Source organism: Thermotalea metallivorans (assembly GCF_001562415.1).
Classification (GTDB): Bacteria; Bacillota; Clostridia; order Peptostreptococcales; family Thermotaleaceae; genus Thermotalea; species Thermotalea metallivorans.
This window is the reverse complement of sequence record NZ_LOEE01000019.1, coordinates 1-57671: the sequence shown is the minus strand read 5'-3', so window position 1 is coordinate 57671 and position 57671 is coordinate 1. Positions and strand designations below refer to the sequence as shown.

General features: G+C 39.3%; 60 protein-coding genes, 1 tRNA gene and 1 other annotated feature (1 of these 62 running past the window's edge). Of the genes, 60 read left to right on the top strand and 1 reads right to left on the bottom strand.

Features of this window, described 5'->3' with window-relative positions:
* The 16 genes from AN619_RS02835 to AN619_RS02755 form a co-directional block, all read left to right on the top strand.
* Nucleotides 1-782, top strand: the 3' portion of a protein-coding gene (locus AN619_RS02835; RefSeq protein WP_068554909.1) for an Rne/Rng family ribonuclease. Its footprint begins 715 nt before the window's first position; the window shows 782 of its 1497 coding nt (coding positions 716-1497); its start codon lies off the left edge, out of view; the stop codon is at nucleotides 780-782.
* A 132-nt stretch (nucleotides 783-914) separates the two neighbouring features.
* Nucleotides 915-1226: a 50S ribosomal protein L21 gene (gene rplU, locus AN619_RS02830; protein ID WP_068554907.1), complete on the top strand. Its 312-nt coding sequence runs from the start codon at nucleotides 915-917 to the stop codon at nucleotides 1224-1226.
* Between the two features lie 13 nt (nucleotides 1227-1239).
* Nucleotides 1240-1572 (top strand): ribosomal-processing cysteine protease Prp, encoded by a 333-nt coding sequence (locus AN619_RS02825; RefSeq protein ID WP_083524960.1) that lies wholly within the window; start codon nucleotides 1240-1242, stop codon nucleotides 1570-1572.
* A gap of 9 nt (nucleotides 1573-1581) precedes the next feature.
* Entirely contained in the window at nucleotides 1582-1878 is a 297-nt protein-coding gene (rpmA, locus tag AN619_RS02820) for a 50S ribosomal protein L27 (protein ID WP_068555122.1), read from the top strand.
* Nucleotides 1879-2099: 221 nt separating this feature from the next.
* Nucleotides 2100-3377: a GTPase ObgE gene (gene obgE, locus AN619_RS02815; protein ID WP_068554903.1), complete on the top strand. Its 1278-nt coding sequence runs from the start codon at nucleotides 2100-2102 to the stop codon at nucleotides 3375-3377.
* A 233-nt stretch (nucleotides 3378-3610) separates the two neighbouring features.
* Nucleotides 3611-3904 (top strand): ribosome assembly RNA-binding protein YhbY, encoded by a 294-nt coding sequence (yhbY, locus tag AN619_RS02805; RefSeq protein WP_068554899.1) that lies wholly within the window; start codon nucleotides 3611-3613, stop codon nucleotides 3902-3904.
* Nucleotides 3905-4109: 205 nt separating this feature from the next.
* Entirely contained in the window at nucleotides 4110-4784 is a 675-nt protein-coding gene (gene nadD / locus AN619_RS02800; protein ID WP_083524948.1) for a nicotinate-nucleotide adenylyltransferase, read from the top strand.
* Between the two features lie 17 nt (nucleotides 4785-4801).
* On the top strand, nucleotides 4802-5386 hold the full coding sequence (gene yqeK / locus AN619_RS02795) for a bis(5'-nucleosyl)-tetraphosphatase (symmetrical) YqeK (RefSeq protein ID WP_068554897.1): 585 nt from the start codon (nucleotides 4802-4804) through the stop codon (nucleotides 5384-5386).
* Nucleotides 5387-5390: 4 nt separating this feature from the next.
* Entirely contained in the window at nucleotides 5391-6620 is a 1230-nt protein-coding gene (locus AN619_RS02790; RefSeq protein ID WP_068554895.1) for an LCP family protein, read from the top strand.
* A gap of 126 nt (nucleotides 6621-6746) precedes the next feature.
* Entirely contained in the window at nucleotides 6747-7751 is a 1005-nt protein-coding gene (locus AN619_RS02785) for a calcium/sodium antiporter (protein ID WP_068554893.1), read from the top strand.
* A 41-nt stretch (nucleotides 7752-7792) separates the two neighbouring features.
* Nucleotides 7793-8146 carry a ribosome silencing factor gene (gene rsfS / locus AN619_RS02780; RefSeq protein ID WP_068554891.1) on the top strand — a complete coding sequence of 118 codons (354 nt, stop codon included), beginning with the start codon at nucleotides 7793-7795 and terminating at the stop codon, nucleotides 8144-8146.
* 81 nt (nucleotides 8147-8227) lie between these two features.
* Nucleotides 8228-8875, top strand: coding sequence for a helix-turn-helix transcriptional regulator (locus AN619_RS02775; protein WP_068554889.1), 648 nt, complete (start codon nucleotides 8228-8230; stop codon nucleotides 8873-8875).
* A gap of 22 nt (nucleotides 8876-8897) precedes the next feature.
* Nucleotides 8898-9281 carry a RidA family protein gene (locus AN619_RS02770; RefSeq protein ID WP_068554887.1) on the top strand — a complete coding sequence of 128 codons (384 nt, stop codon included), beginning with the start codon at nucleotides 8898-8900 and terminating at the stop codon, nucleotides 9279-9281.
* Nucleotides 9282-9519: 238 nt separating this feature from the next.
* Entirely contained in the window at nucleotides 9520-10593 is a 1074-nt protein-coding gene (locus tag AN619_RS02765; protein ID WP_068554885.1) for a pyridoxal-phosphate-dependent aminotransferase family protein, read from the top strand.
* Nucleotides 10594-10607: 14 nt separating this feature from the next.
* Complete coding sequence (locus AN619_RS02760; RefSeq protein WP_068554883.1) at nucleotides 10608-11519, top strand: D-2-hydroxyacid dehydrogenase; 912 nt, start codon at nucleotides 10608-10610, stop codon at nucleotides 11517-11519.
* Nucleotides 11520-11530: 11 nt separating this feature from the next.
* Nucleotides 11531-12778, top strand: a complete 1248-nt coding sequence (locus tag AN619_RS02755) for a DUF1015 domain-containing protein (protein ID WP_068554881.1) — start codon at nucleotides 11531-11533, stop codon at nucleotides 12776-12778.
* A gap of 45 nt (nucleotides 12779-12823) precedes the next feature.
* Here the strand turns inward: AN619_RS02755 and AN619_RS02750 are convergent, their stop codons facing one another.
* Nucleotides 12824-14191 carry a D-alanyl-D-alanine carboxypeptidase family protein gene (locus AN619_RS02750; protein WP_068554879.1) on the bottom strand — a complete coding sequence of 456 codons (1368 nt, stop codon included), beginning with the start codon at nucleotides 14189-14191 and terminating at the stop codon, nucleotides 12824-12826.
* A 152-nt stretch (nucleotides 14192-14343) separates the two neighbouring features.
* On the opposite strand from AN619_RS02750, the gene AN619_RS02745 reads away from it, so the two are divergent.
* The 44 genes from AN619_RS02745 to aspS all read left to right on the top strand — a co-directional run bounded on the left by AN619_RS02745 (nucleotide 14344) and on the right by aspS (nucleotide 57337).
* A complete protein-coding gene (locus tag AN619_RS02745; RefSeq protein ID WP_068554877.1) occupies nucleotides 14344-14976 on the top strand; it encodes a helix-hairpin-helix domain-containing protein in 633 nt (210 codons plus the stop codon).
* 95 nt (nucleotides 14977-15071) lie between these two features.
* On the top strand, nucleotides 15072-16085 hold the full coding sequence (selD, locus tag AN619_RS02740) for a selenide, water dikinase SelD (protein ID WP_083524959.1): 1014 nt from the start codon (nucleotides 15072-15074) through the stop codon (nucleotides 16083-16085).
* Nucleotides 16086-16270: 185 nt separating this feature from the next.
* Nucleotides 16271-17683: an L-seryl-tRNA(Sec) selenium transferase gene (gene selA, locus AN619_RS02735; protein WP_068554873.1), complete on the top strand. Its 1413-nt coding sequence runs from the start codon at nucleotides 16271-16273 to the stop codon at nucleotides 17681-17683.
* Nucleotides 17684-17696: 13 nt separating this feature from the next.
* Nucleotides 17697-19589, top strand: a complete 1893-nt coding sequence (gene selB / locus AN619_RS02730) for a selenocysteine-specific translation elongation factor (protein WP_068554871.1) — start codon at nucleotides 17697-17699, stop codon at nucleotides 19587-19589.
* A 401-nt stretch (nucleotides 19590-19990) separates the two neighbouring features.
* Nucleotides 19991-20680 (top strand): response regulator transcription factor, encoded by a 690-nt coding sequence (locus AN619_RS02725; RefSeq protein ID WP_068554869.1) that lies wholly within the window; start codon nucleotides 19991-19993, stop codon nucleotides 20678-20680.
* A gap of 61 nt (nucleotides 20681-20741) precedes the next feature.
* The gene (locus AN619_RS02720; RefSeq protein WP_242867288.1) at nucleotides 20742-22094 is read left to right on the top strand and encodes a sensor histidine kinase; all 1353 of its coding nucleotides are present in this window, start codon (nucleotides 20742-20744) and stop codon (nucleotides 22092-22094) included.
* A 23-nt stretch (nucleotides 22095-22117) separates the two neighbouring features.
* Nucleotides 22118-22987 carry a GerMN domain-containing protein gene (locus tag AN619_RS02715; protein WP_068554868.1) on the top strand — a complete coding sequence of 290 codons (870 nt, stop codon included), beginning with the start codon at nucleotides 22118-22120 and terminating at the stop codon, nucleotides 22985-22987.
* Between the two features lie 17 nt (nucleotides 22988-23004).
* A complete protein-coding gene (locus AN619_RS02710) occupies nucleotides 23005-23910 on the top strand; it encodes a GerMN domain-containing protein (protein ID WP_068554866.1) in 906 nt (301 codons plus the stop codon).
* Nucleotides 23911-23993: 83 nt separating this feature from the next.
* On the top strand, nucleotides 23994-24236 hold the full coding sequence (locus AN619_RS02705) for a hypothetical protein (protein ID WP_068554864.1): 243 nt from the start codon (nucleotides 23994-23996) through the stop codon (nucleotides 24234-24236).
* A gap of 53 nt (nucleotides 24237-24289) precedes the next feature.
* Nucleotides 24290-24386: transfer RNA gene (locus AN619_RS02700), tRNA-Sec, on the top strand.
* 354 nt (nucleotides 24387-24740) lie between these two features.
* On the top strand, nucleotides 24741-25412 hold the full coding sequence (locus AN619_RS02695) for a BofC C-terminal domain-containing protein (protein WP_068554862.1): 672 nt from the start codon (nucleotides 24741-24743) through the stop codon (nucleotides 25410-25412).
* Nucleotides 25413-25527: 115 nt separating this feature from the next.
* Nucleotides 25528-26022 carry a crossover junction endodeoxyribonuclease RuvC gene (gene ruvC, locus AN619_RS02690; protein WP_068554859.1) on the top strand — a complete coding sequence of 165 codons (495 nt, stop codon included), beginning with the start codon at nucleotides 25528-25530 and terminating at the stop codon, nucleotides 26020-26022.
* Between the two features lie 15 nt (nucleotides 26023-26037).
* Nucleotides 26038-26634: a Holliday junction branch migration protein RuvA gene (gene ruvA / locus AN619_RS02685; RefSeq protein ID WP_068554857.1), complete on the top strand. Its 597-nt coding sequence runs from the start codon at nucleotides 26038-26040 to the stop codon at nucleotides 26632-26634.
* A 67-nt stretch (nucleotides 26635-26701) separates the two neighbouring features.
* On the top strand, nucleotides 26702-27676 hold the full coding sequence (ruvB, locus tag AN619_RS02680) for a Holliday junction branch migration DNA helicase RuvB (RefSeq protein ID WP_242867303.1): 975 nt from the start codon (nucleotides 26702-26704) through the stop codon (nucleotides 27674-27676).
* Nucleotides 27677-27680: 4 nt separating this feature from the next.
* Nucleotides 27681-27893 (top strand): DUF2905 domain-containing protein, encoded by a 213-nt coding sequence (locus AN619_RS02675; protein ID WP_068554853.1) that lies wholly within the window; start codon nucleotides 27681-27683, stop codon nucleotides 27891-27893.
* Between the two features lie 138 nt (nucleotides 27894-28031).
* Nucleotides 28032-29696, top strand: coding sequence for a SpoIID/LytB domain-containing protein (locus AN619_RS02670; RefSeq protein ID WP_068554851.1), 1665 nt, complete (start codon nucleotides 28032-28034; stop codon nucleotides 29694-29696).
* Between the two features lie 13 nt (nucleotides 29697-29709).
* Nucleotides 29710-30735, top strand: a complete 1026-nt coding sequence (queA, locus tag AN619_RS02665) for a tRNA preQ1(34) S-adenosylmethionine ribosyltransferase-isomerase QueA (RefSeq protein ID WP_068554849.1) — start codon at nucleotides 29710-29712, stop codon at nucleotides 30733-30735.
* Nucleotides 30736-31017: 282 nt separating this feature from the next.
* On the top strand, nucleotides 31018-31320 hold the full coding sequence (locus AN619_RS02660; protein ID WP_068554848.1) for a hypothetical protein: 303 nt from the start codon (nucleotides 31018-31020) through the stop codon (nucleotides 31318-31320).
* 188 nt (nucleotides 31321-31508) lie between these two features.
* A complete protein-coding gene (locus AN619_RS02655; RefSeq protein ID WP_068554846.1) occupies nucleotides 31509-31781 on the top strand; it encodes a type II toxin-antitoxin system prevent-host-death family antitoxin in 273 nt (90 codons plus the stop codon).
* Nucleotides 31768-32082 carry a type II toxin-antitoxin system RelE/ParE family toxin gene (locus tag AN619_RS02650; RefSeq protein WP_068554845.1) on the top strand — a complete coding sequence of 105 codons (315 nt, stop codon included), beginning with the start codon at nucleotides 31768-31770 and terminating at the stop codon, nucleotides 32080-32082. Before AN619_RS02655 ends, AN619_RS02650 begins: the two co-directional genes overlap by 14 nt.
* 78 nt (nucleotides 32083-32160) lie before the next feature.
* Nucleotides 32161-33279, top strand: coding sequence for a tRNA guanosine(34) transglycosylase Tgt (gene tgt, locus AN619_RS02645; RefSeq protein WP_068554843.1), 1119 nt, complete (start codon nucleotides 32161-32163; stop codon nucleotides 33277-33279).
* A 71-nt stretch (nucleotides 33280-33350) separates the two neighbouring features.
* On the top strand, nucleotides 33351-33635 hold the full coding sequence (gene yajC, locus AN619_RS02640; protein WP_068554841.1) for a preprotein translocase subunit YajC: 285 nt from the start codon (nucleotides 33351-33353) through the stop codon (nucleotides 33633-33635).
* Between the two features lie 371 nt (nucleotides 33636-34006).
* Nucleotides 34007-34405: a nucleotide sugar dehydrogenase gene (locus AN619_RS16535; protein ID WP_330382016.1), complete on the top strand. Its 399-nt coding sequence runs from the start codon at nucleotides 34007-34009 to the stop codon at nucleotides 34403-34405.
* A gap of 31 nt (nucleotides 34406-34436) precedes the next feature.
* Nucleotides 34437-34841, top strand: coding sequence for a UDP binding domain-containing protein (locus AN619_RS16530; RefSeq protein ID WP_330382009.1), 405 nt, complete (start codon nucleotides 34437-34439; stop codon nucleotides 34839-34841).
* A gap of 66 nt (nucleotides 34842-34907) precedes the next feature.
* The gene (locus AN619_RS02625; protein WP_068554837.1) at nucleotides 34908-37589 is read left to right on the top strand and encodes a polysaccharide deacetylase family protein; all 2682 of its coding nucleotides are present in this window, start codon (nucleotides 34908-34910) and stop codon (nucleotides 37587-37589) included.
* A gap of 50 nt (nucleotides 37590-37639) precedes the next feature.
* The gene (locus tag AN619_RS02620; protein WP_242867287.1) at nucleotides 37640-39037 is read left to right on the top strand and encodes a glycosyltransferase family 2 protein; all 1398 of its coding nucleotides are present in this window, start codon (nucleotides 37640-37642) and stop codon (nucleotides 39035-39037) included.
* A gap of 25 nt (nucleotides 39038-39062) precedes the next feature.
* A complete protein-coding gene (locus AN619_RS16280; RefSeq protein WP_242867285.1) occupies nucleotides 39063-39479 on the top strand; it encodes a hypothetical protein in 417 nt (138 codons plus the stop codon).
* 91 nt (nucleotides 39480-39570) lie between these two features.
* Nucleotides 39571-41439, top strand: a complete 1869-nt coding sequence (locus AN619_RS02615) for a glycoside hydrolase (RefSeq protein WP_068554835.1) — start codon at nucleotides 39571-39573, stop codon at nucleotides 41437-41439.
* A 95-nt stretch (nucleotides 41440-41534) separates the two neighbouring features.
* Nucleotides 41535-42614 carry a glycoside hydrolase family 18 protein gene (locus AN619_RS02610; protein ID WP_068554832.1) on the top strand — a complete coding sequence of 360 codons (1080 nt, stop codon included), beginning with the start codon at nucleotides 41535-41537 and terminating at the stop codon, nucleotides 42612-42614.
* Between the two features lie 162 nt (nucleotides 42615-42776).
* Nucleotides 42777-43172 carry a TIGR04086 family membrane protein gene (locus AN619_RS02605; protein ID WP_068554830.1) on the top strand — a complete coding sequence of 132 codons (396 nt, stop codon included), beginning with the start codon at nucleotides 42777-42779 and terminating at the stop codon, nucleotides 43170-43172.
* 67 nt (nucleotides 43173-43239) lie between these two features.
* A complete protein-coding gene (gene scfA, locus AN619_RS02600; RefSeq protein ID WP_068554829.1) occupies nucleotides 43240-43380 on the top strand; it encodes a six-cysteine ranthipeptide SCIFF in 141 nt (46 codons plus the stop codon).
* A gap of 115 nt (nucleotides 43381-43495) precedes the next feature.
* Entirely contained in the window at nucleotides 43496-44854 is a 1359-nt protein-coding gene (gene scfB, locus AN619_RS02595) for a thioether cross-link-forming SCIFF peptide maturase (RefSeq protein ID WP_068554827.1), read from the top strand.
* 2 nt (nucleotides 44855-44856) lie between these two features.
* Nucleotides 44857-45369 (top strand): gamma carbonic anhydrase family protein, encoded by a 513-nt coding sequence (locus AN619_RS02590; RefSeq protein WP_068554824.1) that lies wholly within the window; start codon nucleotides 44857-44859, stop codon nucleotides 45367-45369.
* A gap of 15 nt (nucleotides 45370-45384) precedes the next feature.
* Nucleotides 45385-46644, top strand: a complete 1260-nt coding sequence (gene secD / locus AN619_RS16275) for a protein translocase subunit SecD (RefSeq protein WP_068554823.1) — start codon at nucleotides 45385-45387, stop codon at nucleotides 46642-46644.
* 15 nt (nucleotides 46645-46659) lie between these two features.
* On the top strand, nucleotides 46660-47544 hold the full coding sequence (gene secF, locus AN619_RS16270) for a protein translocase subunit SecF (RefSeq protein ID WP_068554821.1): 885 nt from the start codon (nucleotides 46660-46662) through the stop codon (nucleotides 47542-47544).
* A gap of 157 nt (nucleotides 47545-47701) precedes the next feature.
* Nucleotides 47702-48076 (top strand): LapA family protein, encoded by a 375-nt coding sequence (locus AN619_RS02575; protein ID WP_068554819.1) that lies wholly within the window; start codon nucleotides 47702-47704, stop codon nucleotides 48074-48076.
* A gap of 178 nt (nucleotides 48077-48254) precedes the next feature.
* A complete protein-coding gene (locus tag AN619_RS02570) occupies nucleotides 48255-48767 on the top strand; it encodes an adenine phosphoribosyltransferase (RefSeq protein ID WP_068554817.1) in 513 nt (170 codons plus the stop codon).
* Nucleotides 48768-48919: 152 nt separating this feature from the next.
* A complete protein-coding gene (locus AN619_RS02565; protein ID WP_068554815.1) occupies nucleotides 48920-51088 on the top strand; it encodes a RelA/SpoT family protein in 2169 nt (722 codons plus the stop codon).
* A 23-nt stretch (nucleotides 51089-51111) separates the two neighbouring features.
* Nucleotides 51112-51561: a D-aminoacyl-tRNA deacylase gene (dtd, locus tag AN619_RS02560; protein WP_068554813.1), complete on the top strand. Its 450-nt coding sequence runs from the start codon at nucleotides 51112-51114 to the stop codon at nucleotides 51559-51561.
* Nucleotides 51562-51572: 11 nt separating this feature from the next.
* Complete coding sequence (locus AN619_RS02555; RefSeq protein ID WP_157064883.1) at nucleotides 51573-52202, top strand: MBL fold metallo-hydrolase; 630 nt, start codon at nucleotides 51573-51575, stop codon at nucleotides 52200-52202.
* A 68-nt stretch (nucleotides 52203-52270) separates the two neighbouring features.
* Entirely contained in the window at nucleotides 52271-52453 is a 183-nt protein-coding gene (locus tag AN619_RS02550; RefSeq protein WP_068554809.1) for a helix-turn-helix domain-containing protein, read from the top strand.
* A 15-nt stretch (nucleotides 52454-52468) separates the two neighbouring features.
* Nucleotides 52469-53983 carry a coproporphyrinogen dehydrogenase HemZ gene (hemZ, locus tag AN619_RS02545; protein ID WP_068554807.1) on the top strand — a complete coding sequence of 505 codons (1515 nt, stop codon included), beginning with the start codon at nucleotides 52469-52471 and terminating at the stop codon, nucleotides 53981-53983.
* 26 nt (nucleotides 53984-54009) lie between these two features.
* Nucleotides 54010-54221, top strand: a binding site (T-box leader).
* A gap of 54 nt (nucleotides 54222-54275) precedes the next feature.
* The gene (gene hisS / locus AN619_RS02540; RefSeq protein WP_068554805.1) at nucleotides 54276-55547 is read left to right on the top strand and encodes a histidine--tRNA ligase; all 1272 of its coding nucleotides are present in this window, start codon (nucleotides 54276-54278) and stop codon (nucleotides 55545-55547) included.
* Nucleotides 55548-55549: 2 nt separating this feature from the next.
* A complete protein-coding gene (aspS, locus tag AN619_RS02535) occupies nucleotides 55550-57337 on the top strand; it encodes an aspartate--tRNA ligase (RefSeq protein WP_068554803.1) in 1788 nt (595 codons plus the stop codon).
* Nucleotides 57338-57671 lie beyond the last annotated feature (334 nt).

Sequence of the window (57671 nt, the reverse complement as noted above, 5' to 3'; positions counted from 1 at the left end):
TTGTAGATTTTGTGGATTTGCTCTCTCCTCATTTAAAAAGCAGAGTGGAATATTTTCAGTCGGATGTAGATATTTTTGATTACTTTCAGATTGAAAGTATGATTAAGAATGCCTTGTCTCGAAAGGTTTGGCTAAGGAGCGGAGGCTATATCGTGATAGATCAAACAGAGGCATTGACGGCAATCGATGTAAATACGGGAAAATATGTAGGAAGCACTGATTTGGAAGACACCGTGCTGAAGACCAATATAGAGGCTGCAAAAGAAATTGCAAAGCAGCTTCGCTTAAGAGATATTGGGGGAATTATTATTGTAGACTTTATTGATATGGGAAATAAGGAAGCTGAGAAGGAAGTTTTGAATATTTTGGAAAAAGCCATTGCAAAGGATCGGACTAAAACAAATATTCTTGGCATCACTCAGTTGGGACTTTTGGAGATGACAAGAAAGAAAGTAAGGCAGAGAATTGATTCTATTTTACAAAAAAAGTGTTCCAACTGTAATGGGACCGGCAAAGTTCTTTCAGAATATACGGTGATCCATCATATAGAAAAAGAGGTACGAAAAATTGTTCACCATACCAATGCAGAAGCAGTGCTGTTTGAGGTAAACCCTGCCGTAGTGTCTACATTGAAGGAGGAAAATAATCATTTTATTTCTGAACTGGAGAAAGAAACAAATTTAAAGATATTTATAAAAGGATCAGAGCTTGTCCATAATGATGCAATTCATATCCGAAGCGTAGGAAAACTGGATAAGGTTCAAGGATTGCTGCCTATATAAATTTCAAATAAACCGTTGACTTTTATAGGTTTGTATGATAACATGAATATCTGTAGGTAGCCGCGCAAATCGGGTTTGAAAACATATGTTACCTGGTATTTGGCGAGACTGGTTAGAGGAGGTGTAAATACAATGTACGCAATTATTGAAACAGGTGGAAAACAATACAGAGTACAAGAAGGAGACACGTTGTTCATTGAGAAATTGGACGTTGCCCAAGGGGAGACTGTAGAATTTGACAGAGTTTTGGCTTTGTCAAAGGAGGGGCAATTGACGGTAGGTGCTCCTGTGGTGAATGGTGCAAAGGTTTCTGCCACTGTAGTTGAGAATGGCAAAGGCCCCAAAATTATCGTTTTCAAATATAAAGCGAAAAAAGACTACAGAAGAAAGCAAGGACATCGTCAACCATACACAAAGGTAAAGATTGAAAAAATCAATGGATAAGGCAGATGGATCCATGATTAAGATTTACATTCACAGAGATGCCCATAAAAATATTATCGGTTATACGGTGCAAGGACACGCCAATGCTGCAGCATACGGGGAAGATATTGTGTGTGCCAGCATATCTATTTTGGCTCAAACTGCCCTTTTGGCACTCCATGAATTGCTTTCTATTGATGTGGCTTACGAGATAGACCACGGGTGGTTGTATTGCAAGTTGCCGATGAATCTTCCAAAAGAATTGTTTGATAAGGCAAATCTCATTTTAAATACAATGCTGATTGGCATCAAAGGAACTCAAGGAATGTACGGAAGATATATTGAGCTTCATGATGAGGAGGTGTAGGAAATGTTGCTGTTTAATATAAATCTCCAGCTTTTTGCAAGTAAAAAAGGAGTAGGTAGCTCTAAAAACGGCCGTGACAGTGAAGCAAAAAGATTAGGCGTAAAAAGAGCAGACGGGCAGTTTGTTAGTGCGGGAAGCATTCTTGTAAGGCAAAGAGGAACAAAAATTCACCCGGGCAATAATGTTGGAAAGGGTGGAGATGATACTCTTTTTGCAAGAGTAGACGGCATTGTGAAATTCGAAAGAAAAGGAAAAGACAAGAAACAGGTAAGCGTGTACCCACGAGAAATGGCAGTTGCTGAATAATGCTCACCCCATGTAAAAAACATGGGGTTTTCGTTTTTTTGTCCTACGGACAATAAAAGTTTTAGCGGGTTATGATGGGGATTTTATGGATATAATAAAAACAGTTGACAGTGTAAAGACAGTTGGTATAATAAATTTATTAGCAAATGAAGGAAAATAACAGCCCGGCAATAAAGATTTAAAAATGAAAATGTTGAATAGATGATAAAGGGTGATATATAATGTTTGTAGACAAGGCAAGAATATTCGTAAAGTCCGGTAAAGGTGGCGACGGAGCCGTTTCCTTCCGCAGGGAAAAATATGTTCCGGCTGGCGGTCCTGATGGCGGTGACGGAGGTAGAGGCGGAGATATTGTTTTTGAAGTGGATGAAGGGCTAAGAACTTTGATGGACTTTCGATATAAAAAGAAATATATAGCAGAAAGCGGTGAAAATGGGAAAGGAAAGAAAATGCATGGCAGGGATGGAGAGGACCTTATTTTAAAAGTACCTCCAGGAACAATCGTAAGGGATGAAAAGACAAACTTGATCATAGCAGATCTTACGAAACATGGGGATCGTGCCGTTATTGCAAAGGGAGGCAGAGGGGGAAGGGGAAATACCCATTTTGCCACACCTACAAGACAGGCGCCGAACTTTGCAGAGAGTGGAGGTCATGCAGAAGAAAGATGGGTTATTTTAGAGTTGAAATTGCTTGCTGATGTGGGATTGGTCGGCTTTCCAAATGTAGGCAAATCAACCATATTGTCCATTGTAACGAGTGCGAAACCCAAAATTGCCAATTATCATTTTACAACCATAACACCCAATCTTGGAGTTGTAGAGATCAATCATAAGAGTTTTGTTTTGGCAGATATTCCTGGATTGATCGAGGGAGCCCATGAAGGCATAGGTCTGGGGTTAGAATTTTTAAGACATGTGGAGCGTACGAAGCTGTTAATTCATGTAGTGGACATTTCTGGTACGGAAGGCAGAGATCCTATGGAGGATTTCCATCGAATCAATGAAGAATTAAAACATTATGATGAGAAGCTATCTCAGAAATATCAAGTAATTGCAGCGAATAAGATAGATCTGTTGGAATCGGAAGAGACTTTGCGTAAATTCCAAACGGTTATGAAGGAAAAAGGATATGAGGTTTTCCCTATTTCTGCAGCTGCTAATAAAGGACTCAGGGAACTGATGGCTTTTGTGGCCAATAAGTTGGACGAAATTGAAGAGACGCCGATTTATGAGGAAGCGGAAACTTTTCAATATTATGCACCGGAGGAGAATGAAAATCATAAAATTATTGTTAGAAGAGAGAATGATTATTATGTTATAGAAGGAAAACCTATTGAAAAATTAATTAACTCGACGAATTTTCAGGATATGGATTCATTAAGATATTTCCAGAATTTTCTTAGAAAGAGGGGTATTGTGGATGAATTAAAGGAACTAGGCATTCAAGATGGAGATACTGTGAAAATGTATGATTTTGAATTTGAATATTATGATTAATTTTTGAGATGGAGGTACAAAATTTCGTATGAGCTGTTTTAACTGCCAAAATTGTAAACAAGGAGCCCATGCATATTTCTGTCTGGACAAGAATGATTTTGTGATTAATGAATCCCATAATACTCAAATTCTCGAAAATAAAGAGAGAAGTGGCTGGAAAAAAGGAAATAAAAATTATGAAATCCATAGAAGAAAAGCGAGAAAAGAGGTTGAAGTATAAAAGGAGGATTACTTTGCTTACAGGAAAACAAAGGAGTTATTTAAAAGGCTTGGCAAATACGATAAAACCTATTACGCAAATTGGCAAACAGGGCATTACGGAAAACTTTATACACCAGCTTGAGGAAGCCCTCGAAGCCAGGGAATTAGTAAAGGTTCATGTGCTTGAAAACAGCCTGATGAATGCAAAGGAGGCTGCTAGTGAAGTGGTTCAGTTGACTGGGGCAGAGTTTGTTCAGGCCATAGGGAATAAATTTGTAATTTATAGAAGATCGAAAGAAAATCCTAAAATTCATTTTCCCCATTAAAAGATTTGTTCATAATCTTTCATAAAATCGGGCTTACGCCCGATTTTTATTGCTGGTTCCATTGGGATACTTCATGTTGTGTTATAATATGACATAATCGTATATCCTATACTTTTTTGTAATGAAGGCAGTATTACTTCAAATTATTTGTAGAATGGTGTATAATATTCAAATCAGATGATAAAACCCAAAGAGGTGTGCTTAGATGGATATAGAAACAATAATCGAACAAGCCGAGAAAAAGCAAAAAGAAATATATGACAAAAAAGAAAAAATGGAGCGAATCGCCTTGATGGGGGGGACTTTTGATCCGATTCATCATGGGCATTTGGTAATTGCGGAACAAATCAGGTGTGAATATCATTTGGATAAAGTTGTGTTCATTCCTGCAGGTATTCCACCCCATAAAAGCAATTTGCAGGTTGCCGATGCAAAGCACAGATATTTTATGACCCTCCTGGCTACGGTGACCAATCCCTATTTTGAAGTTTCAAAAATAGAAATTGAAGATGATCAGGTATCTTATACGATCCATACAATAAAGAAATTAAAAAAGATTTATCCTGAGAATACGGAACTGTATTTTATTACAGGGGCAGATGCCATTTGTGATTTAGATACATGGAAGGATGTAAAAGAACTGCTGCATCTTTGCAACTTTATTGCAGCCACAAGGCCTGGTCTTGAATCTCCTTTAATAGATGAGAAAATTGAGGAATTGCAAAGCAAATATGAGGCCAAGATTCGAAAAATGGATGTGCCTGCTTTGGCAATTTCATCAACGGATATTCGAAGGCGGAGAAAGGCAGGACAATCGATCAAATACTTGGTACCTGAACCGGTAGAGTATTATATCTATAAGAATGGCTTGTACAGATAAAAAGAGGTGCGTGTCCTATGGTAGATTTAGAACAGATTCATGGGATTTTAAAAGAACGCCTTAGGGAAAGTCGATATGTGCATTCGTTAGGAGTACAGAAAACAGCAGTGGAATTGGCCAAACGATATCATGCTCCTGTCGAAAAAGCTAGTATTGCAGGACTAGTCCACGATTGTGCAAAAGGATACAATAAAGCTGAATTGTTGAATTATGCTGCACAATTTGGTATAATTTTGGATAATGTGACAAGAAAGCAGGAGGAGTTGCTCCATGCCGTCGTAGGGGCTGAATTGGCCAAGAGGGAATTTCAAATAGAGGATGAAGAGATATTGAATGCCATCCGTTTTCACACGACGGGAAGAGCCAATATGACTTTGCTTGATAAAATTATTTATCTAGCGGATTATATTGAACCAAATAGAAAATTCCAAGGGGTGGAAGCACTAAGACAACAGGCTTTATCTGATTTAGATAAAGCTACTTTCATGGCTGTCAATCAAACAATTGCATATATTATTTTCCAAAACAAGTTGATCCATCATGATACAATTTCTGCAAGAAATTCTCTTCTAATGGATTTAGAAGGACTGAGACAGGAGTGAGCAAATGAAAAAGTTTTTTAAAGTACTCATCATATCCTTTGTCTGTTTTACCCTCGTTATGGGTACAGGACTATATATTTTTTTAAACAGCATCAGTGATGGTTCTGGCTCTGGAAGCCTAGATGGAGAAAATGATCTGCCCCAGGGGAAAGAACCTGTCCATGTACTTATACTGGGTGTAGATACCAAAGATGCAAAAAATACTGGTGTAAGATCAGATACCATTATGGTTGCTACCTTTGATCCTAAAATAAAAAAGATCGATATCATTTCTATTCCCAGGGATACCAGGGTAATCATTCGAGGACATAAGGGAAAAGATAAAATTAATCATGCCCATGCCTATGGGGGGACAGATCTGGCGATAAAAACAGTAAAGGATTTTCTGGGAATGCCTATTGATTACTATGTGAAGGTGGATTACAAAGCTTTAGGAAAGATTGTGGATGATCTGGGAGGCGTTGAAGTGGATGTACCCATGGATATGAAATATACAGACCCGTATGCAGATCCTCCCCTAAAAATTAACCTAAAAAAGGGCAGACAAGTGCTGGATGGAGAAAAGGCCCTGCAGTTTGTACGTTTTAGAAAAGGATATACGGATCAAGATTTGGGGAGAATTAATGCACAGCATACTTTTTTGAAAGCTTTGGCAGATAAACTGCTGGGTCCCCAGACGATATTAAAGCTGCCGAAGCTTGCGAAAACGTTCAGTACTTATGTGGAGACAGATATGCCTGTTTCTGTGATTACGTCCTATGCAGTACAGGCCGCAGGTATAAAGACAGAAGATATTAGTATGCTTACAGTCCCCGGAGAGCCAAAGCAGATCAATGGTATTTGGTATTTTATCCCTGATACGGAGCAGTTGAAATCCATGATTGCAGGTATTGCCAATGGAACAAGGAAACCCGTTGAAAATAGGGGCGATCATCAAGAGGCAGAACAGGAATTAAAGAGCAAGGCAACCGTGGAGGTATTAAATGGTTCGGGCATCGCCGGCTTGGCTACAAAGGTGGCAAAACAGCTAAAAGATGAAGGCTATGATGTGGTAAACATCAATAATATTAATGGCATGAAATACAGTCAAACCCATATCTACGATCGCAAAAACAAAGCCAGTGAGGCGAAGAAAATAGCAAAGTTGCTAGGGGTCAAAGATATAGAGACAGATCTGAACTATGAGGCAGAAGCAGAAATTACCATTATTGTCGGAAGTGATTTGAAAAGATAAACACCGGATATGTATTCGGTGTTTATCTTTTGCCACGGTAAAAGACAGATGAAAAGAATAAAAGTAATACATGGGCATTCCATTGTGTATATATTAACATGCATAAATTATGAAGGGGATGACGACATGGAAACTATGCTTGTTTTTATTATGTTTTTTATAGGACTCCTCATCATTGTAAAAGCCGGTGATCTGTTTGTGGAGGCAGCCGTATGGATTGCCATGGTGACAGGAATTCCCAGCATTTTTATCGGTGCTACTTTGGTGAGCCTGGCCACTACATTGCCGGAACTCTTTGTATCAGTAATCGCCACATGGAATGGTCATCTGGACATGGCTATCGGCAATGCCATCGGTTCAACCATTTGTAATATAGGACTTATTTTAGGGCTTTGTGCAACAATTTCGCCGATACCTATCCGAAGGAAATTTTTCACAATCAAGGGCCTGCTGATGATGGGGGCAATTTTTTGCTTTTATGTATTCGCTGCCGATAAAGAAGTTAGCAGAATTGAAGGATGGATATTGCTTATCTTGCTAATTCTATATATAATAATAAATATCTTTGAAGTTTACAATTACAAAGAAAACCGTTTTCAGATTTGTCATAAGGAAAGCAATGGAAAAGTCGCCCTATGGAGAAATCTCATAAAATTTTTCATTGGGGCTGCAGGGATTATATTGGGCGCCAGATTGTTGGTTGATAATGGTGTATTGATGGCGAAGATCTTCGATGTTCCGGAACAGGTCATCAGCTTGACCCTGATTGCCCTTGGTACATCTCTCCCTGAACTGACCACATCCCTTATTGCTATGTTGAAGGGGCATGAAGGAATTTCTGTGGGAAATATCATAGGAGCGAATATTTTAAACTTGACGATGGTGTTGGGAACATCTTCCCTTGTGGCCAATGACGGATTGCATATATCCGTGGAGAATATGGAGATCATGGGGAAAAGGCTAATAAATTTTCCTCAAACAATAGTCTTGGATGTTCCTTTTTCAGCGTTGCTGATGTTGATTTTGGTGATATGCGGTACGGCAAACAGAAGAATTGACCGGCAGCATGGGTTACTGCTTTTAGGATTATATATCATCTATTTGATTGTACTGGCGTATATTTCCTTTTGAAAATTATTTTTATCATGATGACTGAGGTTGGGAGGTTTTGCATGCTTACAGATTCCAAAAAACTAGCAATGGAGATTGCCAAGATCATTGATGACAAAAAAGGACAAGATATCTGCGTATTGAATATAGAACATATTTCCAGTTTTGCCGATTATTTTATAATCGCCAGTGGAACGTCTACCAGACAGGTAAAGGCAATCGCCGATGAAATTGAAGATAAGTTAATAGAAAAGGGTATTTTTCCGGATCATAAAGAAGGCTATGACACTGGAACATGGATTTTGCTAGATTATTTGTCCGTAGTTGTTCATGTTTTTGTAGAGGAAGAGAGACACTTCTATAATTTGGAAAGAGTTTGGAAGGATGCCATAAATGAAAATATTGACAAGGCATAGCAAAATTTTATAACAAAATTTTGTTTGACTGTGATTTGATGATGCCCATTGATATTGAATAGGCCAAAAAGGGGGGGTTTGATGAGCAACGAGATACATCCAATTTTAAAAAGTATGATTCCTATTGTAGAAGGAATTGCCAAAACCTTCGGAAAAAACTGCGAGGTTGTTCTGCATGATTTTAAAAATTTTCAAAGCTCTATTATAGCCATTGAGAACGGCCATGTGACCGGAAGAAGCCTAGGCAGCCCCATGACGGAGGTAGGACTCCAAGCTATACGAAAAGGAAACACAAACGATAATATTATTAATTATACGGGGAAAAGCACTGACGGAAGGGCATTGAAGTCCAGTACCATGTTTATCAAAGATGAAAATGAACATGTCATTGGATGCCTTTGTATAAATTTTGATATGTCTGAGCTTATTGTTGCCCAAAATGCCATTCAAGAGCTCACCCAAACGGAGAGCAAAGAGGATGTAAAACAAAATGATTATCTTACCAATAGCGTAAATGATGTATTAAGCAGTATTGTATCCAATACCCTTGAGGAATTGGGAAAACCGGTGGCATATATGAGTAAGGACGAAAAAGTGAATATTGTGAAAAAACTGGATGACCAAGGGGCCTTCTTAATCAAAGGAGCCATTGATTACGTGGCGAAGGTGTTGTGTGTATCCAGATATACCATTTATAACTACCTTGATGAAATCAGGGTAAATAAATAAATAAGCAATAGGAGGGTTTTCATTGGAAAAGATAGCGATACAAACCAATCAGGCACCGGCAGCAATAGGACCGTATTCCCAGGCAGTAAGGGTAGGCAATTTGGTATTTACTTCAGGACAATTGCCTGTAAATCCCACAACCGGTGAATTGGTTACGGGAGACATCCAAGCGGAAACAAGACAATGTTTAGAAAATGTAAAAGCAATCCTAGAAGCTGCAGGAACATCTTTAGATAATGCCATAAAATTAACGGTATTTATTAAAGATATGGATCAGTTTGGAAAAATCAATGAGGTGTATGGGACATATTTTCCAAAGGACAAACCTGCCCGCTCCTGTGTGGAAGTTGCCAGATTGCCGAAAGATGTAAACGTTGAAATTGAAGCCATCGCTGTAATCAAATAATTTGAAAAACGATGGTGACTCATGATTTGTTTTTAAGTGGTCAATAATAATGTTGGCCACTTATTTTATGTGCATTTGTCCATGAAAGAATATATCATTTCTGTATTGTTAATAAAAAGTATATATAATAGATATTGAGTGGACGGCCTAAGAATGATATGATAAAATGGGTATGCTTGGAGAGAATAGAGATGATCCATCTCTATGAAAATAAATTGTAAATATAGGAGGTTATGCTATGCACAAAAGATTGTTTATTCCAGGACCAGTAGATGTTGCTGAGGATGTATTGCAGAAGTTGGCAACACCGATGATAGGACATCGTACAAAAGATGCCTCTGCGCTGCAGAGAAGTATCACTGAAAAAATGCGCAAAGTTATGTACACGGAAAACGCTATCCTGTTGTCTACTTCTTCAGGAAGCGGATTGATGGAGGGAGCCATCCGTTCTTGCACAAGAAAGAGGGCGGCTGTATTTTCCGTAGGAGCATTTGGAGACAGATGGTATAAGATGGCTACGTCCAATGGGGTCCCGGCTGATAAATTCTCTTCAGAATTAGGACATCCGACAACCCCTGAGATGGTGGAAGAGGCTTTATCTACCGGAAAATACGACTTAGTGACCATTACGCATAATGAAACATCCACAGGTATTATGAACCCCGTTGAAGAAATTGCTGAAGTAATAAAAAAATATCCTGAAGTAGTATTTTGTTTAGATACCGTAAGCTCACTGGGAGGAACAAAAATTGAGGTGGACAAGCTTGGGGTAGACATCTGCATTACATCCACCCAAAAATGTTTAGGATTGCCTCCGGGAATGGCCATTTGCTCATTTTCACCTAAAGCCATTGAAGCTGCAAAACAAGTAGAAAATAGGGGATTATATTTTGACCTGTTAGATTTGTATAACTACATAGAAAAGAAAGATCATCAATATCCTTCAACACCTTCCCTGCCCCATATGTTTGCATTAGATTATCAGTTAGATAAGATATTGGCTGAAGGACTTGAAAATCGTTTTGCCCGTCATCTTGAAATGGCAAAATATGTTCGTGCTTGGGCAAAAGAAAAATTTGAAATGTTTGCATCTGATGAAAAGTATGCATCCAATACATTAACCACGGTGAAAAATACAAGGGAAATTAATGTAGGAGATTTGAATAAGGAATTGGGCAAGCGTGGCTATATGATTTCCAATGGATATGGAGACTTGAAAGAAAAGACATTCAGAATTGCCCATATGGCTGAAACTACCTTGGATGAAATCAAAACATTATTATCTATCATCGATGAAATCTTAGGTTTATAATGGAGGCATAGATTATGAAAAGAATTTTGGTTACGGACGGAATGGAACAAAGCGCTGTTGCGGCATTAAAAAATGCCGGTTTTGAGGTTGTAGAAGAATTCTATGAGCCGGAAGTGTTAAAGGAAAAAGTGAAAGAATTTGATGCAATTGTGGTTCGTTCCGCAACAAAAGTAAGAAAACCGATAATTGATGCTGCATTAGAGACAAAACAATTAAAACTAATTATCCGTGGTGGTGTAGGGGTAGACAATATTGATGTGGATTATGCAGAGGAAAATGGCATAAAGGTAATGAATACGCCCATGGCAAGCAGCGCATCTGTGGCAGAACTTGCCATAGGTCATATGTTCGCCATTGCTAGACATATCCATATCGCCAATGTAACCATGAGACAAGGAAAATGGAACAAAAAACAATATGAAGGAATTGAACTGGCAGGAAAAACCCTTGGCCTCATCGGCTTTGGAAGAATCGCCAGAGAGACAGCCAAAAGGGCAAAGGCTCTGGGAATGCATGTAATTTATACTAATAGGACAGGAAAAGTAGAAGGATACGACGAGTATACCTATGTACCCTTCCATGAACTGTTGGCAAAGGCCGATTTCATATCCTTGCATATTCCTGCAGGGGCCAACGGGGCGCCGGTGATAGGAAAAGAACAATTTGCATTGATGAAGGACGGCGTTTACTTGATCAATACGGCTAGGGGTGGCGTTGTGTGCGAAAAAGCATTGATTGAAGCATTAGATTCAGGAAAAGTTGCTGCAGCTGCCATTGACGTTTTTGAAGAAGAGCCTACAAAAAATGAAACCCTCTATACCCATGACAAAGTGTCTCTAACGCCTCATATCGGCGCATCAACAGTAGAAGCCCAGACACGAATAGGAGAAGAAATTGTTGAGATTATTACAAATTTTTTTAACTAGGAGGATGAAATATGGCAGTTGTTAGACCTTTTAAAGGTATCAGACCTCAACCAGAATTAGCAGATAAAGTAGCATCTCTTCCTTACGACGTAATGAACAGAGAAGAAGCAAAAGAAATGGCAAAGGGCAATCCCTATAGTTTTTTACATGTTGGCAGATCAGAAATCGATCTAGATGATTCGGTGGATGCCTATGATCCGAAAGTATATGAAACGGCACGACGCAATTTGGACAAAATGATTGAAGACGGCATTTTGTTCCAAGATGCGCAGCCAATGTTTTATATCTACAGACAAATCATGGATGGCAGGGTACAAACGGGTATCGTAGGTTGTACCTCCATTGATGATTATATGAACGATATTATTAAAAAACATGAATTTACAAGACCGGAAAAAGAAGTAGACAGAATCAATAATTTTGATTATTGTGACGCCAATACAGAGCCCATCTTCTTAACCTATAAGGCCAATAAAGAAATCAATACCATTGTGAATGATTGGATTAAATTCCACAAACCTGTATATAATTTTACTACCGATGACGGCATTACCCATATTGTATGGGTAATAGACAATCAGGATTTGGTAAATAAAATTCAAAAGATCTTTGCCGATATTGATTATCTATATATTGCCGATGGACATCACCGCTCTGCATCTTCCGTAAAAGTAGGCTTGAAGAGAAGGGAAGAAAATCCTAACTATACGGGGGATGAAGAATTTAACTTCTTTATGTCCGTTATTTTCCCGGATGAAGATCTTTTCATCATGGATTATAACAGGGTAGTAAAAGATCTCAATGGTTTGACCAAGGAAGAATTTTTAGATAAAGTAAAAGAAAAATTTGCAGTAGAGGTTTATGAAGGAGAAGGACAATACAAACCAGAGAGAAAACATACTTTTGGAATGTATTTAGACGATACATGGTATAAACTGACAGCGAAGGAAGGCACCTATGATGATAATGATCCTGTGGATCGATTGGATGTATCGATTCTCCAAAAGAACCTTCTCCATCCGATTTTAGGAATCGAGAATCCTAGAACCGATAAGAGAATTGATTTTGTGGGAGGAATCAGAGGACTTGGAGAATTGGAAAAAAGGGTAGCCCAAGACATGACTGTTGCTTTCTCCATGTATCCTACGACAATTGATGATTTAATTTCTATTGCTGATGCAGGCGAAGTAATGCCGCCCAAGTCTACTTGGTTTGAGCCAAAGCTGAGAAGCGGATTGTTTGTACATCGATTATATTAAGAAAAAAACAAAGTCTTCCGTCGAATCTTTCAACGGAAGACTTTATTATTTTTTCTTGCTTTTCCATCGGTTCCTTTCGCCTATGGCAGGCTGCACAGAAGGAAGAATTATGTCCGGATGCTTTAAGGCCTTGCTTTTTCTGCGGCGTATTCGGTGCCAGGTAACATAGGTCCGCCATCCTAAATATAGGAACAGTAGGGATAAAATTAGCCGTATCACTGTTTTTGTCTTAGATTTTTCATGAAATACGATCATCCCAATGCCTTCACTGGCTTTCACAGATGTTTCGGCAATTAAGTTTACTTCACCAAGTATTTTTTCACCGGAGGTGTAGATAATTTTTCCTATAACATCTCCCTGATGGATAGGCGCCCGAAGGTCCTTTTCAACTTTTATCATTTGGTCCACAGGGGAGATTTTTTCATGAATAGGCACTGCCTTATATAGGGCTTTCTGGGTAATCAAATTCAATACTTTTTCCTGACCACCTTTAATGGCAACCGTTTTGACATTTACCCCGGCATCAGCCAGTTTGACAAACTGAAAATTTTCAAATCCATAGTCGATGAGTGTTCTTGAATCCGCATAAATATTTGTGCCTTGGGCTTTCAAAATGACACTGATCAGTCGATGACCATCCTTCTGGGCAGAAGTAACAAGACACTGTTGCGCTTGTACAGTATATCCTGTCTTGATTCCCTCCACAATATCGTATTTAATATCGATCCATTGGCCCCTGTAATTTATTTTATTTCTTCCCCCAACACCCCATAAAAAACGGTTGGATGATTTCAAATAACGGGTTTCCGACTGTTTATTCGTTGGAGGAATTTGATACCGAACGGTCTTTGCAATTTCAGGGAATTTTGGCAGGGTCATTGCATACTTTGCAATCATAGCCAAATCATAGGCTGTCGTTACATGCTCGGGATCGGGCAGTCCGTTTGGGTTCACAAAATGTGTATTTTTTGCTCCCAGCTCTTTTGCTCTTTGATTCATTAATTTGGCAAATTCCTCAACGGAGCCGGAAATGTGTTTTGCCAAGGCGACGGCAGCATCGTTTGCAGACTCCACCATTAAAGCGTACAGAAGTTGTTCTACGGTAAAAATTTCGCCTTCGATAGCATAGATTCTGTTGCCTTCGGTAAAAGGAGTATCCTTATCAATCACAACCGTATCCTGCAATTTTGCATTTTCCAAGGTAAGAATGGCAGTCATGATTTTTGTGGTGCTGGCAGGATACATGCGTTCATGGGCATTTTTTTCATATAAAACATCCCCGGTTTCTGCATCGATCAAAATACCGCTGGGAGCTGATATTTCTGGGGGTGGCACCACAGCGAAAGAGGGATTTAAGATAGCATTTATGATTACAGCAACTAGAACGAAACTTAAAATCTGAAATTTTTTCATCAGTTCACCCCGTAAAAACTTTTTTTATGTACTATATTAGTATAACAAAAAAAACAAAAAAACTTAAGGAAATTTAAAGAGAAAATGCAGATCAAGAAAGGAGAAATGGGAAGAAAATAGAAATGTTATAAAAAAGTACTGGGGGGAAAACTGTGGAATTTACAAAAAGGGAAAAAATTTTGAGCGTCGCCGTGATATTGATGTTGCTTTTATTGATTGGCAGCCAATATTTGACTTCTCATTGGAAAGAACCGCAAATTACAGTATATAAGGAAGACAGTCATCGGAAGATAACGGATGAACAGGCAGATAAGGAAACAAACCATGAACAAGAGGAAAAAATAATCATGGTGGATGTCTGTGGAGAGGTTTTTCAGCCAGGTGTTGTAAGTTTGAAAGACGGGGCAAGGGTGATCGATGCCGTCAAGGCTGCGGGGGGATTGCTGGATACGGCAGATCGCAGGCAAATCAATTTGGCGAGAATCGTGACAGATGGGGAGCAAGTATATATTCCAAAGATTGGAGAAAATATGATGGAGCAGGGAAACAAAAACATGAATCAAGATACTGCAATGCCTGTACAGAAGAAAGGGAAGATCAACATCAATACGGCTTCTGTTGCAGAGTTGGAAACCTTAAACGGGATTGGAAAAGTTTTGGCGGAAAGGATTGTGCAGTACCGTCAAGAAAATGGAAATTTTAAAGAAATAAAAGATATCATGAAGGTATCGGGTATTGGGGAGAAAAAGTATGAAGGGATAAAAGACTGTATCACAACCCAATAAATGGATGGATTTGCCCTTTTGGCCCAACTATGCTAAACTAAGACAGAGGGGGGTGATGAAAAGTGTCAGAGAAGGTACACAAAAGGCTTACGGAAATGACGGCAAGTTCCGGGTGAGCAGCAAAAATTGGTCCCGAGACCTTGGCACAGGTTCTGTGTCATTTGCCTAAAATTGAAAGTGACCGATTACTGGTAGGTTTAGATACTTCTGATGATGCTGCTGTATATAAACTCAATGAAGAGACGGCCATTATACAAACCCTTGATTTTTTTACGCCAATCGTGGATGATCCGTATATGTATGGGCAGATTGCCGCAGCCAACTCCCTGAGTGATGTCTATGCCATGGGAGGACAACCCTTACTGGCAATGAATATTGTTTGTTTTCCCAATTGCCTATCCTTGAACATTTTAACAGAGATTTTAAAAGGTGGGGCAGATAAAGTGCGGGAAGCAGGAGCATTGTTGGTGGGAGGACATACTGTGGAGGATAATGAACCGAAATATGGTCTTTCGGTCACCGGACTGGTTCATCCAGAAAGAGTGGTGACCAATGCTTCCGCAAAACCCGGGGATGTACTGATATTGACAAAGCCCTTGGGAACGGGGATTTTGAATACGGCTTTCAAAGCCGGAATGTTATCGGGTGTTCCGATGGAAAGAGTAATGAAGGTAATGGCCACACTGAATGATGTGGCAGCCAAAGGCATGCACTTTGTAGGTGTCAATGCCTGTACCGATATTACCGGATTTGGATTTTTAGGACATGCCTACGAAATGGCAAAGGCCAGTGATGTAAGCTTTGTGATAGATTCCGGGAAAATCCCTATGATGGAAAAGACCATCGAGTATGCAAAAATGGGATTGATTCCTGCAGGAGCCTATGCAAATAAAAAATATTTAAAGGATCAGATCGAGTTTTATGATACTGTACCATTGCATATGCAGGATATTCTATTTGATCCGCAAACGTCGGGGGGGCTGTTCATTTCATTGGATAGAAGGAAAGCGGAGCCCTTATTAGCTTTTTATGAAGAAAATCTAACGGTGGAATATGCCGTTGTAGGGGAAGTAATTGAAAAAGGAGAAAAAACCATATACATACAATAACCAAGAACTCTTTTTACAAATGTTTTAGGCAGGAAGCCAAATCTCAAGGGTTTGTCTACAAGCTATTACACTCCTATGGGAGTGTATTATTTTTGTACTGTAGCAAGCAGAATATGGTATAATTTTATGGGATTAAAGACGAGAATGAATAGTACAATGAATGATTTTGAACTGAGGTGAAAAAAATGGCTGATAGGAAGGCCTTGTTTACGCAAATTCCAAAAGTGGATGACATTTTAAATGAAGACAGGATAAAAATCTTGCTGACAAAGGTGCCGAGGACTTTGGTATTGGATGCTGTTAGGGCAAATATTGAAGACATCAGAAGGCAGATCGTCCAACTGCCTGATGGGGAGATCGAGAAATTTTCCATAGATGATGAGGAATTGATTCGTAGAATTTTGTATGATGTAACGGCAAAAAACAGAATGAGCCTGACGAAAGCTATTAATGCAACGGGAGTGGTACTCCATACAAACTTAGGCAGGGCTTTGTTGAGTGATGCAATTAAAGAGGAAGTTTGGAACGTTGCTAGCAATTATTCCACCTTGGAAATTGATATCAAGACGGGAAAAAGAGGTTCCCGGTATATCCATGTGGAAGAAGTAGTCACAAAATTAACGGGAGCAGAAAGTGCCCTTGTTGTCAATAACAATGCCGCTGCTGTGATGCTGGTTCTAGGGACGATTGCGAAGAATAAGGAAGTAATTGTTTCAAGAGGTCAATTGGTAGAGATCGGGGGATCCTTCAGGGTACCTGAGGTAATGGAACAAAGTGGTGCAAAACTAAAGGAAGTAGGAACTACCAATAAGACCCATGATTTTGATTATGAAAGAGCCATTGGCGAAGAAACCGCTGCTTTGCTGAAGGTGCATACCAGCAATTACAAAATATTAGGCTTTACCGAAGAGGTAAATTTGAAGGATTTGGTCCAATTGGGGAAGAAGTATAATATTCCTGTCATTGAAGATATAGGCAGCGGCACATTGATTGATTTTTCAAAATATGGATTTGTGAAGGAACCCACGGTGCAGGAAAGCATTGAGGCAGGGGCGGACATCGTAACTTTTAGCGGTGACAAACTGCTTGGGGGACCCCAGGCGGGAATTATTGTAGGAAAGAAGAAGTATATAGATTTGATGAAGAAAAATCCCATGACAAGGGCCTTCCGCGTGGATAAAATGACCTTGGCGGCCTTGGAGGCCACCCTAAGACTCTATTTGGATGAACAAGAAGCTATCAAGAAGATTCCCACACTGCACATGCTGACAATGCAAAAGGAAGAAATAGAGAAAAAGGCAGAGGGATTATATCGTCTGTTGACTGAAAAAATCAGTCCATCCTTTACAGTTGAGAAACAGAAGGGGTTTTCCCAAGTAGGAGGAGGGTCTATGCCTTTGGCGGAACTTCCCACCGTATTGATCCAGATAAAATCCTGTACATTTTCTGTCAACCAGTTGGAAAAAATGCTGCGAGAATATAAAATTCCCATTATTGCCCGTATACAGGAAGAACAGTTGATTTTGGACGTGCGGACGATTAAGGAAAATGAATTTGACATTATTGCGGAAGCATTCAGGGAATTTACGGATTTTTAAAGGAGAGATCACATTGAAAAACGTTATTATAGGAACATCAGGACATATTGATCATGGCAAGACCACACTCATTAAAGCTCTGACCGGTACGGATACGGACCGTTTGAAGGAGGAAAAAAAACGGGGAATTACTATAGAATTAGGATTTGCCCATTTTGATCTCCCCAGCGGGAGGCGGGCAGGTATTATTGATGTACCTGGTCATGAAAGATTTATTAAGAATATGCTTGCAGGGGTTGGGGGCATTGATATTGTGCTTCTTGTCATTGCAGCCGATGAAGGATTTATGCCCCAGACCCAGGAACATTTAGACATATTATCGATTTTGGAAGTAAAAAAAGGGATCATTGTACTCACCAAAATTGATAAAGTAGATGAAGAATGGCTGGATCTCGTAAAGGATGAGATAAAGCAGAGGGTCAAGGGAACATTTCTTGAAACGGCACCCATGGTGGCGGTATCTTCTACAAAAGGAACAGGTTTGGATGATTTGATTCACCATATTGATCAAATGACAGAGGAGACTGAGGAAAAGGATTTGCATATTCCTTTTCGATTGCCGATGGATAGGGTATTTACTTTGCCAGGGTTTGGAACGGTTGTAACAGGGACACAAATAGAAGGAATTCTCAAGGAGGATACCGTCATTACGATTTATCCTCAGGATATTCAGGCCAAAGTAAGGTCAATTCAAGTGCATGGGGAAAAAGTAAATGAATCCTATGCCGGGCAGAGGGTGGCTGTAAATTTGGCGGGCATAAAGGTAGAAGAGATAGAGCGGGGAAATGTACTGGCAGAAAAGAATTCCATGAAACCTACCATGATGATGGACATCAAATTAAACTTGTTGGAAAATGCCAGCCGGCCTCTAAGAAACAGGGACAGATTACGATTTCATCATGGAACCAGTGAAATTTTCTGTAGAATTGTACTGTTAGATCGAGAAGAACTGCAGCCGGGAGAATCTTGTTACGCTCAATTGCGGCTGGAAGAAAATACGGTGGCCAAAAGGGGAGACCATTTTGTGGTGAGATATTATTCACCAATGGAAACCATAGGCGGTGGTATCATTTTAGAACCCAATCCACGGAAACATAAAAGATTCAAAGAGGATACCATTGAGGAACTAAAAATTAAAGAAGAAGGTAATCCGGAAGAGATTATAGATAAAATCATCAAGCAGCATGGAGATAAATTTCAAACTGCAAGGTTTTTTGCTGCCCAAACAGGTTTGGCGGAAAGTATGATCGATGATATCATCGAAAAACTTATCAAAGAAGGCAGCGTGATAAGGTTTGCCAATCATATTACCCATCGGTCTTATTTGGAAAAAATTGAAGAGGAAATGATCAGGATTTTAAATGAATATCATCAAAGGAATCCCCTCAAAATTGGGATGCTAAAGGAAGAATTAAGAAATAAAGTGATGCCCCAAGGGAAAGGAAGGCTTTACGACAGCTTTTTGGAATATTTTGAAAACAACCAGGTGATAAGGCTGGAAAATAACTATGTAGCTTTGAAAAATTTTGAGATCTACTATACACCGGAACAAAAAAAGATAAAGGAAGAAATTGATAGGATATATCGCGAAGGAGGATATACCCCTCCATCTCCGGAAGAGGTTATCAAAAAAGGAAAGAATGAAAAGGAATTCAGGCGAGTTTTTCATGCCCTTGTGGAAATGAACCGATTGATGAAACTGGACGAGGAAATTGTCATTCATGCGGAGCATTATCATAAGGCTATTGAAATTGTCAAAAATTATATTCAAGAACATGGGGAGATGACCCTATCCCAATTTAGGGATTGTATAAATACTACGAGAAAATATGCGCTGCCGCTGCTGGAGAATTTTGATCAAAATAAAATCACAAAACGGGTAGGAGACAAGAGAGTTTTATATTAGCTACCAAATATGGTAGCTTTAGCTTGTAGACAAACCCTTGAGATTTGGCTTCTTGCTCAGACCTGCGCCGCTTTTCCAAATAAAAAAACAAGGAAAAAAGCGGCTTGCTGATTCGCGACGAAGCCTAAATCTCAAGGGTTCTTACTTATCCCGTTGCTTTTTCTACAGACTGTAGCTACCAAACACGGTAGCTTTTATCTTGCATTCGTTGACAAAAAGAATTATGATTAAGGTAGCGAATCATGTAGAACCATGTAAAATTAGATAAAATATAGTGATATAATTCATAGGAGAGATATACATACTTTTTTACTGATCAGGAAAAGATATCCTTAAAAAAATTGATGAAATCCTCACCTATGAAGAAGATATCTGGGACAAAAGTTTGAAGAGGTGATTTTGTGGCATACAGGTTATTAGTTGTTGATGATGAACCTATATTGTTAAAGGGGTTAAAGTATAGTCTTGAACAAGAAGCCTATGAAATCGATACGGCTGAGGACGGAAATGAAGCCCTTGAGAAAGCATTCAGCAATTCCTATGATCTCATTGTATTGGATTTAATGCTCCCGGGAATTGATGGACTTGAGGTATGCAAAAGGATAAGGGAAAAATCAATGGTTCCCATTATTATTCTGACGGCCAAAGGAGAAGATACCAGCAAGATATTGGGTTTAGAATACGGTGCCGATGATTATCTTACGAAGCCTTTTAATGTGTTGGAGCTTAAAGCGAGAATAAAAGCAATTTTTAGAAGAGTACATGTCAGTGATACTGCTACGCCTACGAATATCATCAAGATCGATGATTTTATCATTAATACATTGGGCCGAAAAGTGAACTTGAGAGATTCAGAAATTAATTTAACGGCCAAAGAATTTGACTTGCTATTGTTGTTGGCTTCCAATCCCGGTAAGGTTTACAGCAGGGAAGAACTGCTGGAGATCATCTGGGGATATGAATACTTTGGAGACTTGAGGACTGTGGATGTCCATGTGAGAAGGCTCAGGGAGAAAATTGAGAAAAATTCTAGCCAACCGGAGTATATTTTAACGAAATGGGGAGTTGGTTATTATTTTCGGGTTAAGTAGAAAATTTATTAGCATTAGGTGGAAGCTTGTTTCCACCTATTTGCTATTAGGAATTCTTACATTGCTATTAATCAACTCTTTCATTAGCGAAGCCATCCGAATCAATTATATTAACCAAAAAAAAATACATCTCTTTACCCAAGGAAATATTATTGCGGGAAGAGTGATTAATGTTATAGAAGATCGTATTGTAGAGAGTTCTGGGCTAGAAGAAATAACAAAGGAAATCAGTAAAGATATTAAAGCCCGTGTATTAATTGTAAATAAGATGGGATTTGTTGTCAGCGATTCCTATGATGTATTAAAAGGTTCTCCCATAAGACACTATGAGCTTCAAGAATCCTTAAAAGGAAAAGCTGTTGCAAAACAACATAATTTAGAAAAATACGGAAGAACTATGTATGTGTCCGTTCCTATCATTCTCAACACAAAGGTCATTGGCGCTGTCTTTATTTCTGCTTCTCTGGAAGAAATTTATCAAAATATTCATGATATTATGCGAAATTTTTTATATTTGTCTTTGATCAGTATTTTGATCACTGGATTTATAAGTTTTGTTTTTGCAAAATTAATTTCCACACCCATAGAAAAATTAACCGATAGCATTATGAAAATTCATCAGGGAAATTTGGATGAAAGGGTGGAGATTCGGGGAAATGATGAGTTGAGTAATCTAGGAAGTGCTTTTAACTTAATGATTACTAAACTGGCCCAAGTCGAACAACAAAGAAAAGATTTTGTAGCAAATGTTTCCCATGAGTTAAGAACCCCTCTCAGTGCCATTAAGCTGTTGGCTGAATCCCTCTTGCATCAGGAAGATGTGAAGGCTGAAACTTACAGGGAATTTTTACAGGATATTGATACGGAGGTAGATCGGCTAAATAAAATCATAGAAAATTTATTGGCGTTGGTTGATATTGATAAGGGAAAATTGGAATTAGATTATCAAATCACCTATGTCAACTACCTGATTGAAAATGTCATTCATTCTTTAAAACCCTTGGCAGACAATAAACAGATCGAAATGGTGTTTTATGAAAGGGAAAAAATTCATATCAAACTGGATCAGATTAAAATACAGCAGGCATTGACCAATATCATTCATAATGCAATCAAATATACGCCCAATGGGGGAAAAATAGAAATTTCTTTATATCCGGAGTATGAGGACGTTGTTATCAAAATAGAGGACAATGGCATTGGTATTCCGGAAGAGAGCCTGCCGTATATATTTGAAAGATTTTACCGTGTAGATAAGGCGAGGGCAAGAAGTACGGGAGGAACAGGATTAGGCTTGGCGATTTCACAACAAATTGTTGTGTTGCATCAGGGAAAAATAGAGGTTGCAAGTGAAGTGAACAAGGGAACTGTTTTCTATGTTCGACTACCCAAGGAAGTTAGGGTGCCCAATTAGCTTTGTAGCAGGAGGTATCAATATTGAAAATACTTTATAAGGCATTATTTTTATTGCTAGTCATGATCACCATAGGGGTGAGCATATACAATTATACGCAAGATTTTGATATTGGCTATAATCAACCGCCGATTCCGCCGGTACCGGATCAGACGAAATATAGATTAAAACTATATTTTGGAAGTCCCCGCAATAACCGGTTGGTTAGTGAGGAAAGGGTGATTGTAAGCACTGAACAACAACCTGAGAAACTTATTGTGGAAGAGTTGATCAAAGGGCCAAGAAACAAAACGTTGAAACCTTCTATTCCTCCAGAAACGAAACTTCTCTCTATCAAAACCATCGATAATGTGTGCTATGTGAATCTTTCCAGGAGTTTTTTGGATACCTATCGCTGGGATTTAATGAACGAAGCCATTACCATATGGTCGGTAGTGAATTCATTAACAGAGATTCACGAAATTCAGGCGGTGCAGTTCTTGATAGAAGGAAATCGAGTTGGTGCCATAGAAAAATATTATTCTTTAAAAGAACCTTTTTATAGAAATGAAGAATTGCTAAGAAAAGAAGTGATTACCCCTTTTGATACCTTTAACGTTTTCCTCGAATATCTGCGGGCCGGAAATTATGACAGTGCCTATAAAATGCTGTCAAAGCCCAGTATAGAAAAAGTTGATTTTCTCAAATTCAAATTAAATATGGGAACGTATATCCGAGAGTTGAGGGACTATGAAATTACGAAATATCAAACTCAAAAATACAGCAGTAAGGTGGTGCTGCAGATGACTTATGAGAAAAAACCTACGGCAATCACATATTTAGGAGATGAGTTTACGGAAAGCTGGGAGATGGTATTTGAAAATGGGGAATGGAAAATTGTTATGCCTATATAACGAAAGGTGGGGATTAGATGAAAAAAATTGCTATTTTGATTCTTGCTGTGGTACTCATCTTTAGTACCAGCGGATGTGTGCCACAAGAAAAACAGACGGAAGTATTGCGTTTTAAGGTTTTTTTTGCCGATCGCAATAATGAAAAAATTGTTGCAGAAAGCAGAACAATCAAATTAAAGCAAAATGATAATAAATATGAAAAAGTGATGGAGGAATTAATTCAAGGCCCAAAGGACAAAAATTTAAAAATGAACATTCATCCGAAAACGAAAATATTAGGTGTGGAAAAATATAATGATATCGCCATGGTAAATTTATCGAAGGAATTTACCCAGACCAATGGGGATATTCAACAGATGATTGCCATTATGACTGTGACCAATACATTGACTCAGTTTGAAGAAATCAATAGTGTAAAAATATTGATTGATGGAGAGGAATTCAGATCATCCGATGGCAAAATCCATGGAGAATTTCGAGAATTCTCCATGGATGGAGATGCTGCCAACAAACGGAGTATTGTCTTATATTTCTCCGGTTCCAATGGGGACAAATTGATAAAAGAAATGAGAAATATAGAATTGCAGGTCAATGAGAAATTGGAGGAAAGAATTATTCGAGAATTAATCAAAGGACCTAGAAGGGATGATTTACATAAAACAATTCCTGTAACCACAAAGGTCCTATGGGTGAAGACAGAAAAGGATTTGGCCGTTGTAAATTTATCGGAGGATTTTATACGGGATCATTGGGGAGGAAGCGCAGGGGAGACCATGACCATTTTTTCTATTGTGAATTCTCTTACGGAACTCCCTCATATTACAAAGGTGAAGTTTTTAATTGAAGGAAAAGAAAGAGAGGTATTTATCCATTATGTCTTTCATGAACCATTTGAGAGGGATGAAGGCTTAATTGGAAAATAATTAGAACTTCAAATGACCACCATTTTTTAGTAGAAAAAATAAATCTATTGGTATAATCATAACAAGAGAAAGGGGTGTTCAGTATGAAAGAAATTGATTTTACTATGAAAGAAATTGCTACATGGCCTCCAAAGGGACTAGAGGAAATCGCTGATTATATAAGCTATATGAAGTATAAATATAAAATAAATGATCAGCCTATAAAAATAGATGAAATCACATTGGCAAGTAAAGAGGGCTTTGTAAAGGATTGGTTGAGGCTTGAGGAGGATGAGGTATGGAAAGATTTATCGAGCAATGGGGGTGACCAAGAAAATTTCAGTTGAACAAAAAAAATAAGTATGTTATAATGTTCAAGTGTTAATAATCAGTAGGGCATGGGAGTAGATGGGTGCTGGTGTGCCCTCTGGTCTTCAAAACCAGTTTGAGGAGTTAAGAGCTTCTCAGGTGGGTTCGATTCCCACGTACTCCCGCCAAGGAATGCATTTTTAACGATTGCAGTGATTTATGCTGTAATCGTTTTTTTATTTTTAAGAATTACAATATGATAGTGATAAAAAAAAAAAAGCCTAGACAGGCTTTCTTAAAAATGGGTAATTCGTGAAAAACTCCTTGATGATATTATAATAGAGAATGAAAATAATGTCAATAAATAAAAGAAGAAATCGAATTATGTCGAATGAATAAATATTTATAACTGTTCTATGATTTTCTGTTGCCCCTGATTTTCCATTGATAGGAGAGTTCTATGATGAATGAAAGAAAAGTTATATGTATAATCCCTCAAAAAATGGCAATAATAGTCAATTAGATAGAGTAGGAGGGATTTTATGTACAGGAGAAAAAAGCGTAGGGGAAAGTTTATCGCAGGATGCTTTATTCTACTCCTATTAGGATTTGTCTACGGGTATATGAGCAACAACAGGGACGTGCCGAATAAACCGAATACGGGAGAAATAAAAGTTTCAGAATCCAAAGGAGAAAAAATACAAAAAGACAATCAGCCTAACAATGGAGATATGGATCCAAGCCAAGCAATGGTGGAGTCCAAGCCTCCCTTTGGACAAACACGGGATGTAACGAAGGATAATCTAGTAACAGATCAAACAAAGCTTATTTTCAAAACATATTATCAAAAATCAAGGGATACTGTAACAGAAGAAAAAAGTGTTCCCGTTGCTATGGTTGGGGAAAATCTGAAAAAATTGGAAGATTATTTGCTTGAGCATTATGCTGGTTGGAGCATAAGAAGTGTCAACAAGGATTTTGTTGAGTTGTATCGGGTAAAGGAATCCCTTTCCCCTCATTATTACATTGTGAAAGAGAAAAATGGTTTTATAGCAATTTTTCAGATTGACGAAAATGGAAACGATGTATTGATAGAACAAACGGAGATTCCTGTTTCAGGATTAAGCGACGTGGATAGAAAAAAATTGAAAGAAGGTATACCAGTAAAAGACATTGAGGAAATAAACCAAATACTTGAGGATTACAGCAGTTGATGTGCATTCATTGTGAATGCGCTTCTTTTTTTGCATAGAAGGGATCAAAAAAAAAGAAGGAATATGAAAGAAAACATCGAATATATGTTTGTATAAATAATAAGGAGATGTTACAATGATGATATTAGGAATTGATCCGGGGATTGCAATATTAGGATATGGTATCGTAGAATATAAAGGGAATCAGTTTAAAGCCATTGAATTTGGTGCAATATATACCGATGCTAAGGATAGCATGCCCTTGAGACTTGAAAAAATATATCATGGCTTAGAAAAGATTATAGATAAGTATAGGCCTGATGCGGTGGCTATTGAAGAGCTTTTCTTTAACAAAAACACCAAGACGGCATTGCTGGTAGGACATGCCAGGGGTGTAGCAATACTGGCGGCTGCCCATAAAGGAATTCGTATTTATGAGTATACGCCCCTTCAAGTAAAACAAGGGGTTGTGGGGTATGGCAGGGCAGACAAGAAGCAAATTCAAATGATGACAAAAACACTTTTAAACCTGAAAACGACACCCAAACCCGATGATGTTGCAGATGCTTTGGCTGTGGCTATTTGTCATGCCCACTCCGGAGTGTTTGAGGGGTTGTTCAAAATCAGGTAACTTGGGGGGATATGTTTGTTTCAATATATAAAAGGTACATTGAATACCATTGGAGAAGACTATATTGTAATTGAAAATGGAGATATTGGCTATAAAATATTTACTTCAAACCAAACAATGATGGACATCAGGGGAAAACATGAAAAGGTCACCCTTTATACACAGATGATCCTTCGGGAAGATGAGTTGAGTATCTATGGATTTTCCAAAAGAGAAGAACTAAAGATGTTTCAATTGCTAACCACCGTTACCGGCATTGGTGCAAAGGTTGCCCTTGGAATTTTATCGTCTTTTCCTTTGGGAAAATTGGCGGGAATGATTGTATCCGAAGATATCGCAGGTCTTACGAAGGCCCAAGGTGTCGGCAAAAAAACAGCCCAAAGAATCGTTTTGGAATTGAAAGATAAAATTGATCAAAACATTGTGTTCCTGGAGCCAACGTTTGCTCCGACGGCATCGGTGACAGATGATCCTGATGACGAGGCAGTCAGTGCATTGATGGGATTAGGCTACAACAGGGCTGAGGCTTTATCGGCAATTCATGCGGTAAAGGACGGCAGCATGAACCTTGAGGACATAATCAAAAGAGCATTGAGAGTGTTAGCAAAGTAGAAGGGAAAGAGGGATGCCATTGTATAATCAATTGGAAGAGAATAGAATTATCAGTAGTACCTTAAAAATGGAAGATTATGAAATTGAAAATACTCTAAGACCAAGAACATTAAATGAATATATTGGGCAAGATAAAGTAAAAGAGAAGCTGCAGATTTTTATTGATGCTGCAAAAATGAGGAACGAATCTTTAGATCATGTACTATTGTATGGACCACCCGGTTTGGGGAAAACCACCTTATCCAATATTATTGCCAATGAATTGGGGGTGAATATCCGTATTACCTCCGGACCCGCCATTGAGCGCCCGGGAGACTTGGCTGCAATCCTGACAAACCTGGGGGAAAATGATGTTTTATTTATCGATGAAATCCATAGGCTGAACAGGAGTGTAGAGGAGATTTTGTATCCTGCCATGGAGGATTATGCTTTAGACATTATTATTGGGAAAGGTCCCAGTGCCAGATCAATTCGACTGGATTTATCAAAATTTACCCTAATTGGTGCAACCACAAGGGCAGGGCTATTGACCTCACCCCTTAGGGATAGATTTGGTGTGATATGCAAACTGGACCTCTATCGAAATGAGGATCTGAATAAAATTGTTTACAGATCTGCTGCAATTTTAGGAACTGAAATTGAAGATAGGGCAGCGGAAGAAATAGGGAAAAGAGCTAGGGGAACGCCGCGTATTGCAAACCGCCTGTTGAAAAGGGTGCGAGATTTTGCACAAGTGAAAGGCAATGGGAAAATTTCCTTTGATATTGCCGTAAACGCCCTGGATTTATTAGAAGTGGATGATTTGGGACTGGATATGGTAGATCGAAATATTCTCTTAACTATCATTGAGAAATTTGACGGGGGGCCTGTAGGTTTGGATACGTTGGCCGCAGCCACAGGGGAGGAGAGAAATACCATAGAGGATGTGTATGAGCCTTTTCTTCTGCAATTGGGTTTTATTCAGAGAACGCCAAAAGGCAGAATCGTTACGAAACTGGCTTATGAACATTTGAGCATAAAAGAAAAGGATGCAATGAGGTGAAGATATGAGTGGTTTTGGAAAAAGTATTATGATGATTGGCGTGATCTTGGTTGTCATCGGGCTCTTGCTTACCATTGGATCCAAAATAGGCCTTGGCAAATTGCCGGGAGATATCTATTATAAAAAAGGTAATTTTGTATTTTATGCTCCTGTCATGACTACAATCATCCTGAGTATCCTGTTGACCCTCATCGCCAACATTTTCTTTAGAAGATAACTGCCGGGACAACCTGCAGTTATTATTCTTTTCTGATTTATTTCAAAATCTTTACAATGAAGAAGTTTTGCAGGATATTATTGGATTTTGTCGAAAACTAAAAAAGTGGAAATATCAAAACATAAAGGAGCGAACCAGATGAGAAGGGCAAGGCAAATCATATTTCTATTTGTGATGATGGCATTGACAAATATGTTTTTATCCATTCCAGTTTACGGATATGATAAATCCAAAATACCGGAATATATTCGAATCGGTCTAAAATATGGCGAAAGTGCTACCCCTTTGGTTTCTGTTTATTCCAAAAACGGTTTGGAATTGGGTTATTTTGCAGGAAATGAATTTCGGAGCATTTTCAGCTTTTTGGGAAACGATGAGATTATCGTGAGGAAAGACAGCTATTTTATGGCATTCAACGGCTCTTTTTTAGAATATCAGTACGATGAGCAGCGGGATATGTATAATACCAATCTGCAAGGGCCTATCCATATTCAAATTGGTTCTACATTTCAAACCCGGGAGGAAGCTCAAAACTTTTTAAATACATTGCCTCGTCTCCATACGACTCCCTATCTGTCTTATGAAAACGGATGGAAGGTATGGACCGGATTATTTACCAGCATGGCAAATGCCCAAGGTGCTGCGGAGAATATACGATTAAGCTTACCCGAGATGGAAATCAGCTTTGTTCCCCAGCATGACAAAAGGATACAAATTTTGTCCAAATCAGGGGAAGTATTGTGTATGCTGAATCTGGGCGAAATGGAATATCACTTCAGACCTATTCCACAAAAAGATGGCGGAAATTTGATAAGGCTGGATGGGAAAAATTTTAGAGGAAGCATCATCATCCGAAGGTATAGCGGCAGCGATTTTACCGTCATCAACAGGCTGCCTTTGGAGGAATATCTTTACGGTGTGGTGCCGAAGGAAATGTCAGGAACATGGCCTTTGGAAGCCCAAAAAGCCCAGGCCGTGGCTGCTAGAAATTATACAGTGCAAAAACTGGGAGCCCATAGCCAGTACGGATTTGACCTTTGTGCTACTACCCACTGTCAGGTATACGGCGGCTATGATGGGGAGCATGAAAGAAGCCGAAAGGCCGTAGATGAGACAAAAGGCAAAATCCTGACCTATAAAGGAAATATTGTTACGGCTTTTTATCATTCAAACAGCGGAGGACATACGGAAAATAGTGAAAATGTCTGGACTTCTCCTATCGACTATCTAAAAGGAGTGAATGATCCCTATTCCGTCGGTTCCCCCAACGATACATGGTCCTATACATTGACAAAAGAACAAATTCAAGATATTCTGAACAGTAAACAACTCTCCGTGGGAGAGGTCAACGGCATAAAGGCAACAGAATACTCTCCCTTTGGAAGAGTTTTAAAGTTGGAAATACAAGGGACCCAAGATAAGAAGATTTTAGAAAAAGAGAAGATAAGAAGCATATTTGGCTATAATAATATCAAAAGCACATGGTTTACTATTCGGACAGATGCTGCTGCCACTGTCATATCCGGCTCTACATTCACACCTCAGCAAATAAATGTGGAAAACATATATGTCATTACGACAGAGGGAATAAAGCAAATGGACAATGGGCAACCGAATATTTTTGTTTATAATGGATCTGAATTAAAAAATGTATCTTTCCGTGCTACCAAATACGTTTTCGACGGAAAGGGTTGGGGCCATGGGTTAGGGATGAGTCAGTGGGGAGCAAAAAAAATGGCAGAAGATGGCTATACCTATGATCAAATCCTAACATACTATTATTCTGGAACAAAGATTGAATAAGGAGACATGAAAAATGAAGACAAAGGATTTTTATTTTGATTTGCCGGAAGAGTTAATTGCCCAGAAACCTCTAGCGGACAGGGAACAGTCTCGATTGATGGTTGTCCATAGGAAGAATGGTGGGATTGAACATAGAATTTTCAAAGAGATTGTTGAATATTTCCAGGAAGGGGATTGCTTGGTATTGAATAATACCAAGGTGATTCCTGCTCGCCTATTTGGGGTAAAGGATCATTCCGGGGGAAAAGTAGAATTTCTTCTATTGAAAAGGATAGAGGGTGACCGATGGGAAACTCTGGTAAAACCTGGCAAAAAGGCTCGTATCGGGGATATGATTGTATTTGGTGATGGAATACTAAAGGCAAAGATTGTAGGATATGGGGATGAAGGATCGAGAATCGTTGATTTTGTGTATGAGGGTGTTTTTGAGCAGATATTGGATCAGATTGGTATGATGCCCCTTCCCCATTATATTAAGGAACGTCTGGAAGACAAAGAAAGATATCAAACGGTCTATGCGAAATATGAAGGCTCTGCTGCTGCTCCTACCGCAGGTCTTCATTTTACCCATGAACTTTTAAACAAACTGCAGGAGCGGGGTGTAAAGATAGCCTATATTACCCTGCATGTAGGGCTTGGAACATTTCGACCTGTAAAAACTGAAAATATCTCGGAACATAAGATGCATGCCGAATATTTTGAGGTATCTGCAGAAACTGCAGACCTAGTAAATACTACCAAGAAAAATGGAGGAAGAGTGATTGCAGTAGGAACTACATCTACCAGAACATTAGAGAGTATCGCTGACGACAGGGGGATGATCCGTCCTTGTGCAGATTGGACAGATATATTTATCTATCCCGGGTACAGATTCAAAACGGTAGACGGCTTGATCACAAATTTTCATCTGCCCGAATCAACCCTTGTAATGTTGGTCAGTGCATTCAGTAGTAGGGAAATTATCCTGCATGCCTATGAGGAAGCTGTGAAGAATCGTTATAGATTTTACAGCTTCGGAGATGCGATGCTCATAGTTTAACAGATTTTTTTCAGAGGATATAGAAGCCCGAAAGCCCTTATACCAAGCGGTATAGGGGCTTTCTGCTATTCTTCTGATTTGTATAAAAATCTGTGTTCCAGACCATTTTTGAAGCGAATTGATACGATTTTGCCGTTTTTTATACAAAAGTTTTGAATGTGTCCATACTTATATACTAACATCAACTGACCCGCACGGATACAAGAATATCATTAAGGCGGTTTGTATTTATGGAGATATTCCTATACAACATCTTATAAAGATGAGCAGGGAGGCGGCGCGATGATAAGAGCTATTGATTACGCAAAGGTTGAGACGATTTATCCGTTTCTTGCCAAACGGATTGACGAAAATAAATTTCAAGATGCAAAAATCATAAGCATTTACCAAGACATGAAATATTCATGCCTTTGGGTAGACTTGCAAGGACCAAATATCGGTTATGCAGGTTGGGCCGTTGCAAAAGTACAGTTTACTCCAAATTGTAAGAAACCTGCAATGCTTTTGGAATTTGAGGAAGTGGACGGACCGTCTATCATGTGTCGTGATATGGGAATTCATTATTTGCCCTTCAAATCGATTTAAGACCGCCAAGCAGCGTTTTATTTTGCACTGACGATTTTTTACCTGTTTTAAAAAAATAGGCCGTATATGGCCTTTTTTCGTTTGGTAAAAAATGAATGTCAAATTGGTAATAAGTGTATAGCTCTTTTCTTGACAGCATATCAATATTTCGATAAAATTTGAATATAATAAAGGTGGAGGTGTAGAAAATGCCGATTATTAGACCAAGCTCAGACTTAAGAAACAACTACAATGAGATTTCGGAGTTTTGCCATAAATACAAAGAACCGGTATATATCACAAAGAATGGTACGGGAGACCTTGCGGTTATGAGTATTGAAACATATGAAATGCTTGTCGGAAAATTTGAGTTATATACTATGCTTGAAAAGGGATTGGACGATATTAAACATGGGCGCGTAAAACCTGCAAATGAAGTATTTGCACGGATAGAAAGCAGGTTGCGAAATGTTAAAGTATAATCTGGTTATTGCGGAAGCGGCCGAAGCGGACCTTGATGAAATTGCAGACTATATTTCATATGAGTTAAAAGAGCCAACTACGGCTTTAAAACAGCTTGCAAGAATACAGGAGGCTATGGCGACTTTGGAAGAATTGCCGGAACGTCATAGCCTTGTGCAAGATAAATACTTGGCAGCGAAAGGAATAAGAAAGCTGCCGATAGATAATTACCTGATATTTTATACCGTGAACAAAAGTACAAATACAGTTAACATTGTCCGTGTTCTGCATGGTAGACGTGATTGGGAAAGCATATTATAGCGCCTATCCTGCTTCCCGTGAGCATGGGAGATGCGATGCTCTTGATTTGATTAGGAAATTTTAGGAGGTACTATTTTTATGGCAATAAAATATGAATTGATCAAAGAATGCAGACAGAGCGGAGCCAGATTGGGGCTCTTGCATACGCCCCACGGAACCATAGAAACACCCGTATTTATGCCTGTTGGCACACAAGCTACGGTAAAGGCAATGACGCCGGAAGAATTAAAAGAAATCCATGCACAAATCATTTTAAGCAATACATATCATTTGTATCTTAGACCCGGCCACCAGCTCGTTGAAAAGGCGGGAGGCTTACACAAGTTTATGAACTGGGATCGAGCCATCCTGACAGATAGCGGTGGCTTCCAAGTATTTAGTTTGGGAGACCTAAGGAAAATTTCGGAGGAAGGGGTGGAATTCAGATCCCATTTGGATGGGTCGAAACATTTCATCAGCCCGGAAAAAGCCATAGAAATAGAAAATGCATTGGGTGCCGATATTATTATGGCCTTTGATGAGTGTGCACCTTACCCTGCGGACAGGACATACGTAAAAAATTCTTTAGAAAGGACAACCCGATGGGCCAAGCGTTGCAAAGAAGCCCATAAGAAACCGGATCAACAGGCGCTGTTTGGCATTATTCAGGGTGGTATGTACAGGGATCTGAGGGAGCAAAGTGCCAAAGAAATTACGGCATTGGATTTTCCTGGGTATGCTGTGGGTGGCCTTAGCGTTGGAGAGCCAAAACCATTGATGTACGAAATTTTGGAGTACACGACGCCTTTGATGCCAAAGGATAGACCCAGATATCTCATGGGTGTAGGCAGTCCCGATTGTCTTATCGAAGGGGTCATACGGGGAATCGACATGTTTGATTGTGTTTTGCCTACAAGAATCGCCCGAAATGGTACTGCCATGACTTCTTTCGGCAAGGTGGTCATCAAGAATGCCCAGTATGCAGAGGATTTTGCGCCATTGGATCCAAACTGTGGCTGCAATACCTGCAGAAATTATTCCAAGGCCTATTTACGGCATCTGTATAAGGCGCAAGAGATTTTATCTGCTCGTCTGGTTACTTATCATAATCTTTATTTCCTGCTGAATCTCATGAAAAATATCCGGGATGCCATAAAAGCCGATCGACTTTTGGACTATCGTAAAGAATTTTTCGAAAAATACGGTTATGAAGTTTAACCTATAAAAGGAGTTCTAATTTTTTCGTTGAATATATATTACTATTATAGAAAGGGAGGGAAAAAAGACACATGAACTATAGTGCGTATTCACCAATCATCATGACTGCCATATTTATTGGCATATTCTATTTCCTCATTATAAGGCCCCAACAAAAAAGGGATAAGCAAATCAAGGAAATGAGGAACAATTTGAAAGTAGGAGACCAGATCTTAACCATAGGCGGCATATACGGTAAAATTATAAAATTGAAAGATGATGTTTTGACGATTGAAGTAGGAGCAGATAAGACAAAGCTGCAGATTGCAAGATGGGCTGTAGGGAATATCAATAAAAATGAAACACCTATCGAATAATGGGGATAGATTTCTATCTCCATTTTATTTATTTTATAACCTTTGTGTTTTTAAAGTAAAAACAAGGGTATCAAATAGAACACCTCGTTTTTATTTAAGAAAGCCCGTAGGATTAGCAACCTCGCTAATTTTAGCGTTATAAAAAAACACAATCAGTGATAAAGATATTTTCATGGGAATCTCTCCTTTGCGATTTCGTTGTCACTTAGAGATTTCCATATTTTTATTTTAGTGAAATATGGGTTAAGTGAGCACTTGTGATACTTTTACAGCGGTTATACAATCATCATTCTGCAAAAGTTGTGTTTCTATATGGGCTATCGTAAGAATAGTTATCTATAAATAGCTAAGAGGGGGATACGTGATTGGATATGGGATTATGCAAAAGAATGGATATTGATAAAATAAAGCTTGCTGTAGTGGGACTGGGATATGTAGGAATGCCCATTGCACTAGCTTTTTCTAAAAAGGTAAGGACCATAGGTTTTGATATCGACAAAAAGAAAATTAGGAAGTACTTGGGTGGAGAAGACCCTACCAGAGAAGTCGGAGACGAAGCCATTAGAAATTCCTTGATTGATTTTACTTGGAAGGAGGATAAATTAAAAGAAGCCAATTTTATCATTGTAGCCGTTCCGACACCGGTGAATGGAGATAAAACACCGGATTTATCTCCTATAATCAGAGCTTGTGAAATACTATTTTATACACCGTGCACAGCATCTTGGCTGCTATCCCCAGATTGTCATGGCCAGCAGAAAAATGAATGAAGATATAGGGGTTCTTATAGCAGATGTTGCGATGAAGATCTTGATTGAAGCAAATAAACCAGTAAAAAATGCAAATGTATTTATCATGGGAATTACATTTAAGGAAAATTGCCCGGATATCCGCAATTCGAAGACAGGGGATATTGCGAAACGATTGAAAGCGCATCAAATCAATGTCCAGATTGTAGATCCTGTTGCTGATAAAGAGGATGTGCAACGGATATATCAGATAGAAATGACAAAATTGCAGGATGTCCGGGAAGCAGACTGCATTATATTTGCAGTTGCCCATAACGAGTTTAGAACAATGTCCTATAAGGAACTAGATGCTATGTACAAAGAAATGCCCTTCAACAAAAATATTATTATTGACGTTAAAAGCATATTCAATAAAGAGGAATTAGAAAAGAAAGGCTATATTTATTGGAGCCTTTAATAATGGAATGCTAGCTTTTGCAACTTTTCAGGTATCAGAAACTTTTATGAATATTTGAGGTGAACTATGTCAGGAAAGGATATTAAATTTATTGCTGTAGGGACGGTCTTCTTCCTTCTATTCATTCTCATAGGTTTTTTTATAAGATTCTATATAAAGTCAGAATTCAGCAACATAGCGACCATGAAGGATATGGAGACAATGAATAGAAACCCATATGATGCTTCCATCCTCATTGATACTGCAATAAAAAATCTTAAAGAAAGTCCAAAAAAAGCTGAAATTATAACAGATGTCCGTACTGGAGAAAAAGTTATGGCATTGTCTTTTAAGGGCTTATCAGATCCGGATACCACGCGGGAGATCTTGCATTTAATGTCGGTCTACGGTCGCAAAGGAACTTTTTTTCTCCCTGGCATTGCAGCGGCAGAAGATGCCGAAGCAGTTCAGGCGATGGTAGATGGCGGCCATAAGGTAGGCAGCAATACCTTAACTGGCTTGAAAAACTTGGAAGAGTATGGATTGGAGGAACTTGTAGTTGATTTTTGCAGGACCAACAATATTATTAAAGTTTTAACAAATCAAGAAAACATCTTGCTTTTATGCAACGGAACCAAGTATACTCCCAAAGTATTGCAGGCAGCTTTCGCCTCCGGCAATAAGAAAGTGGTGAGCATCAGCCATTACATCAGCTATCAAAGCTTTTCCACATATACCCAGGTACTTGATTATATAAAAAGATTAGACGATGGTACGATTTTCACCATTAAGTTAAACGGCACATTGGATGAGGACGAATATGTGTCTGTAAAAAAGCAGGATAAGCCGGCGGTGGATAAGCAACCGGGCATAGATGTCCAGAAGGAAACAAAAAACCTTTCTGAAGAAGAAAGATTATTGCAGGTAGTGGAATGGATTCTCAAGGCTTTAGATGAGGTTCAATACAAAACGGTTTTTGTAGAAGACATATCACAATATAACGATCCGAACTTTAAAAGGTTAAGTGAACAGAAACAGGGGGAACTGGCCAAGGTTTATACGGAGGCACATACGGGCAGTAAATACATCTCCTTCAAGAAACCAGTACAGAAAGAAATGGGTACGAAAGAAATCAAAAGAAAAAATCAGATAGAAGCCCTGCGAAAAAAAAATAACGGTAAATTAGCGGAAGAGATCTATACCATTTACACGACGGAGCAGGCAGTAAGCTACACTTTTTCGGGAATCGCCAATACTGCGGTATTAATCGATGTGTTGCAAAAATTAGATGAATTGAATGGGAAGGGCACTTTTTTCGTAACGGGAGAGGAAATCGAAAATTATGGAGATGCCATCAAAAGCATAGCATCCGCAGGACATGAAATTGGCATATGCCTAAAAGTGACGGAAACAGCCGATTACTATTCTACATGCAGCAGCATCCTGGATATTCAAGAAAAGATAGAAACTTTGTGCGGTAAAAAACCGACGCTGGTACGATATGCCTATGTCGTGAATATGACGGATGAAGTGTTAGAGGCAATATCCAGTACTGGATGCAAGGTGGTATGGCAGGATTTATCCTTTGCCAGCTCCAAGGTAGGAAAACAGGGCACTTTTGATCAAGTCCTTGCATATGCCTATCATAAAGGCAACATCAGTGTCCCACGTGGATATATTGTATTCTTCCGCATGGATTTTTATGAAGATAACAGCCTGATAGGCAAATTGATGGTGGACTTTACCAAAAACAGGGTTGATACCGTTGCTTATCAAGACGACATAGAGGACAACGGTTCTTCCTACCGGATAAAGACACTAGAAAGCCTTATGAACAGTAGTTATGTCTATCAATATCCTGTTCCTAAAACGAATATGCTGTCTTCGGTAAAAGACAAGATCTATCCGGGACACCTGAAGGATAAAACGAATGAGGGAATATTAGAGAAATTAATCCAAAGGTATATAGGAAATCCGGAAGCCAATACTCCTGCTACTCTTCCTGGATTTTCAGAAGAAGAACTGTCACGGCTAAATACAGCAGGAACTTTTACGGACGATAAGGTCATATTCTTGACTTTTGACGACTGGAGCTCCGATAAACCGGTAAATCAGATATTATATGTACTCAAAAAATATGATATCAAAGCATCCTTTTTTATCCGTACAGAATATATGGAGGCGAATCCCAATTTACTGCGTGCCATAGCGCTGGGGGGACACGATATCGGCAGCCATACGGATGCCCATTTACCTTTTGCAAATTCCCAAAGCTTCCAGGGTGAGGATGACGTTAAATCTGTATTTATATCATTGTCGGAGGAAGAAATCAGCAGTAGAAAAGAAGACCTTTGGACTTCTTACAATAAACTGCAATCTGTTATAGGCGATATTGAGATAGATGGTATTCCCGCTTTGAACAAAATCTTTAGACCGCCGACCCTGGCTATGAGCAAGGAAGGTATGAAAGCGATACTGGATATGGGATTTACCTATATTGTCAGTGGTGATTTCAGTACCCATGATTATGCAGCAGAAAATGCAATGGAATTGGCAAGTACCATTCTTACCGGCATACAACGGAGAAATGGGTCCTATAAAACCCTGGGCAATGGAAGTATAATCATTCTGCATATGTCCGACGACAGTGATATGCCCAATAGGGAGAATGATATCACCGCAGAAGCATTGGATATTGTTATTCCAAAGCTGTTGGAAGAGGGATACCGCTTTGTCAGATTGAGTGAATATTTATCGGACGAGGAGTAAGAGGGTTTCGTATGGTGAAGAAAACCGAGGGAATGGACAGGGGGAGTTGAATGATAAAAATATTTAACAAAAATAAAAATATGGAGGAAATACTTTTACAGCCAAAAGAGGACCGGCGGCTGCTTTCCAATGTTCCTGATATAAGCAATTCCCGCACCAACAGGGACAGGCGAGGGGATAAATATACTGGTTCAGCAAGGGAGAATATTAATGATTTTATTGTTAATAACCAGGCAGGGATTCGGTATAAAGTCAACTATGATGTAATCGTAACTTATAAAAGAGGGGGAAAAAAAACATCCTTTCGTTGCTTGGGAAAAGATATTTCTATGACGGGCATTTTATTGCAGATTCAGGACAAAACCCATATTGAACACATGAAAGAAGCCCATAGGATATCCCTTAAATTTGAGATTATTCCTGGTTCCATGCCGGAAGGTATGGAAATGAAAGTGAAGATTCCTGCAAAAATTGCCAGAGTCAGCGAAACCTCCCTTGGAGAATATTTATGCGGTCTCGTTTTTGAAAAGGGATTGTCTGCATATTCCTATGCAAGAAAAGGCAGATATGCCCTTATGTTTTCCAGCTTGCTTTTGTTTTTTATCGTTGGGATTATCGTGCTGATGCGTGCCGAGAGCATTATTTACTTTAAATTCAACAAGTGGCTGTATTTGTATAGCATTATTGCGGCTGTTTTTTTGCTCAGCAAGTATTTCTTTGGATTTTTATACCGGGAAGTACCAATCGATATTGATTATACACCGGGGGTAAGTATCTTGATCCCATGTTTTAATGAAGAAAAATGGATACAAAAAACCATTCTAAGCTGCATTAACCAGGATTATCCTGTGGATCGGCTGGAAGTAATCATTATTGATGACTGTTCCACCGACAGATCCGTGGAAAAAATAGATGAAATTGTAAAAAAGCTGCATCATGAGGCGGAGCAGTTTCATGCAGGGGAACGTGTCAAATATATCGTGCAAAAGAAGAATGGTGGAAAAAGAGAAGCTCTTATACGGGGGGTATTGGAAGCGAAGCATGATTTAGTCGTTTTTGTGGATTCCGACAGTTTCTTAAATCCTTTTGCCATAAGGTCTTTAGTCCAGCCGTTTAAAGATCCCAAAATGGGAGGCGTTGCCGGCAGAACCGATGTTGCCAATACCTATACGAATATATTAACCAAAATGCAAGCTGTCCGTTATTATATTGCATTCCGTATGGTAAAAGCTTCTGAAGCTTATTTTGATGCAGTAACCTGCTTATCGGGCCCCTTGGCGTGCTATCGGAAGGAAATCATCCTGAAAAATAAGGAGGCATGGCTCAACCAAAGATTTTTGGGGCAGAAGGCTACTTTCGGCGATGATAGGTCCATGACAAACTTTGTACTAAGGCAATACAGGACCAGCTATCAGGATTCCGCCATCTGCGCTACCATTGCCAAGTAAATATAAAGTATTCCTAAAGCAGCAGATGCGGTGGAAGCGTTCATGGCTTCGGGAGTCCCTCATTGCCGGAACATTTATGTGGAAAAAGGAACCCTTTGCAGCTTTAACCTTTTATATGGGATTAGTCGTCCCCATTGCAGCACCTGTGGTAGTTGTATACAATTTTATTTATGTTCCCTTATTCTATCAGGTATTCCCTATGACATACCTGGTGGGTATCCTGTCAATGGCTTTGCTTATGAGTGCGGTGCAGTTGATGCTGAGAAAGAGTACAACATGGCTTTTCGGCTTTCTCTTTTGTTTATTCTATGAAGCAGTATTGCTATGGCAGATGCCCGTAGCTTGGTTTACTTTCTGGAAATCTACCTGGGGAACTCGCATGACGCCCAGCGATAAGCTGGAACAGCAGAAAAAAAGAAATAAAATGGAAAAAGCCAGTTGAAAAATTGGAAGATATAAATTTATATAATGGGGAATAAGAAAAACAAAAAAGCGATATAAAAATTTTTATATAAAGTATTGTGAGGTTGCCTATGAGTTTACTGCATTTGAATAAAGATCAAAAGAAAATATTCAGAAGTACGTTGGAAATCATTGTACTTATTGTCCTTACAGTAAAAGTCATCCAAGGGCTGTTTGTTTTTGCAAAATATGAGCCCTATGACAAACATGATCTTAAAATTTTGTCCGAAAAAGATAAAGGATTCATTGCGATCTCCTATCTGGCGGTGGACAGGGACGGTACTGCAGCAATGATTGGTGCAAAGAGACTTGAGGAGCATTTAAAAGCACTGCATGATAACGGATATGTCACCATTACCCAGGAAGACATAGAGAATTATTATAAGAATGGTGCTCCCCTGCCTGAAAAGTCCCTCTTTTTAATGTTCGAGGACGGACGCAGGGACACTGCTATATTTGCCCAAAAGATTATGGAAAACTATAATTATATCGGGACGATGCTAAGCTATGCAGATAAGTTTGACAACCGGGATATGAAATTTCTTTCGCCCGAGGATCTTAAGCATCTGGAGGGCAGCTCCTTTTGGGAACTGGGTACCAATGGATACCGTCTTTCGTATATTAATGTTTTCGATCGTTATCACCATTATTTAGGTGAGCTGAGTGCTGTTGAGTATTCGAGGATGCGCAAATATCTAGGCAGAAATTATAACCACTATCTTATGGATTATATCAGGGACGAATATCAGATCCCCAAAGAGAGCTATTCTGAAATGAAGGAAAGAATCAGCAATGATTACAGACGAATGGAAGAAATATATACTAAAAAATTGGGAAAAATTCCAAGACTATATGTGTTGATGCATTCCAATACAAGCAGCTATGGGAGCAATAAAACAGTAAGCAAAATTAACCGGGAATGGATGTCTAAGCTGTTCACCATGAATTTTAATCGAGAAGGCAATTCTTATAATAACAGAGAATGTGATATTTATGACCTTACCAGAATGCAGCCTCAAGCCTATTGGTATACAAATCATTTGCTAATGAGGATTGCCGATGATACAAAAGCAGCTATCCAATTTGTTTGGGGAAATGAAAAAGAGAAGGAATACTGGGAACTCATAAGGGGTGCAGCCGAATTTAGGGACTCTGAAATTGTTCTTACTTCCGTTCCACAGGGAAATGGATTGCTTCGCTTAAAAGACAGCAAAAATTACAAGAATATTAAAGTTTCTGCATCCATGACAGGCAATAAATTAGGCTCCCAAGCAATCTATCTAAGGGCAGATGAAGATTTGAAAAAATACGTGTGTGTGAATATCCAGAACAATTGGCTAATTATCAAAGAAAACGGCGAGGTATTATATAGTCTTGACTTCAATGACTTTGACGAAATTGAATTTCAATCGGTAGAAGAAAATAAACGGGAAGCTTTATGGGCTGAATATGCAATATATAAAGAAGGAAAATCATTTAAAAATGAGACCAATATGGAAAAGCAGTTCAAACCTTCTGAAAAGAAAGCAAGATCTGTTGAAGAAGGAGCCGAAAAGTATATACCAACCATAGAGATCAGCGAGGCAGGAAATCGAAAAGTTGATATTACCCTGTCCGATAACCGCCTGACTGTATATATTGACAATAGAAAAGCAATCGGTGATTTGCTCTTAAGCAAAAGGGATGGGGGCTATGTTTATCTTGAATCTGCCTGGGGAGCCTATGGGTACAGCCAAAGAAACATAGCAGATGATGTATATGACGGTGTTTTCAGAGATTTATTAATTACAGATATAACGGACAGTGATGAAAATAATGGCGATGGGTATGAGAAGAAAACGGTATTATATGATAACCGGCTGCATGGATTGGAAAAGACCGAAGCAACTATCAAAAAACAATGGAATGATTTAATCAATTGGTTTATAAAAACGTTCTAATGATATTTTTATATCAATGAATAATCATTATAAAATGACTTCATCATCGGGAGAATTTTAACCATAAATTTTAAAAGAAAAGGAGAAAAGAATTGATGAAGAAAAAGCTGGCCCTATGGCTTCTGTGTTTCGCTATTATCTTCCTTATGGGTTGTGGTAATAATTCAGACAAGAATACTAAGGAAAAGCTCCAGACAACCCCGAGGATAGAAGAAAGCGACAGTAGAAATACCGGAGAAAACAGGGAAGGAAGGAATAGGAAAATCTCCGTTTGGACGGTATACTGGGATACGGATATAATGGATGAACTTGATGCCATGGGAGAAAAGGTAGGTGTAATCTGTTATTTTGCAGCTTATTTTGATAAAGGGAAAAATCCATTTATCCCGAAAACTACAAAAGAAATCTATGAAATAGTAAAGAAAGCCTATGGGGATGGCCGCTATCAAAGTTATTTAACTTTTGTGAACGACCTTATTCAAGAAGATAATAAATCTTCATTGAAGGACACAAATTTATTATACTACCTGTTGTCTACGGAAGAAGGAAGAAGGTGCCATATTGATACTATACTTTCCATGGTTATGGCAGAGAGATATGATGGTATCGAAATCGATTATGAAGGCATTCAGGAGGATACTATCCTCTGGAACTATTTTATCCGCTTTATAGAACAGTTATATGCTTCCGCAGCAGAGAAAAATATCTTGGTACGAATTGTGCTGGAACCTGATGCACCTGTAAGGGAGTTGGCATTTCCAGAAGGGCCGGAATATGTTATGATGTGCTATAACCTTCATGGATATGGTACGAAACCCGGCCCAAAAGCCAATATTGATTTTCTAAAGATAATGATTGATAAAATGAAATATATTCCTGGAAAAATCAGCTTTGCAATCGCCACAGGCGGATTTGATTTTTATGGGGACGGGAAAGTAAAACAGGTTACGGAGGCGGATGTTCTTGACAAAATGAAGGAATATCATGGGAAATCCCGCAGGGATGCTTCGAGCCAAAGCATCGTATTCAACTATACGGATAGGGAAGGGATATCCCATGAAGTATGGTATGGGGATCATAAAACCATCGATGCATGGTTTGGCATTCTTGAAGAAGCGGGAGATTATGGTCTGTCATTGTGGCGTCTGGGCGGAAATATAACTATACAGCACTAAATAGTACAATCCTTACCTTACCTTGATGAAATATAGGTCAAGGGAATGCCTATATAATTTTCATAGGATAAAAGTTCCATCACTTTACGGACAATGTTCTAGTAATATTATCAATATACCGGCATAAATATGATATAAGAATTCCTGAGTGGGGTGATGATCTTGCAATCCAATAAAAGAGTTGACATCCGAAAAACCAGTATATTGACAGTGTATATGAAGGGAATCCTTTCCGCCTGTATTTTTTCTATCTTTGCGTTTATTTTAATGGCTTTATTGATTACATATACGAGTATATCTGAAGCGATTATCCCCATTGTAACTTCTATTGTCATGGTAATAAGCGTTGCCATGGGCGGCATGTACACAGGGTTCAAGTTAAAAAGGAAGGGATGGTTCCACGGAGCCATGGCAGGTTTATCCTTTGTGCTGTTGATCACTGCAATAGGGTGGGTTTTTTTAGATGATTTTTCAGTGGGAAGGCTGATGCTTTACAAGATGCTGACAGGAATGGCGGCAGGCGGTATTGGCGGCATGATCGGTGTAAATTTAAAATAAATGGCTTTTATAAAAGATAGGTTTATGTTATAATTTAGTAGAAATTACGATAGAGGAGGAGAAAAGGATGAAGCATATTCAGACATTAACAAATGCAACGTTAAAAAATAGTGCGGCAAAAGGCGGATGCGGAGAGTGTCAAACGTCTTGTCAATCGGCTTGTAAAACATCCTGTACAGTTGCGAATCAAACATGTGAAAATAAATAATACATACCTAAAAAAACAGCAATAGCATTGAGGTTGCTGTTTTTTTACTTGTCATAGAAAAAAAGTTTATATACAATAGAATAGTGGTTTATATCAATTAAAGGGAGGAGCATGAATGATACACAAATTTAAACAGGACGATGTAAGAATCGTTCTAGATGTGAATAGCGGCGCTGTTCATGTGGTTGATGAAATTGTTTATGATATATTGAATTATTATAGAGAAAAAAATAACGATGAAATCATCGCTTTGCTTGCTGGAAGGTATCCCAAGGAATCTATACGAGAAGCCATCGATGAGATTAGGACCTTGGAATCTGAAGGACTATTGTTTACAGAAGATGGCTATTCCAGTCATCCTGCATTTCTAAATAGAAAACCGGTTGTGAAAGCATTATGTCTTCATGTAGCCCATGACTGCAATATTCGATGCAAATATTGCTTTGCCTCCCAAGGAAACTTTAAAGGAGAAAGAAGCCTTATGCCGCTGGACGTGGGGAAAAAAGCTTTAGATTTTTTAATTGAGCACTCCGGTGCAAGAAAAAATCTAGAAGTGGACTTTTTTGGCGGGGAACCCCTTATGAATTTTGATGTGGTAAAGGAGCTTGTGAATTACGGGCGAAAAAGAGAGGCAGAAACGGGAAAAAGATTCAGATTTACTTTGACAACCAATGGGGTTTTGCTGAATGAGGACAATATGCAGTATATCAATGAACATATGGACAATGTGGTTTTAAGTATAGACGGAAGAAAAGAAGTAAACGATAATATGAGATATACAATCCACGGCAACGGAACCTATGACATGATTGTTCCTAAACTTTTAAAAATGGCGGAAATGCGAAATGGAAAAAGCTATTACGTACGAGGGACTTTTACACGGGATAACCTTGATTTTTCTTCCGATGTATTGCATTTGGCGGATTTGGGATTTAAAAATACTTCGGTGGAACCTGTGGTGGCAGAGGCAGACAAAGCCTATGCCATTCGGGAAGAGGACTTGGACTATATTTTTGAACAATATGAAACCCTTGCCAGAGAATATGTAAAAAGGCATAAGATGGGACAAGACTTTCATTTCTTTCACTTTATGATTGATTTATCTCAAGGTCCTTGTGTGATCAAAAGACTTACAGGTTGCGGCGCAGGAGCAGAGTATTTGGCCATCACACCGGAGGGAGATATCTATCCGTGTCATCAATTTGTGGGAAATGAAGCCTTCCGGATGGGAAATATTTTACATGGAGAATTTGAAAAGGAACTGCAAATTTCCTTTGGCAATGCCCATGTGTATAATAAAGAAAAGTGCAATGAATGCTGGGCAAAATTCTATTGTAGTGGAGGTTGCCATGCCAACGCTTATCATTTCCACAAGGATATCCATATACCCTACGAAATTGGCTGTCAAATGGAAAAAAAGAGAATTGAATGTTCACTCTTTATACAGGCAAAATTGATGAAAGGGGAGGCATGAAAATGATTTTGGAATATCAGGGAAATAAGCCCCAGATCCATGAAAGCTGTTATATAGCAGAAAACGCCGTAGTGATTGGACGAGTAAACATGAAGAAAAATGCAAATGTCTGGTATGGAACAGTGATTCGCGGGGATGGCAATGAAATTACCATCGGCGAAAATACTAATATCCAAGACAATTGTACCGTGCATATAAATGATGATATGCCCACGGTTATCGGAGATTATGTTACAGTGGGCCACGGGGCGATTGTCCATGCATGTACCATCGGCAATTGCGTACTGGTGGGAATGGGAGCGATTGTTCTCGACAGGGCGGAGATTGGAGATTATGTAATCATCGGTGCTGGATCTTTGATTCCGCCAGGAAAAAAAATTCCTTCGAATTCATTGGTTGTAGGCTCACCGGCAAAGGTGATCAGAGGGCTTACAGAAGAGGAAAAGGAACATTTAAGGCGATCTGCCGAAAAATATGTACAGTTGGCAAATGCCCATAAGAAAGAAAACAGATAGGGAAGGTGAATGGGGATGAACTTTAAAAATGTATTGGCCTTGTTGCTGATATTGGCAATTATCGCTGCATCTGCTATTATAGGCATCTATGGATTGGAAATAGGCAATGTAAAAATCAATCCTATCCGTGAATCCATGAGATTGGGACTGGACTTGAAAGGCGGCGTATTTGTGGTATTAGAGGCAGAGACAAATGCCACTGGTGATGATTTGGATAAAATCATGAATCAGACGAAGGAAGTCATAGAGCGCAGAGTAAATATTATGGGATTAACAGAGCCCAATATTGTTCGTGAAGGTGAAAAAAGAATAAGGGTTGAACTACCGGGTGCTCAAAATGCCAGTGATGCTATTGAAGCCATCGGAAAAACAGCCCAGCTTCAATTTATAAAACCCAACGGAGAAGTGGTTATTACAGGAAGTCAGGTAAAAAATGCAGAAGTGGTATTTGAAAAAGACCGCGGAAACATTCCGTCGGTTGCCCTCGAATTGAACAGCGAAGGGGCAAAGGCATTCCAAGAGGCCACAAGGGAACTGGCAGCGGCAACAAACATCAATGACAAAATCATTGCTATCGTACTGGACAACGATGTTATTTCAGCACCAGCTGTACAGAATGAGATACCCAACGGCAAAGCACTCATCACAGGAAATTTTACATTAGAAGAGGCTTCTGAATTGGCAGCCCTTATCAGGGGAGGAGCATTGCCGGTGAATTTGGTAGAGGTACAGACATCGGCCATAGGTCCGACCCTGGGGATAGATTCCTTAAACAAAAGCATCGATGCAGGAACAATTGGCATTATTCTGGTTTTTCTATTTATGTTGGTCTACTACAAATTGCCAGGTTTGATTGCCGACATTGCATTGGTGCTGTACACTTCTATTGTTTTATGGACAATGGTTGCCCTGAAGGCGACACTTACATTGCCGGGTATTGCTGGATTGATCCTTTCCATCGGTATGGCTGTAGATGCCAATGTCATCATATTTGAAAGAATTAAGGAAGAATTAAAGAACGGAAAAACTTTGAGAGCCTCTGTAAATGCAGGATTTTCCAGGGCCTTAACAACAATTATAGATTCCAATATCACCACAGTCATTGCAGCCTTGGTGTTGTTCCAATTTGGTTCGGGACCGATCAAAGGTTTTGCAGTGACGCTGATGATCGGTATTTTTGCCAGCATGTTCACTGCTGTGGTTGTTACTAAAATACTTTTAAAATTATTTATCAGTTTTGATGTATTTAGAAACACGAAATTATATGGGGCGTAGAAAGGAGTGGATACAGTGAAAATTGTAGAAAAAAGCAAATTATGGTTTGGTCTTTCTATTGCCATGATTGTGATTGGTTTGCTAGTGGGATTGTTCAGAGGTTTTAATTTAGGAATTGACTTTACTGGCGGAACAATGATGCAAATTCATATTGGCAAAACCATCAGCGTGGATGAAGCAAAGGATATTACATCGAAATTTGCTTTAGATGCAGATATTATCCATGCCGGTGATGAGAAACAAGAGATTATTATCAAGACCAAAAAAGATTTAAACAATGAACAGAGACAGGAAATATTTGATGCTTTTAAAGAAAAATATAATTTAACGGATAAAGATTTTAGACAGGCAGAGCAGTTTGGCCCTGCAATTGGCAGCGAAATCAGCAGAAGGGCTTTGCTTTCCATTATTATAGCTGCTGCAGGTATGCTTTTATATATAAGCTATAGATTTGAATTTAAGTTTGGCGTGGCCGGGATCATTGCGTTAATCCATGATGTACTGGTTGTGATTGCCATCTATGCCATATTTCAAATTCCCATGAACAGTTCTCTTGTGGCTGCAATCCTGACGGTCGTGGGTTACTCCATCAATGATACCATCGTTGTTTTCGACAGGATCCGAGAAAACATCAAATTTATGGGAAAAGCCAGCTATGGGGAAATTGCCAATCAAAGCATTACACAAACCTTATCCAGATCAATCAATACTTCATTGACAACTTTGCTTACGATTGTAACCCTGTATATTTTGGGAGTAGAATCGATTCAACAGTTTGCCCTTCCTTTAATTGCCGGAATTGCAACAGGTGCCTACTCCTCCATTTTCATCGCAAGCCCCATTTGGGTAATCTGGAAAAATTGGGAGAAAAATAGAGGGAAATATCGAACAATATCATAGGAATCGTTGATAAGGCAATAATATCAATAGCATATTATTGCCTTTTTTTCTGAAGATATAGATTTCCATCTATAAAATGAATAAATCTTAGAGGAGAAAAACATATTTTGCAGAATAAGTTCAATGTTATGAACGATTTTTATAATGGGGTGATTCTATGCAAATTTGGTTTATTATCTCACTTTTGTTTGCAATCCTAGTGGCATTATTTGCCGTAATGAACTCGGATCCGGTTATCATCAAGTGGTTTTGGGGAAAATACGAATTTTCTCAAGCAATTGTGATTTTGGGTTCAGCTGCCTTAGGGGCAATCATTGTAGCTTTTTTAGGGATTTTTCGGCAAATTACCCATGCCTTAAAAATCCGCGAATTGGAAGGGCACATCAAAAAACTGGAAAAAGAGAACGGCGATTTGCAGGAAGAGCTGGCAGCATGCAGCAACAAAAAAAATGAAGAGGGTGCTATGGAAAAATCTTTAGAAATGACTGGGGAAATCCGGGAAAAGACAGCAGAAAATAATGAAAGAATCTAACTATTGAATGCATTGGGAATATATCATATAATAGGTTGTGAGTGCTAAGTAGAAGGGACGTGTAGAAAGGGAATCTGTTTATGGTTTCATGGTGATACATCCGTTTTTCAGGGTTATGGCCTTTTACCAAAACAAACCTTTGCCTATTTCAACTTCAGAAACACGAGGAGGAATTGACATGGATTTAAAAGAAAAAATAAGAGTAATACCGGATTTTCCGGAGAAGGGGATCCGCTTCAAGGATATAACTACTTTATTGAAGGATGCAGATGCCTTTCGATATGCCATTGATCAATTTGCAAAAGACTTACAGGACAAGGAATTTGATTTAATTGTCGGCCCTGAATCCAGAGGGTTTATCATTGGGACGCCCTTGGCCTATGCGATGAAAAAGGGATTTGTACCTGTCAGAAAGCCAGGAAAGCTGCCTGGGGAAACCATTCGTTCTGAATATAAGCTGGAGTATGGCAGCGATATATTGGAAATACATAAGGATGCCATTCAACCCGGTCAGAAGGTCGTAATTGCTGATGATTTATTGGCTACGGGCGGAACTATTTTGTCTACGATCAAGCTGGTGGAAGAATTGGGTGGAGAAGTTGCAGGGGTACTGTTTTTGATAGAACTTACTTATTTGAACGGGAGAGAACTGTTAAAAGGTTATGATGTGAAAGCTTTGATTCAGTATTAGAATAGTGGTTGGAGATCCAACCACTATTCTATATCTTTTGACAAATTTGTGGATTGTCTACTATTTTTTTCATAACATTTGTTATATAATATATATAATATTTTTTAAAAAGCGATGATTCCATAATTATGTAGTACAAACAAGGTGATAAAATGTTAGAGAATTTATTGGCGAAAATTCAGCAGTATAATTCCAATAGTGACTTGAGCTTAATTATAAAGGCATATAATTTTGCAGAGAATGCCCATGAAGGACAGGTTAGGAAGTCAGGGGAAAAATATTTTGTACATCCCGTGGAAGTAGCGAAAATTTTAGTAGAGTTGGAGATGGATGATTCTACGATTATAGCGGGTTTATTGCACGATGTCATTGAGGATACAAAGTATGGATATGACCAGATCAAAAAAGAGTTTGGCGAGGAAATTGCCCTGTTGGTGGAAGGTGTTACAAAGCTTGGAACTCTGACCTATGAGACCAAGGAAGAAAGGCAAGCAGAGAGTTTGCGAAAAATGTTCATAGCCATGGCAAAGGATATCCGTGTGATTATTATTAAACTTGCCGATCGCTTGCATAATATGAGAACGTTGAAATATATGAACGAAAATAAAAAGAAAGAAAAGGCCATGGAAACCTTAGAGATTTATGCCCCCATTGCCCATAGACTCGGTATTTCCAAAATAAAATGGGAATTGGAGGATCTTGCTTTGCGTTATATAGACCCGGAGGGCTACTATGACCTTGTGGAAAAGGTTGCGAAGAAAAGACGGGAAAGGGAAGAATATATCAATCAGGTCATAAAGCAACTGGAAGAGGCCTTGAGGAGTGTGCAGATCAAATTTGAAATCAGCGGAAGGCCCAAGCATTTTTATAGTATTTATAGAAAAATGGTATATCAGCATAAAACCTTTGAAGAAATTTTTGACCTGACAGCTATACGCATTATTGTGGATACCGTAAAAGACTGCTATGGGGTTCTGGGAATTGTTCATACCATGTGGAAACCGATTCCTGGCAGATTTAAAGATTATATTGCCATGCCGAAGCCCAATATGTATCAATCCCTGCATACTACCGTCATCGGGCCCAAGGGAGAGCCTTTTGAAATTCAAATCCGGACTTGGGAAATGCATCGCATTGCTGAATATGGGATTGCAGCCCACTGGAAATACAAAGAAGGAAAAACCGGGGAAGAAGATTTTGATGATAAATTAAGATGGCTGCGGCAGCTGCTGGAATGGCAGAGGGATTTAAAAGATCCGAAAGAATTTATGGAATCATTGAAGATTGATTTATTTACCAATGAGGTGTTTGTTTTTACGCCAAAGGGAGATGTCATTGATTTGCCTGCGGGGTCAACGCCCATAGATTTTGCTTATAAAATTCACTCTGCAGTAGGAAATAGCTGTATTGGGGCTAAGGTTGATGGTAGAATTGTCCCTTTGGATTATAAGTTGAAAAACGGCAATATCGTTGAAATTTTGACATCCAGCCACAGCAACGGACCGAGCCGGGACTGGCTGAAATTTGTGAAAAGCACCCAGGCAAAAAACAGAATTCGACAATGGTTTAAAAAGGAGAGAAAAGAAGAAAATATTGAAAAGGGCAGGGAAATGCTTGAAAAGGAGATTCGAAGAAACGGCTATGACATACAGGCCCTTTTGAAACCCCAATGGTTAAATGTACTGGTAAAAAAATTCAATTTTAATGGCATTGAGGATCTCTATGCGGCCATCGGTTATGGCGGAATTATGCTCAATCAGGTAATTCCAAAGTTGAAGGAGATGTACAAGCAAGGCCAAAAAGAAGAAAAAACCATAGAAGATTCTCTTACTGTGCATAGCAAGCAATATAAGCCAAAACAAGATAAAAAGGATACCCAAGGGGTAAAAGTCAAAGGCATTGACAATATCCTTGTAAGATTTGCAAAATGCTGCAATCCTGTACCAGGGGATGATATTATTGGTTTTATTACGAGAGGAAGAGGTGTATCCGTTCATCGCAAGGATTGTGTAAATGTGGTGAATGAAACGGATGCTGTAGATAGATTCATTGAAGTGGAATGGGATGAGGGCAGACAAATATCTTATCAGTCAGAAATCCAGATTATTGCGGCAGACAGAAAAGGTTTATTGTCGGAGATTACTAATGTGCTGTCTGAAACCAAGCTGACGGTTACGGCCGTGAATGCGCGGACAAATCGAGAAAAGATTGCCATCATTAATTTGACGGTAGAGATCACCAATGTGAACCAGTTGGACAAATTAATCAATAAAATACGAAATATGCAAGGAGTTATCGATGTATACAGGGTAACTTCATAAAAAATAGAGAGAGGAGACAGAGCATGCGGGCAGTAGTACAACGGGTCAGCAGTGCCAGTGTAACAGTTGACAATAAAATCACAGGAAAAATCGGAAAAGGCTTTTTGGTTTTGTTGGGCGTAGAAGAAGAGGATGATGAAAAAGATTTGGAATATATGGTAGAAAAGGTTACAAACCTCAGGATATTTGAAGATGAAAATGAAAAAATGAATCTTTCTCTAAAAGATATCCGTGGGGAATTGCTTGTGGTTTCTCAATTTACTCTATTGGGCGACTGCCGCAGGGGCAGGAGGCCAAGTTTTTCCACGGCGGCAAAGCCGGAAAAAGCCAATGCGTTTTACTTAAAATTTGTTGAAAAATGCAGAGAAAGCGGTTTAGCAGTTGAAACAGGTGTATTTCAGGCCCATATGGAAGTAAACCTATGCAATGATGGACCTGTGACCCTGTTGATTGATAGCAAAAAAACCTTTTAGCTTAGGAGGAAATGGTCTTGATCATCGAAAGGATACTTGCAGGCATATATGCCACAAACTGTTACGTGATTACTTGTGAAGATACAAAAAAAACAGCAATTATCGATCCCGGTGGAGATGGGGACGATATAGTAAGCTATATTGACAAAAATGGATTTGACCCTGTCTTCATCATTTTAACCCATGGTCACGGGGACCATATTGGCGCGGTGAATGAAATTAAGCAAAAGAAAGGGATTCCCGTGTTCATCCACAAAGATGATGGGGAAATGCTGGGCAATGCCGATAAAAATCTTACGAGCTTCATGAGCGGACCCAAGATAGAATTCATGCCGGATACATTATTAAAAGATGGGGATGCGATTGAACTGGGAAATTTAAAACTCCATATCATTCATACGCCGGGGCATACCCGCGGCAGCATCTGCATCAAAGTGAATGATGTGGTTTTTACAGGAGATACGCTGTTTGCAAATTCCATTGGCAGAACAGATTTGGAGGGAGGCTCCTTTGAATTAATTATTGATTCGATTAAAAGAAAACTGTTGGTGCTGGATGATGAGATAAAGGTTCTGCCAGGCCATGGACCGGCAACCACCATTGGTATGGAAAGGATGATGAATCCCTTCATCAATCGATAAACAATGCATATCCCTGAAGAAGAATGGTCAGAATAATCAATAGATGATTTCTTCGGGGAGGTTATGCCATGGCAAAACGAATTGGAGATTATATTAGCAACCGAAATAGGGAGAGATTGAAGGATATTGATTTTCATGATTTTATGGACATGATTGATTCCGGCCTTAATGATGAAGAAATTGCAAAGGAATTGGGCGTTCATAGACAATATGTAGAGAAATTAAAGCAGGAAATGAAAAAGGATTATTAGGCAAGGGGAATGGAAATGATGAAAGTCTTGTTGAAAGGGCATGATTACAAATACGAGGTAGGAGAACTGCTGAAGTTGTTTGTGCCCGGCAATCGGATTCAATTTTTGAATGAAAAAGCTTTGGGAGATAACCAAAGCTTTTTATTAGTAAGCAGCTTATGGAAAAAAGGAGAAGGTGTCATAGCTGAATGCGGCTTGTTCTGTGGGAGCAAGCAGATTTTAAGTAAAAAGTTATCTTATAAAGATGTAGATACTCTAGGGCATGAGGGACCCAAAGGAATCAAAAGGGCAATAAAATTATCGATTTTTCATGTTTTGTCCGAGCACTTTCATATGAGCCCGCCCTGGGGAATCCTCACAGGCATCAGACCCAGCAAGATTGTCCATGAGTTGATGGATCAGGGAATGGATGGAAACGCCATTGAGCAACAGTTAAGGGATGATTATAAGATCAGCAGGGAAAAAATAAATTTGGTGATGGAAATTGCCCTAAGAGAAAGGGCTATCCTTGAATCAAATGATGCCTTGCACTACAGCTTGTATATCAGCATCCCCTTTTGTCCTACCAGATGTGTTTATTGTTCTTTTCCGTCAAATCCTGTGGGGAATGAAAAAAGGGATTTGGTATCATCCTATTTGGATGCCCTGTATTTTGAAATCAGAGAAACGGGAAAGTTGCTCCAAAGCTTGGGAAGGAAAGTAGATACCCTATATATTGGCGGTGGAACCCCGACGGTCTTAGGGGCCCATGATTTGGATCGGCTCATCAGGGAGGTCAAAGAATATTTTGATTTCAGTGAGGTAAGGGAAATCACCGTAGAAGCCGGCAGACCCGATACAATTGACCGGAAGAAGCTAATGGTCCTAAAGGAGCATGGGGTAGGCCGGATCAGCATCAATCCCCAAACCATGAATGAAATTACCCTGGAACGAATGGGAAGGAGCCATTCACCTCAAGCCATCAAGGATGCCTATGCTTTAGCAAAAACGGTGGGATTTCAAACGATCAATATGGATCTGATCATCGGCTTGCCCGGTGAAACACCGGAGATGGTTGAGGAAACCATGAAGGATTTGTTGGAAATGAAGCCGGAGAATATCACAGTCCATACATTGGCGGTAAAAAAAGCTTCCAAATTGAAGGAAAACTTGGAAGCATTTGAGCTGGCCCAGGAAGAACAGGCAAAAAAAATGCTGGGAATTGCAGAAGGATATGCCCGACAAATGGGATTGCATCCTTATTATATGTACCGACAGAAATATATGGTGGGGAATTTGGAAAATATAGGATACTGTTTGCCGGGTCATGCTTGCAGATACAATATACAAATTATTGAGGAAAGACAGTCCATTATTGCCCTTGGGGCGGGGGCAATATCAAAGATATACTATTCCCATGAAAACCGATTGGAGCGAGTTCCTAATGTAACCAATGTGGAACAATATATACAAAGGGTAGAAGAAATGGTAGAAAAGAAAAGAATTGAGCTGGAAAAACAGGAAACCGTCTTGACAGGCAATAGGACCTAAATTATAATAATATAAATTAGTATATGAAAAAAGTGATGATAAGGAAGAGTAGATATAAGCCTCTTTTCAGCGAGTTGAGGACTGGTGCGAGCTCAATACTGCAGGTTATATCGAAAGACACCTTTGAGCTTGCAGTCTGAAAGCCATCGTAGGACTGCACGTAGTTCGGCGTTAACGAATTGGAGTGGGAATTTCCAAAAAGGGTGGCACCGCGGGATATAAACTTCTCGTCCCTATGATACTGTGGGATCGGGGAGTTTTTCATTTTCTAAATGAATAGAGGAGGGGTATGATGCTTACACAAGCACCGAGAGGAACAAAGGACATATTGCCCAGTGACGCATATAAATGGCAATATGTAGAAAAACTTTTTCGAGATGTATGTGAAAAATTCGGATACAAGGAAATTCGAACACCAGGATTTGAACATACGGAGCTGTTTAAAAGGGGCGTTGGGGAAACAACGGATATTGTTCAAAAAGAAATGTATTCTTTTAAAGACAACGGGGGGAGGGAAATCACCTTGAAGCCGGAAGGTACGGCTCCCGTGGTGAGGGCTTTCATTGAGCATAAGCTGTATGCGGATACACAACCTACGAAATTGTATTATATAACCCCTTGTTTTCGATATGAAAGACCCCAGGCGGGCAGGTTGAGGGCATTCCATCAGTTCGGCGTAGAAGTGTTTGGAGCAGATAATGCCTCCATTGATGCGGAAGTCATTGCCATTGCGATGATGTTCTATCGCCAATTGAGCATCACCAACTTGGAACTGAGGATCAACAGCATTGGCTGCCCTGAATGCAGAGGAAAGTATAATGAAACACTAAAAACCTTTCTAAAGAGCAAACTTGGCCATTTATGCAAAACTTGCCAAGATCGATATGAAAGAAACCCTATGCGTATTATCGATTGCAAAGTTGAATCCTGTAAGGAGGAGCTGAAGGATATTCCTTTGATGCTGGATCATATATGCTCCGACTGCAAAGAGCATTTTGAGCGTTTGAAAGAAAGCTTGGAGCTCATGGGAATTTCCTATCAGGTGGATCCCACAATCGTTCGAGGATTGGATTATTACAGGAGAACAGCCTTTGAAATCGTATCCTATGAAATAGGCTCCCAAAGTACAGTATGCGGTGGGGGACGATATGATGGGCTGGTGGAAGCTTTGGGAGGACCGGCGGTGCCGGGGGTTGGTTTTGGCATGGGCATAGAAAGGTTATTGCTGACTTTAGAAAATAACCATATTGAAATACCTCGGCCCAAAGGATTAGACATCTTTATAGCCACATTGGGCGAAAAGGCTGGAAGAGAGGCTACACGGTTATTGTACAAACTGAGAATGGCAGGTATTTCAGGCGATAAAGATCATATGAACAGGAGTTTGAAAGCCCAGTTCAAATATGCAGATAAGTTGAATGCCTCCTATACCATTGTAATAGGGGAAGATGAACTGGAGAAAGATGCTGTGGCTTTGAAAAATATGAAAACCGGTGATCAGGTGGAGATAAAATTAAGCAATATTCTCTGTGAGTTAAAGGACAGATTAGGCAAGGAGGAATAAAAATGGCAGAATCATTGGGAAATATGAAGAGAACCCATATGTGCGGAACCCTTGGGCCCCATCATATTGATGAAGAGGTCACCTTAATGGGATGGGTACAAAAAAGAAGAGATTTGGGAGGGCTCATCTTTGCTGATTTAAGAGATAGGGCAGGGATTGTCCAAATTGTATTTGATAAGGATATTTCAGAAGAAGCCTTTGCAAAAGCTGAAAAAATTAGAGGCGAATATGTTATTGCCATCCGTGGGGTGGTGAAGAGAAGGCATGCGGTAAATCCCAATTTGCCTACAGGAGAAATTGAGGTCTTTGCCAGTGAAATGAAAATTCTGTCGGAGGCCCAAACACCGCCTATCTATATAGAGGATGAAGATGATGTATCGGAAAATCTGCGATTGAAATATAGATACTTAGATTTGCGAAAGTCTAGAATGCAGAAAAACCTCATGTTCAGACACAAGGTAGCAAAGGTTGTCAGGGATTTTTTGGATGAAAATGGTTTTATCGAGGTAGAAACACCCATGCTGACAAAGCCCACGCCGGAAGGGGCCAGGGATTATCTGGTACCCAGCAGGGTAAATCCGGGGAAGTTCTATGCCCTGCCCCAGTCACCCCAATTGTTTAAACAACTGTTGATGGTATCCGGTATGGACAGGTATTTTCAGATTGTAAAATGTTTTAGGGATGAGGACTTAAGGGCAGACAGACAACCGGAATTTACACAAATTGATATTGAGATGTCCTTTGTGGATGTGGAGGAGGTTTTGGCCATAAATGAAAAACTTCTGCAAAGGATTTTTAAAGAAACCATGGGGATTGACATTGAAATTCCATTGCAAAGAATGTCCTACCGTGAAGCCATGGAAAGATACGGCTCCGATAAGCCTGACGTTCGATTTGGGTTTGAACTGAAGTGCATCAATGACATTGCTGAAAATTGCAGTTTTAAGGTATTTGCAGATACAGTAAAGAACGGTGGAGACGTGAGAGGCATTAATGTAAATGGTTATGGAAACCGATTCAGCAGAAAAGATATTGGGAAATTAGAGGATTACGTAAAAACCTATGGGGCGAAGGGACTTGCATGGATCAAAGTCACGGAAGAAGGTGTAAATTCTCCCATCGGAAAGTTTTTTCATGATGCAGAAATGGATAAAATCCTCCAAAGATTTGATGGAAAACCAGGAGATTTGTTGCTGTTCGTTGCCGACAAGCCCAGTGTTGTATTGGATGCCTTGGGCCATTTAAGGGTAGAAATAGCAAAACAGTTGGGGATATTAAATAAAGACGAGTACAAACTCCTCTGGGTCACAGAATTCCCCCTTTTCGAATATGATGAGGAGGAAGGAAGATATGTGGCAAAACACCACCCCTTTACATCGCCTATGGAAGAAGATCTGGAATTGCTGGAAACAGCACCGGAGCAAGTGAGGGCAAAAGCTTATGACATTGTATTGAACGGCATCGAGTTGGGAGGAGGAAGCATTCGTATTCATAGTACCGAGCTGCAGCAAAGAATGTTTAAAGCATTGGGCTTTACAACAGCGCAAGCCTGGGAAAAATTCGGCTTTCTGTTGGAAGCCTTCCAATATGGTACACCACCCCATGGAGGAATCGCCTATGGGTTGGATCGTTTAGTCATGTTGTTAACAGGAAATGACAGCATCAGAGAAGTCATTGCTTTTCCAAAAACACAAAATGCATCATCTCCTATGACGGAGGATCCTTCTGTTGTTGAGGAAAGGCAATTAAAAGAATTGCACATACGAGTTGTTTTGGACCAAAACCAATAAGACAAGCGGGCACCGACAGGTGTCCTCCGGAACTTGCAGGCAAACCCTTGAGATTTGCCTTCCTGCTCAGACCTGCGCCGCTTTTCTGCATAAAAAACAAGGAAAAAAAAGCGGCTTACTGATTCGCGACGAAGCCGAAACCTCAAGGGTTTCGCTCATCCTATTGTTTTTTTACAGACAGAGAAGGCGCCGAAAGGGGCCTTCTTTATGTGCGCCCGGCATGGGCAGTAACTTGGCGGTGAAAGTCCGCTATGGGCTTGGCAGTGGGAACCATTAGCCAAAGGCAAGGGTGTCCATCGTGAGGTGGAATCTGAAGGAAGCCGGAGGCAAAGTC

Excerpts from the sequence above, each read along its gene's own strand:
- selA (WP_068554873.1), top strand. The coding sequence starts at position 16,271 with ATGGCTGATAGGAAGGCCTTGTTTACGCAAATTCCAAAAGTGGATGAC.
- AN619_RS02790 (WP_068554895.1), top strand. The coding sequence starts at position 5,391 with ATGAAAAAGTTTTTTAAAGTACTCATCATATCCTTTGTCTGTTTTACC.
- AN619_RS02565 (WP_068554815.1), top strand. The coding sequence starts at position 48,920 with ATGTTAGAGAATTTATTGGCGAAAATTCAGCAGTATAATTCCAATAGT.
- AN619_RS02750 (WP_068554879.1), bottom strand. The coding sequence starts at position 14,191 with ATGAAAAAATTTCAGATTTTAAGTTTCGTTCTAGTTGCTGTAATCATA.
- AN619_RS02660 (WP_068554848.1), top strand. The coding sequence starts at position 31,018 with ATGATAAGAGCTATTGATTACGCAAAGGTTGAGACGATTTATCCGTTT.
- scfA (WP_068554829.1), top strand. The coding sequence starts at position 43,240 with ATGAAGCATATTCAGACATTAACAAATGCAACGTTAAAAAATAGTGCG.
- yajC (WP_068554841.1), top strand. The coding sequence starts at position 33,351 with ATGAACTATAGTGCGTATTCACCAATCATCATGACTGCCATATTTATT.
- AN619_RS02575 (WP_068554819.1), top strand. The coding sequence starts at position 47,702 with ATGCAAATTTGGTTTATTATCTCACTTTTGTTTGCAATCCTAGTGGCA.
- AN619_RS02785 (WP_068554893.1), top strand. The coding sequence starts at position 6,747 with ATGGAAACTATGCTTGTTTTTATTATGTTTTTTATAGGACTCCTCATC.
- AN619_RS02610 (WP_068554832.1), top strand. The coding sequence starts at position 41,535 with ATGAAGAAAAAGCTGGCCCTATGGCTTCTGTGTTTCGCTATTATCTTC.
- AN619_RS02655 (WP_068554846.1), top strand. The coding sequence starts at position 31,509 with ATGCCGATTATTAGACCAAGCTCAGACTTAAGAAACAACTACAATGAG.
- secD (WP_068554823.1), top strand. The coding sequence starts at position 45,385 with ATGAACTTTAAAAATGTATTGGCCTTGTTGCTGATATTGGCAATTATC.
- AN619_RS02825 (WP_083524960.1), top strand. The coding sequence starts at position 1,240 with ATGATTAAGATTTACATTCACAGAGATGCCCATAAAAATATTATCGGT.
- AN619_RS16535 (WP_330382016.1), top strand. The coding sequence starts at position 34,007 with ATGGGATTATGCAAAAGAATGGATATTGATAAAATAAAGCTTGCTGTA.
- AN619_RS02625 (WP_068554837.1), top strand. The coding sequence starts at position 34,908 with ATGTCAGGAAAGGATATTAAATTTATTGCTGTAGGGACGGTCTTCTTC.
- rplU (WP_068554907.1), top strand. The coding sequence starts at position 915 with ATGTACGCAATTATTGAAACAGGTGGAAAACAATACAGAGTACAAGAA.
- tgt (WP_068554843.1), top strand. The coding sequence starts at position 32,161 with ATGGCAATAAAATATGAATTGATCAAAGAATGCAGACAGAGCGGAGCC.
- AN619_RS16280 (WP_242867285.1), top strand. The coding sequence starts at position 39,063 with ATGCGGTGGAAGCGTTCATGGCTTCGGGAGTCCCTCATTGCCGGAACA.
- rsfS (WP_068554891.1), top strand. The coding sequence starts at position 7,793 with ATGCTTACAGATTCCAAAAAACTAGCAATGGAGATTGCCAAGATCATT.
- dtd (WP_068554813.1), top strand. The coding sequence starts at position 51,112 with ATGCGGGCAGTAGTACAACGGGTCAGCAGTGCCAGTGTAACAGTTGAC.
- hemZ (WP_068554807.1), top strand. The coding sequence starts at position 52,469 with ATGATGAAAGTCTTGTTGAAAGGGCATGATTACAAATACGAGGTAGGA.
- AN619_RS02765 (WP_068554885.1), top strand. The coding sequence starts at position 9,520 with ATGCACAAAAGATTGTTTATTCCAGGACCAGTAGATGTTGCTGAGGAT.
- obgE (WP_068554903.1), top strand. The coding sequence starts at position 2,100 with ATGTTTGTAGACAAGGCAAGAATATTCGTAAAGTCCGGTAAAGGTGGC.
- AN619_RS02760 (WP_068554883.1), top strand. The coding sequence starts at position 10,608 with ATGAAAAGAATTTTGGTTACGGACGGAATGGAACAAAGCGCTGTTGCG.
- ruvB (WP_242867303.1), top strand. The coding sequence starts at position 26,702 with ATGGAAGATTATGAAATTGAAAATACTCTAAGACCAAGAACATTAAAT.
- queA (WP_068554849.1), top strand. The coding sequence starts at position 29,710 with ATGAAGACAAAGGATTTTTATTTTGATTTGCCGGAAGAGTTAATTGCC.
- AN619_RS02590 (WP_068554824.1), top strand. The coding sequence starts at position 44,857 with ATGATTTTGGAATATCAGGGAAATAAGCCCCAGATCCATGAAAGCTGT.
- AN619_RS02710 (WP_068554866.1), top strand. The coding sequence starts at position 23,005 with ATGAAAAAAATTGCTATTTTGATTCTTGCTGTGGTACTCATCTTTAGT.
- AN619_RS02555 (WP_157064883.1), top strand. The coding sequence starts at position 51,573 with ATGGTCTTGATCATCGAAAGGATACTTGCAGGCATATATGCCACAAAC.
- AN619_RS02650 (WP_068554845.1), top strand. The coding sequence starts at position 31,768 with ATGTTAAAGTATAATCTGGTTATTGCGGAAGCGGCCGAAGCGGACCTT.
- AN619_RS02775 (WP_068554889.1), top strand. The coding sequence starts at position 8,228 with ATGAGCAACGAGATACATCCAATTTTAAAAAGTATGATTCCTATTGTA.
- aspS (WP_068554803.1), top strand. The coding sequence starts at position 55,550 with ATGGCAGAATCATTGGGAAATATGAAGAGAACCCATATGTGCGGAACC.
- AN619_RS16530 (WP_330382009.1), top strand. The coding sequence starts at position 34,437 with ATGAAGATCTTGATTGAAGCAAATAAACCAGTAAAAAATGCAAATGTA.
- AN619_RS02615 (WP_068554835.1), top strand. The coding sequence starts at position 39,571 with ATGAGTTTACTGCATTTGAATAAAGATCAAAAGAAAATATTCAGAAGT.
- AN619_RS02570 (WP_068554817.1), top strand. The coding sequence starts at position 48,255 with ATGGATTTAAAAGAAAAAATAAGAGTAATACCGGATTTTCCGGAGAAG.
- ruvC (WP_068554859.1), top strand. The coding sequence starts at position 25,528 with ATGATGATATTAGGAATTGATCCGGGGATTGCAATATTAGGATATGGT.
- hisS (WP_068554805.1), top strand. The coding sequence starts at position 54,276 with ATGCTTACACAAGCACCGAGAGGAACAAAGGACATATTGCCCAGTGAC.
- nadD (WP_083524948.1), top strand. The coding sequence starts at position 4,110 with ATGGATATAGAAACAATAATCGAACAAGCCGAGAAAAAGCAAAAAGAA.
- yqeK (WP_068554897.1), top strand. The coding sequence starts at position 4,802 with ATGGTAGATTTAGAACAGATTCATGGGATTTTAAAAGAACGCCTTAGG.
- scfB (WP_068554827.1), top strand. The coding sequence starts at position 43,496 with ATGATACACAAATTTAAACAGGACGATGTAAGAATCGTTCTAGATGTG.
- AN619_RS02695 (WP_068554862.1), top strand. The coding sequence starts at position 24,741 with ATGTACAGGAGAAAAAAGCGTAGGGGAAAGTTTATCGCAGGATGCTTT.
- AN619_RS02755 (WP_068554881.1), top strand. The coding sequence starts at position 11,531 with ATGGCAGTTGTTAGACCTTTTAAAGGTATCAGACCTCAACCAGAATTA.
- AN619_RS02705 (WP_068554864.1), top strand. The coding sequence starts at position 23,994 with ATGAAAGAAATTGATTTTACTATGAAAGAAATTGCTACATGGCCTCCA.
- AN619_RS02675 (WP_068554853.1), top strand. The coding sequence starts at position 27,681 with ATGAGTGGTTTTGGAAAAAGTATTATGATGATTGGCGTGATCTTGGTT.
- AN619_RS02550 (WP_068554809.1), top strand. The coding sequence starts at position 52,271 with ATGGCAAAACGAATTGGAGATTATATTAGCAACCGAAATAGGGAGAGA.
- AN619_RS02670 (WP_068554851.1), top strand. The coding sequence starts at position 28,032 with ATGAGAAGGGCAAGGCAAATCATATTTCTATTTGTGATGATGGCATTG.
- AN619_RS02620 (WP_242867287.1), top strand. The coding sequence starts at position 37,640 with ATGATAAAAATATTTAACAAAAATAAAAATATGGAGGAAATACTTTTA.